The sequence below is a fragment of the Sphingomonas pokkalii genome (assembly GCF_003096275.1).
GTDB lineage: Bacteria > Pseudomonadota > Alphaproteobacteria > Sphingomonadales > Sphingomonadaceae > Sphingomonas > Sphingomonas pokkalii.
Genome location: NZ_QENQ01000001.1, coordinates 2,634,760 through 2,692,430, shown reverse-complemented (window position 1 = coordinate 2,692,430; position 57,671 = coordinate 2,634,760). Strand labels below are relative to the sequence as shown.

Annotated in this window: 38 protein-coding genes and 3 pseudogenes (2 of these 41 only partly in view); 22 read left to right on the top strand and 19 right to left on the bottom strand. The window is 64.8% G+C overall.

All coding sequences use genetic code 11. From position 1 onward, the window contains the following. From DD559_RS12380 to DD559_RS12330, 11 genes are all read left to right on the top strand, one after another. Positions 1-196 carry the 3' portion of a glycosyltransferase gene (locus tag DD559_RS12380; RefSeq protein WP_240610233.1) on the top strand. 863 nt of this gene lie to the left of the window's left edge, so only the last 196 of its 1,059 coding nucleotides appear in the window; its start codon lies off the left edge, out of view; the stop codon is at positions 194-196. 533 nt (positions 197-729) lie between these two features. Next, positions 730-1,521: a 2-keto-4-pentenoate hydratase gene (locus DD559_RS12375; protein ID WP_116469442.1), complete on the top strand. Its 792-nt coding sequence runs from the start codon at positions 730-732 to the stop codon at positions 1,519-1,521. A gap of 33 nt (positions 1,522-1,554) precedes the next feature. Then, positions 1,555-2,844 carry an MFS transporter gene (locus DD559_RS12370; protein WP_116469441.1) on the top strand — a complete coding sequence of 430 codons (1,290 nt, stop codon included), beginning with the start codon at positions 1,555-1,557 and terminating at the stop codon, positions 2,842-2,844. Between the two features lie 27 nt (positions 2,845-2,871). Then, the gene (gene uxaC, locus DD559_RS12365) at positions 2,872-4,296 is read left to right on the top strand and encodes a glucuronate isomerase (RefSeq protein WP_116469440.1); all 1,425 of its coding nucleotides are present in this window, start codon (positions 2,872-2,874) and stop codon (positions 4,294-4,296) included. A gap of 206 nt (positions 4,297-4,502) precedes the next feature. Then, positions 4,503-5,138 (top strand): RpiB/LacA/LacB family sugar-phosphate isomerase, encoded by a 636-nt coding sequence (locus DD559_RS12360; RefSeq protein WP_116469439.1) that lies wholly within the window; start codon positions 4,503-4,505, stop codon positions 5,136-5,138. A gap of 55 nt (positions 5,139-5,193) precedes the next feature. Beyond that, positions 5,194-5,964, top strand: coding sequence for a 2-dehydro-3-deoxy-D-gluconate 5-dehydrogenase KduD (gene kduD, locus DD559_RS12355; RefSeq protein ID WP_116469438.1), 771 nt, complete (start codon positions 5,194-5,196; stop codon positions 5,962-5,964). Next, positions 5,961-6,965, top strand: a complete 1,005-nt coding sequence (locus DD559_RS12350) for a sugar kinase (RefSeq protein ID WP_116469437.1) — start codon at positions 5,961-5,963, stop codon at positions 6,963-6,965. Before kduD ends, DD559_RS12350 begins: the two co-directional genes overlap by 4 nt. Further along, on the top strand, positions 6,965-8,500 hold the full coding sequence (locus tag DD559_RS12345; protein ID WP_116469436.1) for a carboxylesterase/lipase family protein: 1,536 nt from the start codon (positions 6,965-6,967) through the stop codon (positions 8,498-8,500). The genes DD559_RS12350 and DD559_RS12345 overlap by 1 nt, the downstream gene beginning before the upstream one ends. 75 nt (positions 8,501-8,575) lie before the next feature. Further along, positions 8,576-9,610 carry a LacI family DNA-binding transcriptional regulator gene (locus tag DD559_RS12340; RefSeq protein ID WP_116469435.1) on the top strand — a complete coding sequence of 345 codons (1,035 nt, stop codon included), beginning with the start codon at positions 8,576-8,578 and terminating at the stop codon, positions 9,608-9,610. A 303-nt stretch (positions 9,611-9,913) separates the two neighbouring features. Then, the gene (locus DD559_RS12335; RefSeq protein WP_116469434.1) at positions 9,914-13,225 is read left to right on the top strand and encodes a TonB-dependent receptor domain-containing protein; all 3,312 of its coding nucleotides are present in this window, start codon (positions 9,914-9,916) and stop codon (positions 13,223-13,225) included. Then, complete coding sequence (locus DD559_RS12330; RefSeq protein ID WP_116469433.1) at positions 13,225-14,574, top strand: pectate lyase family protein; 1,350 nt, start codon at positions 13,225-13,227, stop codon at positions 14,572-14,574. Before DD559_RS12335 ends, DD559_RS12330 begins: the two co-directional genes overlap by 1 nt. Positions 14,575-14,928: 354 nt before the next feature. Here DD559_RS12330 and DD559_RS12325 read toward each other — a convergent pair whose 3' ends face one another. Next, positions 14,929-18,036 carry a TonB-dependent receptor gene (locus DD559_RS12325; RefSeq protein WP_116469432.1) on the bottom strand — a complete coding sequence of 1,036 codons (3,108 nt, stop codon included), beginning with the start codon at positions 18,034-18,036 and terminating at the stop codon, positions 14,929-14,931. Positions 18,037-18,481: 445 nt separating this feature from the next. On the opposite strand from DD559_RS12325, the gene DD559_RS12320 reads away from it, so the two are divergent. Beyond that, positions 18,482-20,518: an amidohydrolase family protein gene (locus DD559_RS12320; RefSeq protein ID WP_116469431.1), complete on the top strand. Its 2,037-nt coding sequence runs from the start codon at positions 18,482-18,484 to the stop codon at positions 20,516-20,518. Between the two features lie 54 nt (positions 20,519-20,572). On the opposite strand, the gene DD559_RS12315 is transcribed toward DD559_RS12320, so the two are convergent. The 4 genes from DD559_RS12315 to DD559_RS12300 form a co-directional block, all read right to left on the bottom strand. Then, positions 20,573-22,180: an alpha-glucosidase family protein gene (locus tag DD559_RS12315; protein WP_116470890.1), complete on the bottom strand. Its 1,608-nt coding sequence runs from the start codon at positions 22,178-22,180 to the stop codon at positions 20,573-20,575. A 5-nt stretch (positions 22,181-22,185) separates the two neighbouring features. Further along, positions 22,186-23,979: an alpha-amylase family glycosyl hydrolase gene (locus DD559_RS12310; RefSeq protein ID WP_116469430.1), complete on the bottom strand. Its 1,794-nt coding sequence runs from the start codon at positions 23,977-23,979 to the stop codon at positions 22,186-22,188. After that, entirely contained in the window at positions 23,976-25,472 is a 1,497-nt protein-coding gene (locus DD559_RS12305) for a tryptophan halogenase family protein (RefSeq protein ID WP_116469429.1), read from the bottom strand. The genes DD559_RS12310 and DD559_RS12305 overlap by 4 nt, the downstream gene beginning before the upstream one ends. Positions 25,473-25,537: 65 nt before the next feature. Further along, a complete protein-coding gene (locus DD559_RS12300; RefSeq protein WP_116469428.1) occupies positions 25,538-28,414 on the bottom strand; it encodes a TonB-dependent receptor in 2,877 nt (958 codons plus the stop codon). 264 nt (positions 28,415-28,678) lie between these two features. Between DD559_RS12300 and DD559_RS12295 the strand changes: the two genes are divergently transcribed. Continuing rightward, positions 28,679-29,707 carry a LacI family DNA-binding transcriptional regulator gene (locus tag DD559_RS12295; protein WP_116470889.1) on the top strand — a complete coding sequence of 343 codons (1,029 nt, stop codon included), beginning with the start codon at positions 28,679-28,681 and terminating at the stop codon, positions 29,705-29,707. Positions 29,708-29,709: 2 nt separating this feature from the next. Then, positions 29,710-31,200, top strand: coding sequence for an MFS transporter (locus DD559_RS12290; protein WP_116469427.1), 1,491 nt, complete (start codon positions 29,710-29,712; stop codon positions 31,198-31,200). A gap of 57 nt (positions 31,201-31,257) precedes the next feature. Here DD559_RS12290 and DD559_RS12285 read toward each other — a convergent pair whose 3' ends face one another. Genes DD559_RS12285 through DD559_RS12265 form a run of 5 tightly spaced genes read right to left on the bottom strand, consistent with a single transcriptional unit; the run spans position 31,258 to position 38,332 of the window. Beyond that, positions 31,258-32,277 (bottom strand): cupin-like domain-containing protein, encoded by a 1,020-nt coding sequence (locus tag DD559_RS12285; protein ID WP_116469426.1) that lies wholly within the window; start codon positions 32,275-32,277, stop codon positions 31,258-31,260. Further along, positions 32,274-33,806 (bottom strand): tryptophan halogenase family protein, encoded by a 1,533-nt coding sequence (locus tag DD559_RS12280; RefSeq protein ID WP_116469425.1) that lies wholly within the window; start codon positions 33,804-33,806, stop codon positions 32,274-32,276. The genes DD559_RS12285 and DD559_RS12280 overlap by 4 nt, the downstream gene beginning before the upstream one ends. Then, positions 33,803-35,407 (bottom strand): tryptophan halogenase family protein, encoded by a 1,605-nt coding sequence (locus DD559_RS12275; protein WP_116469424.1) that lies wholly within the window; start codon positions 35,405-35,407, stop codon positions 33,803-33,805. Before DD559_RS12275 ends, DD559_RS12280 begins: the two co-directional genes overlap by 4 nt. Continuing rightward, positions 35,394-36,821, bottom strand: a complete 1,428-nt coding sequence (locus DD559_RS12270; protein ID WP_116470888.1) for a tryptophan 7-halogenase — start codon at positions 36,819-36,821, stop codon at positions 35,394-35,396. Before DD559_RS12270 ends, DD559_RS12275 begins: the two co-directional genes overlap by 14 nt. Next, positions 36,818-38,332, bottom strand: a complete 1,515-nt coding sequence (locus tag DD559_RS12265; RefSeq protein WP_116469423.1) for a tryptophan halogenase family protein — start codon at positions 38,330-38,332, stop codon at positions 36,818-36,820. Before DD559_RS12265 ends, DD559_RS12270 begins: the two co-directional genes overlap by 4 nt. A 333-nt stretch (positions 38,333-38,665) precedes the next feature. Between DD559_RS12265 and DD559_RS12260 the strand changes: the two genes are divergently transcribed. Then, positions 38,666-41,944, top strand: a complete 3,279-nt coding sequence (locus DD559_RS12260; protein ID WP_116470887.1) for a TonB-dependent receptor — start codon at positions 38,666-38,668, stop codon at positions 41,942-41,944. 349 nt (positions 41,945-42,293) lie between these two features. Here the strand turns inward: DD559_RS12260 and DD559_RS12255 are convergent, their stop codons facing one another. The 7 genes and pseudogenes from DD559_RS12255 to DD559_RS12225 all read right to left on the bottom strand — a co-directional run bounded on the left by DD559_RS12255 (position 42,294) and on the right by DD559_RS12225 (position 49,004). Beyond that, the gene (locus DD559_RS12255; protein ID WP_165831082.1) at positions 42,294-44,198 is read right to left on the bottom strand and encodes a carboxylesterase/lipase family protein; all 1,905 of its coding nucleotides are present in this window, start codon (positions 44,196-44,198) and stop codon (positions 42,294-42,296) included. Between the two features lie 277 nt (positions 44,199-44,475). Beyond that, positions 44,476-45,012 (bottom strand): annotated as a pseudogene (locus DD559_RS12250) (IS3 family transposase); the annotation flags it as partial. Positions 45,013-45,027: 15 nt separating this feature from the next. Then, a pseudogene (locus tag DD559_RS12245) lies at positions 45,028-45,890 on the bottom strand (IS5 family transposase). Further along, complete coding sequence (locus DD559_RS20395; RefSeq protein WP_368389686.1) at positions 45,865-46,065, bottom strand: Arm DNA-binding domain-containing protein; 201 nt, start codon at positions 46,063-46,065, stop codon at positions 45,865-45,867. The pseudogene DD559_RS12245 and the gene DD559_RS20395 overlap by 26 nt, the downstream one beginning before the upstream one ends. 751 nt (positions 46,066-46,816) lie before the next feature. After that, positions 46,817-47,830, bottom strand: a complete 1,014-nt coding sequence (locus DD559_RS12235; protein ID WP_116470885.1) for an IS110 family RNA-guided transposase — start codon at positions 47,828-47,830, stop codon at positions 46,817-46,819. Between the two features lie 235 nt (positions 47,831-48,065). Then, a pseudogene (locus tag DD559_RS12230) lies at positions 48,066-48,300 on the bottom strand (DDE-type integrase/transposase/recombinase); the annotation flags it as partial. 20 nt (positions 48,301-48,320) lie between these two features. Beyond that, positions 48,321-49,004: a TetR/AcrR family transcriptional regulator gene (locus tag DD559_RS12225; RefSeq protein ID WP_116470884.1), complete on the bottom strand. Its 684-nt coding sequence runs from the start codon at positions 49,002-49,004 to the stop codon at positions 48,321-48,323. A gap of 136 nt (positions 49,005-49,140) precedes the next feature. Here DD559_RS12225 and DD559_RS12220 point away from each other — a divergent pair, with 136 nt between their 5' ends. From DD559_RS12220 to DD559_RS12205, 4 genes are read left to right on the top strand one after another with little or no spacing between them, the layout of a single operon-like run. Further along, positions 49,141-50,124 carry an MBL fold metallo-hydrolase gene (locus tag DD559_RS12220; protein WP_116469421.1) on the top strand — a complete coding sequence of 328 codons (984 nt, stop codon included), beginning with the start codon at positions 49,141-49,143 and terminating at the stop codon, positions 50,122-50,124. Further along, positions 50,114-51,400, top strand: coding sequence for a fumarylacetoacetate hydrolase family protein (locus tag DD559_RS12215; protein WP_116470883.1), 1,287 nt, complete (start codon positions 50,114-50,116; stop codon positions 51,398-51,400). Before DD559_RS12220 ends, DD559_RS12215 begins: the two co-directional genes overlap by 11 nt. Then, positions 51,397-52,443, top strand: a complete 1,047-nt coding sequence (locus DD559_RS12210) for an amidohydrolase family protein (protein WP_116469420.1) — start codon at positions 51,397-51,399, stop codon at positions 52,441-52,443. Before DD559_RS12215 ends, DD559_RS12210 begins: the two co-directional genes overlap by 4 nt. 34 nt (positions 52,444-52,477) lie before the next feature. After that, positions 52,478-53,752 (top strand): spinster family MFS transporter, encoded by a 1,275-nt coding sequence (locus tag DD559_RS12205; protein ID WP_116469419.1) that lies wholly within the window; start codon positions 52,478-52,480, stop codon positions 53,750-53,752. A gap of 300 nt (positions 53,753-54,052) precedes the next feature. Here the strand turns inward: DD559_RS12205 and DD559_RS12200 are convergent, their stop codons facing one another. Together DD559_RS12200 and DD559_RS12195 are read right to left on the bottom strand one after the other, a co-directional pair. After that, positions 54,053-54,961, bottom strand: a complete 909-nt coding sequence (locus DD559_RS12200; protein ID WP_116469418.1) for an SDR family NAD(P)-dependent oxidoreductase — start codon at positions 54,959-54,961, stop codon at positions 54,053-54,055. Beyond that, entirely contained in the window at positions 54,958-55,878 is a 921-nt protein-coding gene (locus tag DD559_RS12195; RefSeq protein WP_116469417.1) for an SDR family NAD(P)-dependent oxidoreductase, read from the bottom strand. Before DD559_RS12195 ends, DD559_RS12200 begins: the two co-directional genes overlap by 4 nt. Positions 55,879-56,006: 128 nt before the next feature. Here DD559_RS12195 and DD559_RS12190 point away from each other — a divergent pair, with 128 nt between their 5' ends. The 3 genes from DD559_RS12190 to DD559_RS12180 all read left to right on the top strand — a co-directional run. Beyond that, complete coding sequence (locus DD559_RS12190; RefSeq protein WP_116469416.1) at positions 56,007-56,480, top strand: MarR family winged helix-turn-helix transcriptional regulator; 474 nt, start codon at positions 56,007-56,009, stop codon at positions 56,478-56,480. 122 nt (positions 56,481-56,602) lie between these two features. After that, complete coding sequence (locus DD559_RS12185) at positions 56,603-57,373, top strand: glutathione S-transferase family protein (RefSeq protein ID WP_116469415.1); 771 nt, start codon at positions 56,603-56,605, stop codon at positions 57,371-57,373. After that, positions 57,370-57,671, top strand: partial view of a glutathione S-transferase family protein gene (locus DD559_RS12180; RefSeq protein ID WP_116469414.1) — the beginning only. It continues 451 nt past the right edge of the window; 302 of the gene's 753 nt are visible here — the first part of the coding sequence; its start codon is at positions 57,370-57,372; its stop codon lies off the right edge, out of view. Before DD559_RS12185 ends, DD559_RS12180 begins: the two co-directional genes overlap by 4 nt.

Genomic DNA, 57,671 nt, shown 5'->3' with positions numbered 1-57,671 from the left:
GCTGTTGCCGGTTGCCGAGGGCGCTTGGTTGCGGTGCCTCGCCATCGGCGAACAGCCGAACCTTGATGGTTCGGTGCCGGGCTGCGGCAGCTATCTTGCTGCGGGTAATCTTGCGATCCTGTATCAAGGCCTTGGCATTGCGGACAAAGCGGGCGAATTCGCCGCCCTGGAGCAGGCATTGCGCGCCGCCGCCTGATCGCGGCCCAACGTTCCGTCGCAGCTGGGCTTGACCGTTGGCGGGTCTCCCTTCACTCTTCGCTGCAACCGGTGTCAGCAATGGCCGGATTGGAGAGGATCGATGCCGTTCATGCCCACCCTTCGCGCGCGTTCCGGAAAGGGGGAGCAGACGCCGGGCGGCGCTGGCGCGGCCTTCCGGTTTCATCGTCAAGGGCTGTTGCGGGGCTACCCGATATTTGGCGGAAGGATTCCCGTCGATAGGCGTCCGACCACGCAGCGCGGGCTCCGTTCATGTCGTGCGCGGCAAGGGCGTTGACGATGCCTTTTGACACCGGTATCAGTTTGTAGGGCGGTTCCTCTCTACCGGAAAGGGCATCCACGGCGAAATCTTCCTCCGGGGGGCTGCAGGTCCGGTTGCTCCCATTCGGTGTCTTTGCCGCGCCCTGCGCGGCGATGGGCGCCCGGGGCGCCGCGAACGCCCTGGCGGGCGTGGCGTTTCTGCCTCCATGGGCAGCGGCGCAAGGGAATGATTGACGGAAAGGGAACAGGACATTGGCGGAGCAAGGGACGGCGGAGACCATCGCCCAGGCATTTGTGGCGGCACGTCGCGCCAAGCAGGGTTTTGCGGAGTATCCGGGGACTATGCCGGCAACGCTGGAGGAGGCCTATGCCATCCAGGCAAGGGCGATCGCGCTGTTCGGCCAGTCCGTCGCCGGGTGGAAGGTGGGGCGTGTGCCCGATGCTCTGGTCGAGCGTTATGGTGCGAACCGACTTGCCGGCCCGATCTTCACGGAAAGCCTGGTCTGGCCGGAAGCTGGGCAGGTACCGGAGATGCCGATCTTTCAGAACGGCTTCGGTGCGGCGGAGGCGGAGTATATCGTTCAGCTCGGATCGCTTCCGGTCGATTTTGGCCGTGCGTGGAGCAATGCGGAGATACTCCCTTACATCGCCGAACTCCGGGTGGGCATCGAAATAGCCAGTTCGCCCTTTTCCGGGATCAACGCGCACGGCCCCGCAGTGACGGTCTCGGACTTCGGAAACAATAATGGCTTGCTGATCGGATACCGTATATCTTCTGAAGAGGATTTCCTAAGCTGGCCGGTATCGCTATCGATCGACGGGGAAGTTGCTGGAACGGGGACGGCGGGCGCGATGCTCGACGGCCCGATCGGGGCGGTACGCTTTCTGTTCGAACTGGCGGCCCGGCAAGGGTTGCAGCTGGCCGAAGGACAGTGGATTTCAACCGGCGCCGTCACCGGCGTCCACCCGGTTCGCCCGGGGGCAAAGGTGGAGGCGACGTTCGGGTCGGGCAGGCGTATCGAATGCAGGATCGGGATCGCCTGATTCCGGTTGCGGCCGAGTGGGATTGGAGAGGTGATGGCGAAGCAGGGCGAAGCGACGGTGCACAGTGCCGCGACGCGGGTGGGGCGATATCGCTGGGTGATCTGTGGGTTGCTGTTCGCGGCCACGATCATCAATTATGTCGATCGCCAGATGATCGGCGTGCTCAAGCCCACGCTGATGGCCGACCTGCACTGGACCGAGCAGGACTTTGCCGGCGTCATCATCTGGTTCCAGTTCGCCTATGCGGTGGGCTACATCATCTTCGGCAAGGTGGTGGACCAGGTCGGCGCGCGGGTGGGCTATACCATCGCCTTCGTGATCTGGCAGGTCGCGCACATCCTTCATGGCGCGGCCCACAGCCTGATGCACTTCGCCCTTGCCCGCTTCGCCCTGGGCATCGGCGAATCGGGTAACTTTCCGGCAGGCATCAAGGCCGTGACCGAATGGTTTCCGGCCAAGGAGCGTGCCTTCGCGATCGGCGTTTTCAATGCCGGGGCGAATATCGGCGCGGTTCTCACCCCGCTCGTCATCCCGTACATGGTGCTGGCCTGGGGCTGGCGTTCGGCGTTCGTGATCACGGGCGTCCTCAGCTTCGTATGGCTGATCGCCTGGTGGACGCTGTATCGCAGCCCGCGCGAACATCCCAAGGTGACCGAGGGCGAGCTGGCCTGGATTGAGCAGGACCCGGCGGATCCCGTCGTGAAGCTCGGCTATGGTTCGGTGCTCACCAAGCGCGAGACCTGGGCCTATGCGCTGGGCAAGTTCTTCATCGATCCGATCTGGTGGTTCTTCCTGTTCTGGCTGCCGGGCTATCTGTTCGAGCGCTATCATCTGGATCTCAAGACCTTCGGCCTGCCGCTGGCGGCAATCTATCTCGTATCCGACATGGGCAGCGTCGCCGGCGGCTGGCTGTCCTCGCGGCTGATGCGCGCGGGCTACACGGCCAATGTCGCGCGCAAGATCACGATGCTGGTCTGCGCCTTCGCGGTGCTCCCGGTGCTGTTCGCGGAATCGCTGAGCAGCGTGTGGATGGCAGTGGGCGTGATCGGCATCGCGACCGCGGCGCACCAGGCCTTCTCGGCGAACCTCTATGCGCTGCCCGCGGACATGTTCCCGCGCGGCGCGGTCGGTTCGGTGATCGGCATCGGCGGCACCGTCGGCGCGCTAGGGGGCATCCTGATGTCCTTCTATGCCGGCGAGGTGCTGGCGCGAGTCGGTAGTTACTGGCCGTTGTTTGCGGTGGCGGGGAGTGCCTATTTCGTGGCGCTGGCCTGCGTGCATTTCCTGTCGCCGCGGCTTGCCCGTGTCGACATGAGTGCCTGATTTCAAACCAAAGTTTCCGGAGTACCCATGGCCAAGCCCCTCAAGCTCGATCCCGACCGGCTGTTGCCGGCCGAGGACCGCACCCGTGCGATTGCGCGCGAACTCTATGCCCAGGTCGCGGGCTTGCCGATCATCAGCCCGCACGGCCATACCGATCCCACCTGGTTCTCGACCAACGCCAACTGGTCGAACGCCACCGAGCTGCTGCTCTCGCCCGATCATTATATCTACCGCATGCTCTATTCGCAGGGCGTGTCGCTGGATGCGCTGTGCGTGCCGAGCAAGGCCGGCATGCCGGCGACCGACCCGCGCGCGGCGTGGCGCACCTTTGCCGAGCATCTGTACCTGTTCCGCGGCACGCCTTCCGCCATGTGGCTGGGCCATGTGTTCGGCGAGGTGTTCGGCTTCGAGGTGGCACTGGATGGTGGCACGGCGGATTTCTATTACGATACGATCAACGCCAAGCTGGCGAGCGACGATTTCCGCCCGCGCGCGCTGTTCGACCGCTTCAACATCGAGTTCCTCGCCACCACCGAGGGGCCGCAGGATGACCTCTCGCCGCACCACGCGATCCGGGAATCGGGTTGGGGCGGGCGCGTCGTCACCACCTATCGCCCGGATGCGGTGATCGACGTGGAGCATGAGCAGTTCCACGGTGCGCTCAAGATCTTCGCCGAGAAGACCGGCGAGGACGTGTACAGCTGGGACGGCTATCTCGCGGCACACGCCAAGCGCCGCGCCGATTTCCGCGCCGCCGGCGCCACCGCCACCGACCATGGCCACCCCACCGCCCGCACCGCGAACCTGAGCAAGGCCGAAGCCGCCGCGCTGTTCGCCAAGATCCTGGGCAGCGACTGGACGCCAGCCGATGCCGAGCTGTTCCGCGCGCAGATGCTCACCGAAATGGCGGCGATGAGCGTCGAGGACGGGATGGTGATGCAGATCCACCCCGGCAGCTTCCGCAACCATAATGGCGGCCTGTTCGCCAGCCATGGCCGCGACAAGGGCGCGGACATTCCGATGGCGACCGACTATGTCCATGGCCTGAAGCCGCTGCTCGATCGCTTCGGCACCTCGACCGCGCTTTCGATCATCCTCTTCACGCTCGACGAGACGGTCTATGCGCGCGAACTGGCGCCGCTCGCCGGCCATTATCCGTGCCTGAAGCTCGGTCCGGCCTGGTGGTTCCATGACAGCCCCGAAGGGATGCGCCGCTTCCGCGAGCAGGTGACCGAGACGGCAGGCTTCTACAACACCGTCGGCTTCAATGACGATACCCGTGCCTTCCTGTCGATCCCGGCGCGGCATGACGTTGCCCGGCGGATCGATTGCGGCTTCCTGGCGCAGCTGGTCGCCGAAGGGCGGCTGCACGATTGGGAGGCGGCCGAACTCGCGTTCGAGCTTACGAACGGGCTGGTGCGCAAGGCCTATAAGCTCGGAACGTCGGCGTAACGCGCGCCATCGCCGTCATCCCGGCTATTGCCGGGATGGCGAGCGTTGGGACGAAGGCGTCCAGCTTCGTCGCGGCCGGTACATCCGGATAAGTGGTTGAAAATATAGGTGTGGTGGTCAAGATGCTTGCCCCACCCGCAAAAACACGAGCGCTGCCCCGCCTAGTGTGGTAACCGGTGTCTATTCACGCAGAAGGGACGAGGATCATGAAGATTGCGCTGATAAGCGAGAACAGCCAAGCGGCGAAGAACGGCGTCATCCACAAGGCGCTGTCCAACGTTGCCGAACCGCTGGGCCATCAGGTGTTCAACTATGGCATGTATTCGGCGGAGGACGCCGCCTCGCTGACCTATGTGATGAACGGCCTGCTCGCCGGCATCCTGCTCAATTCCAAGGCGGTAGATTTCGTCGTCACCGGCTGCGGTACCGGCATGGGATCGATGCTCGCCTGCAACGCCATGCCGGGCGTATTCTGCGGGCTGGTCATCGACCCGACCGACGCCTTCCTGTTCGGCCAGATCAACGACGGCAACGCGATTTCGATGCCCTATGCCAAGGGCTTTGGCTGGGCGGCGGAGCTGAACCTGGAAGACGTGTACCGCAAGCTGTTCGAAGGCGAGCGCGGGCTCGGCTATCCGAAGGAGCGCGCCGAGATCATGCGCAAGAACCGCGGCATCCTTTCGGACCTCAAGCGGGTGACCTGCAACGACATGCTCACCGTGCTGAAGACGGTGGACCAGGACCTGCTGCGCGCGGCGATCGCCGGCGAGAAGTTTGCCGAATATTTCTACGCCAATTCGCAGGACGCGGCGATCAGCGACTATCTGCGCAGCCTTTCGTAAGCCAGCTCAGCATTCACTCCCCCTCCCGCAGGCGGGAGGGGGAGAGGGGACCGCCATGACCAACCCGTTCGATCTTACCGGCCAGGTGGCCGTTATCACCGGCGCGAACACCGGAATCGGCCAGGGCATCGCGCTGGCGCTCGCTGCGGCGGGGGCGGATATCGCCGCCGTCGGCCGGACGCCCGCCGAGGAGACCGTCCGCAAGGTGCGCGACCTTGGCCGCCGCGCCGAAATCATCTCCGCCGATCTCTCGACCATAGAGCCTGTTCAAAGGGTTGTGGACGAGGCTGTGGATAAGCTGGGGAAAATCGACATCCTGGTGAACAATGCCGGGATCATCCGCCGCGCCGACAGCCTTGATTTCACCGAGGAAGATTGGGACGCGGTGGTCGACACCAACCTCAAGTCGGTGTTCTTCCTGTGCCAGGCGGCAGGGAAATTCCTGGTCCGCCGTTTCGGCGAGACCGGCGAACGCGGGCGAATCATCAACATCGCGTCCATGCTGACCTTTCAGGGAGGCATTCGCGTGCCGAGCTATACCGCGTCCAAGTCCGGTATTGGCGGGCTCACCAAGTTGCTGGCCAACGAATGGGCGGGCAAGGGCGTGAACGTCAACGCGATCGCCCCGGGCTATATCGCCACCAACAACACGTCGGCGCTGCAGGCCGATGAGACCCGCAACCGCCAGATCCTGGAGCGCATCCCGGCGGGGCGCTGGGGAGATCCGCAGGATCTGGGCGGCGCTGCGGTGTTTCTTGCCTCCCGCGCTTCGGACTATGTGCAGGGTCATATTCTCGCCGTTGACGGAGGCTGGCTGGCACGATGACGTTCGCATTCTTTGGGGAAATGATGTTGCGGCTGTCGCCGCCGGGGCGCGAACTGCTGCTGCAGACGCCGAAGCTCGACGTGGCGATTGCCGGTGCCGAGGCCAATGTCGCCACCGGCCTTGCCTGTCTGGGCCATGACGTGCGGATGATCAGCGCGGTTGCGGACAACCCGTTGGGCGCGGCGACGATCGGCGAGCTGCGTCGTCGCGGCGTGGATACCCGCCATGTGATCGCCGAGCCCGGCCGCATGGGTCTGTATTTTCTTACTCCTGGTGCGGGGCTGCGCGCGTCGGAGATCGTCTATGATCGTGCGAACTCGGTGTTCGCGACTCGCTCCGCCGACGCCTGGGACTGGGACGCGCTGCTCGACGGCGCAACCCGGCTGCATCTTTCGGGCATCACCCCCGCGCTGGGGCCGAACACCGCCGCTGCCGCCATCGCCGCGGCCGAGGCGGCGAGCGCGCGCGGCATCGCGGTGTCGTTCGACGGCAATTACCGCGCCAAGCTGTGGGAAGCCTGGGACAGCGATCCGCGCGGCGTGCTGACCCAGTTGATCCGCCATGCCGACATCCTGTTCGGCAACCATCGCGACATTTCGCTGCTGTTGGGCAAGCCCTTCTCCGGCGATGGCCCCGATCGTCGGCGCGAGGCGGCGGAAGCGGCGTTCGCGGCCTTCCCCAAGCTCCACCTGATCGCCTCCACCGCGCGGCATGTCGACGATGTCGACAGCCACCGCATCGCCGCCCGCGTCGACACCCGGGACGGGGGACACCAAACCGAGGAACTGCGCGTTAGCGGCATCGTCGACCGGATCGGCGGTGGCGACGCGTTCGCCGCCGGCGTGCTGCACGGCCTGCTGGACGGCGGCGACGCCCGCGCGGCTGCCGAGGCGGGGCTGGCGCTGACCGCGCTCAAGCACTCGCTGCCCGGCGATGCGAGCCTGTTCACCCGTGCCGATCTTGCCGCCTTTGCCGAGGGCGGGCTGGACGTCCGCCGGTGATGCGCCGGCGCGCGGTGCTGGCGGGCGGCCTGTCGCTCGCGCTGCCACCGCGCGCCTGGGCCGCCGGCGACCCGATCGTCGAGGCGCCGGCCGGGCGGTTCGTGGGCACGCGCGCGGCGGGCTGCGCGCGTTTCCTGGGCATCCGCTACGGCCGCGCCGCGCGTTTCCGCGCGCCGGTTGCCGAGCCGCGCGTCGATCGTGCGCGGGCGCAGGCCTTTGGGCCGATCTGTCCGCAGCGCGGCCTGAAGGGCGAGCCGCAATCCGAAGACTGCCTGTTCCTCAACCTCTGGACCCCAGGCACGGAGCGCGCGGCACGGCGCCCGGTGATGGTCTATTTTCACGGCGGGGCCTATTCGAACGGCAGCGTTACCGATCCGCTGAACGACGGGGCCACGCTTGCCGCCGCCGAGGACGTGGTGGTGGTGACAGTCAACCACCGGCTCAACGCGTTCGGCTATCTCTATCTCGCCCGGCTCGATCCGCGCTTTCCCGACAGCGGCAATGCCGGCCAGCTCGACCTGATCCTCGCGCTCCGCTGGATTCGCGACAATATCGCGGCATTCGGCGGCGATCCGGCGCGCGTGTTTCTGTTCGGCCAGTCCGGGGGCGGGGCCAAGATCGCCACGCTGATGGGGATGCCGGCCGCGCAGAGCCTGTTCCACAGCGCTGCGACGATGAGCGGGCAACAAGTCACCGCCTCGGGACCGATGAATGCGACTGCGCGCGCGCAGGCCTTTCTCGATCGGCTGGGAGGCGGACTGGAGGCTGCAGCCGCGCTGCCGGTGGAGAAGCTCGTCGCGGCGCAGGATGCGCGCGATCCGATCCTGGGGGGCGGGGTCTATTTCGGGCCGGTACTCGACATGCGCTGGCTCACCCGCCACCCGTTCTGGCCAGACGCGAACCCGCAATCGCTGGCGATCCCGATGATCCTCGGCAATACGCGGGACGAGACGCGCGCCTTCTTCGATCCGGCATCCGAGCGTATCCGCACCCTGACCTGGGACAATCTTGCCGCCCGGATGGCGCCGGAACTGAAGATCGACGTGCTGCCCGAATGGGTGGTCGCCGAATATCGCGCGCATTTCCCGGCCGACACGCCGCAGGACCTGTTCTACCGCGCCACCACCGCGGGCCGCAGCTGGCGGGGGCAGGTGATCGAGGCGGACGCGCGGGCCGCCGCGGGCGCGCGCGCGACCTGGGTCTATCAGGTCGATTTCGCTTCGCCGACCCAGCCCGATCGCGGGGCGCCGCACACCATGGATATCGCGCTCGCCTTCGGCACGCTGGCCGCGCCGGGATCCTATGCCGGCAATGGCCCCACTGCCCGGCGGCTGAGCCGGCAGATGATGGCCGCCTTCGCCGCCCTGGCCCGCATCGGCAGGCCGGCAGCCCCCGGACTGCCCGCCTGGACTCCCTACACGCTGCCGGACCGCGCGACGATGCTGTTCGACGCGGAGAGCCGCATGGCCGACGATCCCCGGCGCTGGGAGCGCACGCTGTTCGCGCGCATCCCCTATATCCAGCCGGGCAGTTGAAGGCCGATACCGCAACGCGTTACCCAGCGGCGTTCGCCTATCGCAATCGTTCGCCGCGCCGTATAGCATCGCTCCATGGAAAAGACGGGCAAGCCCACCATCAACGATGTGGCGCGGATCGCAGGCGTTTCGAAGAAGACCGTCAGCCGCGTCATCAACCGCTCGCCCCTGCTGAATCAGGATACCCGTGCGCGCGTGGAGGCGGTGATCGCCGAGCTGGGGTATGTGCCCAATGTGCAGGCGCGCGCGCTGGCGCTGCGGCACAATTTCCTGCTCGGGCTGATCCACGACAATCCCAACGCGCAGATGGTGATGAACGTGCAGGCGGGCATCCTGGAGGCGATCCGAGATACCGAATTCGAGCTGATCGTCCGCCCGATCGACCGCGGCTCCTCGACGATGCTAGCGGATGTTCGCGCGTTCCTGGAGCGGCAGCGGCTGTACGGCGTGCTGATCCTGCCACCGGTTTCCGAGAACGATATGCTGGCGGATGTGTGCAATGATCTCGGCACCCGCTATGTCCGCATGGGCTCCACCGCACTTGATGCCCCCGAGCATATGGTCGCCTCCAACGACAGCGACGTCGTCGTCGAGGCGGTGAACCACCTGATTTCGCTCGGCCACAGCCGGATCGGCCTGATCGCCGGGCCGCATGGCTTCCGCTCGGCGCGGGAGCGGCGCAAGGGCTTCGAACAGGCCTTGTCCGAAGCGGGGATCAAATTGCCCCGCAGCCTGATCGCCGATGGAAACTACACGTTCGAAAGCGGGTTGGCCGCAGCCGATCGCCTGCTCGATCTATCGCCACGCCCGACCGCGATCTTCGCATCCAACGACGAGATGGCCGCAGCCACCCTCCACGCCGCGCGGCGCCGGGGGATGAGCGTGCCCGAAGACCTGTCGATCATCGGTTTCGACGATACGGCGATCGCCTCGCACATCTGGCCGCCGATGACGACAGTGCACTGGCCGATCATCTCGATGGGCCGCTCCGCCGCGTTGAAGCTGCTCGCCGATTTCTTCGGCGACGACCAGGCCGTGGAGGAGCCGTCGCTCTTTCCTTCCACGCTGATCCACCGCGCATCGGTGGCGCCACCGCGCGCCGGCAGCTGATCCCCCCGCGTCCGTTTCGCTGTTGCGCCAAAGTTGCGGGTGCGGAAATTATCGTCATCCTGGTTATGACACCGGTTGACATAGGCCGGGTTGGTGCAACAAATACCCTCCAACAAGCGTGACGCAGCGCTTGCGCCAAGGCGGACGAAGATTCGCCAGGAGCGCGGGAGAGAATAGTCGCGATCGCCATGGCTTTTGTCTGCACGGCTGATTGCTGTGCGGCGCCGGGCGACCGCATCACCACTCCCCGAATCCTGGCGCAGCACTTCGCCGGGCGTCCAGACGAACAAGGGGAGGTTCAACATGGCAGATCTCGATACCTCGAAGGCACGGCGCTCCACCGGGCTGCGGGTTGGCGTTTCGCTCGGCGCGGTCGGCGTGGCGCTCTGGCTGGGCGTTCCGGCGCAGGCGCAGACACAGACCGGCAACCCCGTCGCCACCACCGACGCCCAGCGGGACGCCAGCATTCAGGAAGAGCCGTCGCCCATCGATCCCCAGACCGGCGACGAGATCGTTGTCACCGGTTTCCGTGCCTCGCTGCGGAATGCCCTGAACCTGAAACGCGCGTCCAATCAGATCGTCGACGCGATCACGGCCGAGGACATCGCGGATTTTCCGGACGCCAATCTTGCAGAATCGATCCAGCGCCTGCCGGGCGTTTCGATCGATCGCGACAATGGCGAGGGCCGCTCGATCACGGTGCGCGGCCTGGGCGGCGACTTCCAGATGACGCGGCTGAACGGCGCCGACGCGCAGAATGTCGCCGGCGGCAACCAGTCCGATTCCGGGGCTAACCGCAGCCGCGGCTTCGATTTCAATACCTTCGCCTCCGAATTGTTCGGCGGCGTGAAGATCACCAAGTCCACGGCGGCCGAAAATGACGAAGGCTCGCTCGGCGCGATCATCGATCTCACCACCGGCCGCCCGCTGGCCTACAAGGAAAATCGCTTCGCGCTGGGAGGCGAGGCCGAATATCGCGAAAGCGGCAAGACCTGGAACCCGCGCTTCACCGGGCTCGCTTCCGTACGGCTGACTGACAATTTCGGCATCCTGGTATCGGGCGCCTATCAGAAGCAGGAACAGCAGATCGATTCCTATCGCCGCAGCATCGGCGTGTTCGATTATCTGTACCGCAACTCGCAGATCAACGGCGTGACGCCGCCGGTCTATGGCTTCGCCCGGCCGGGCGGCAGCGGCGCTACCTTTGGTTCGGATCCCGCGGCCTATGCGCTGCTTTCGCCCACGACCGTGATCCCGGGCCTGCCCTTCATCAGCCGCCAGCAGCTGAAATATGAGCGGTTGGGCCTTACCGGCACCGCGCAGTGGCAGCCGAGCGAACGCACCGAGATCATCGTCGACGGCGTATACTCGAAATATGATCAGGACAGCCTGCTCGCCGGCATCATGCCGGTCGGCCTGAACCGCAACGGCACCAATGCGCGCGTCACCCAGAATACGTTGCGTGCGCCGGGCACCACCAACGGCTATGCCGACCGCGTCGCGCTCTATCCCAATTGCGTACAGAGCGCGATCGTCGATTGCGGCCAGCAGCTCAATGGCAGCAGCGTGCTGCCAGGCTATTTCAACAGCTACAATCCCAACAATCTCAGCGCTTTCGATTATTACAACAACCCGCGCTCGCCCGGTTATGTCGCCACCAGCAACCAGACCGGCTTCTACAACCAGCTGCTCGGCCGGCCGAATACGGTGGTGCGTGCCGCCAATGTCAACGCAGCGGGGCAGGCGGACTATCTTCAGCTCGATCGCGTCGATTGGCGCAGCTCGATCGACACGCAGAGCGGCTCGACCGAATTCAAGCAGGCGACGCTCAATCTCCGCCAGGACCTGGGCGAGCGGCTGACGATGGACGGCACGATCGGCTGGTCGAAATCGGTGTTCGATGCCACCGGCTATCTGGCGGAAGTCAATGCGGTCGACCAGAATGGCTATGTGTTCGACGAGCGCGGCGGCGGCAAGATGCCGGTGTTCAATCCCGGCTTCAACGTCGCCGATCCCAATGCATGGACGCTGGTGAAGGGGCTTTCCACCATCCGTGTCTTCAAGAATCAGGTGACTAACGAGTATCGCGTCGGCCGGCTCAACTTCGCCTTCGAAGCCGTGCCGGAAATGACGTTGCGGTTCGGTGGTACCTACAAGAAGTTCAGCTATTTCGCCGATCAGCAGCGCCGCGCCCAGACGATCGAGGCGTTGAACCCGACGCTCGCCGAAGCGAAGCTGAACGTTACCGACCTGGGGCAGGTCTATGGCTTCGGCCAGGGGCTGAACGTTCCGGCCGGCACGCCAACGCAGTTCTTTGCCCCCGATCTCGGCAAGTTCATCAATGCGTTCGGCATCGATTGCAACTGCGTCAACAAATGGGGTGATTTCCGCGTCGTGCCCGATGGCCGCCAGGGCGGCGGCGTCGAGGAGCGGGATGCCTCGGGCTTCTTCCAGGTCGATTACGATCTGACCCTGCTCGGCGGACCGCTGCGCGGCAATGTCGGTCTGCGCGTAGCCAATACCAAGGTTTCGGGCACCGGCAATGTCGGCGGGGCGGACGGCATCACCGGCATCCCGGTCGTGGCGCGCCACGAATATTGGGACTGGCTGCCTTCCACCAATATCAACTGGGAAGCGCAGCCGGGGCTGTTGATCCGCTTCGCGGCCGCCAAGGTGATGTCGCGCCCGCAGCTCGCCAACCTGACGCCGGGAACGACGGCCTTTTCGAGCACGCTGGCGGTGAACGGTTCGGCGCCTTCGCTCACGGTCGGCAATCCCTATCTCAGCCCGTTCCGCGCGACCAACCTTGACCTCAGCATCGAAAAATACTTCCGCAACAACGGCCTGATCGCCGTCGCGCTGTTCAAGAAGAATCTCGATAGCTTCCCGCAGCAGCTTGCCGGCGAAGCGCCGCTGTCGACGGTGTTCGAGCCGGCGATCTATAATCAGATCCTTGCTTCGATGACCGATCCGCTGCTCCAGGCCTATACCCGCGCTGGCGGCACCTGGGCGGTGCGCCAGTTCAAGGATGCGCCGGGCGGCACGATCAAGGGCATCGAAGTGAATGTGCAGACGGATTTCTGGTTCCTGCCCGCGCCGTTCGACAAGATGGGCATTACCGCCAACTACACCCATATCGATTCGTCGCTCAACTACCTGACCGGCACCACGCTTTCGACGACCCAGGCCGGCGGCGTCGGCACGGCGCGCAACACCTTTGCCGACGGGCCGTTTCTCAACACCTCGCCGGATGCGTTCAACGCGACCCTGTATTATGAAAATTCGGTCTGGTCGCTGCGTGTCTCGGGTGCGTATCGCAAGCGCTACGTCAATCGCTTCCCGCTCGCGACCGGTACCTGCGCGGTGGGCACCACCACGAATGGCGGCGCGGCGTGCAACTCGCCGGTGCTGGCGGACTTCGGCTATAACGAGGATCAGTTCAATCTCGACGCGGCGTTCGCGGTCAACTTGACCAAGTTCGCTCGCTTCACGATCGAGGGGCGCAACCTGACCAACCAGCCGCAATATCGCACGATGTACGCCGCCAACCCCGTCTCCCAAACCTATGGAAGCACGGGCCGGATCATCACCGCCGGCGTGCGGCTGAGCTTCTGATGCGGCCGTTGCCGGCGCTGGCGTTGCTCTTGCTGCTGCCGGCGCCGGCTGCGCCTGCCATCGGGCAGGCACGCACGGTACCGGCTTTCCCCGGCGCAGAGGGGGCCGGCGCGGTCGCGCTGGGGGGGCGGGGCGGCAAGGTGCTGTTCGTCACCACGCTCGCCGATGCCGGGCCGGGCAGTTTGCGCGCCGCGGTGGAAACATCGGGGCCGCGCACCATCCTGTTCCGCATTTCGGGCACGATCCGCCTCGCCAAGCCGCTGCGGATCCGCGCGGGGCGGGTTACGATCGCGGGCCAGTCCGCGCCGGGCGACGGCATCACCCTGCGCGACCACCCGCTCGAGGTGGACGCCGATGACGTGGTGATCCGGTATATCCGTTCGCGGCTCGGCGATGAATCGCGAACGGAATCCGATGCGATCTGGATCCTGGGCGGACGCCGCATCATCCTGGACCATGTCTCGGCAAGCTGGTCGGTGGACGAGACGCTCTCTGCATCCGCCAATTATACCAGGCCCGGCGAGGGGTTCTGGGACGTGACCGTGCAATGGTCGATCATCGCGGAATCGCTCACCCATTCGCTGCACGCCAAGGGCGAGCATGGCTATGGCAGCCTGATTCGCGGCGGGCAGGGGGCGAAGATCAGCTTCCACCACAACCTCTGGGCCAATCACGAAGCGCGGATGCCGCGGCCCGGCAATTACAGCGGGCCGGACGTGGATCCCGAAGGCGCCTTCTTCGATTTCCGTTCCAACGTCTTCTATAACTGGGGGAAGGGCTGGTCTGGCTACAATGCCGACAAGGCGACGCTGGCGTGCTATAACTTCGTCGACAATGCCTATGTGATGGGTCCGCAGTCGCTGAAGCCGATCGCGTTCCACGAGGGCAACACGCTCGCCAAGGCCTGGTTCGCCGGCAATAGCATGAACGGCACGATCCCCGCCGATCCGTGGAGCCTGGTCGATGGCATTGCACCGCCGGGCTATCGGCTCGATGCGCCCGTGCCGATGCCCCCGGTGACGCAGGACGCCGCTGCCCAGGCCTATGCGCTGGTGCTGGCGGGGGCGGGGGCATCAAAGGTGCGTGATAGCGTCGATGCACGGATCGTCGCCGGGGTACGCGATCGCACGGGGCGTCAGATCGACAGCCAGCGGGATGTGGGCGGTTGGCCGGAACTCAAGAGCGCACCCGCACCAAGGGACGGCGATCATGATGGTATCCCGGACGCATGGGAAATCGCGCATGGCCTGAACCCCCATGATCATCGCGACGGCAATGCCGATCGCAACGGCGACGGTTGGACGAACCTGGAGGAATGGCTGGCCGAACTGGCGGCGGGGCGGACATGATACCAAGGCCGTACGGACGGCGCCCGATCGCTCAGCATCGTGCCGGCGCAAGCTGGCATCTCCCGCAGGCGTAACATTCTTTTTTCGCCCCCGGAGGCGGCAGCTTTCGCGGGGGTTACGGCTGGTGGCGCAGCGTGCACTTGGCGGACGATTCCGGAGTGCCGCAATGGGCATAAGGTCGCCGCGCGGTACGCATTTCTATGCACATTGGGGCTTGTGTCGCGCCCATTTTGATTGTTGCAACGCTGTAGCGGCCGCGATGCCCGGCGCCCAGCGCGCGTAGCGGCGCGACCATCGCCCCTTGGGAAGATCATTGGAGGGGCAGCTGCGATGGCAGCCGCCCCCTTATGCGCGTCAGAAGCTGCCGCGCAGGCCGATCAGGACCTGACGGCCGGGCTTGTACTGGGTGAAGGTCGCGTTCTCGAACTGGAAATAGGAGCGCAGCGTCGCGTTGTTGAAGTTGGCGACGTTGATCGTCAGCTGCGGTGCGTGCTTGACGCCGAAGATCTTGTCGAGATCGAAGGCAGAGGAGAAATCCCAGCTGGTGTAGGTGGTGCCGAACAGCGCCGCTGCCGGGATGCCGTTCTGCGCAGTACCGCTATTCTGCGAACCTTCGCGCGAAGTGACCGCGACGCGCAGCATCACGCCGTTCCGTTCGTAATATCCGGTGATGTTGTAGGTGAACGGGGCCACGCCGAACGCGGTGGCGGGGCCGTCGCTGGTCTGATCGACGATCGTCGCGTTGGCGTTGAAACCGAAGCCGCGCACGCCGAATTTCTCGGTCAGGAAATCGAGCGGCTGAACCCACTGGAATTCCAGGCCATTGATCTTCAGCTTGTTCGGCACGTTGACCTGGCTGGTCACCTGCACCTGCGCACTATTGGGCCCGCCGCGGGAATTGATCGCGATCTGCTGCGTCGGGTTCAGCGTGTCGTAGGTGATGCCATATTGCGCCAGTGCCGTGAACGGCACCGTGTTGATCGCCGTGGTGGTGAAGCCTTCGATCGACTTCCGGAACGCGTTGAAGCTGATGACACCTTCGCGCCCGGTATAATATTCGAAGCCGAGATCGATATTGGTCGAGAGATAGGGCGCGAGCGCCGGGTTGCCGATGCTCGCCTGATCGGCCGAAGGCGCGCCGAAATTCACGCCCGGCAACTGCGCGGCCGGATCGGGCCGCGTCATCGTGCGCGAAGCCGCAACGCGGACGACCGCCTTCGAGCTGACATCATAGGCAACGGTAGCCGCCGGCAGCCATTCGGCATATTCGTTGCGCGTATCGACGATGTTGACCACGCTGGGATAGCGGCTGCCATCCGCAATCTGCCCGCCTCCCGCTGTGGCATTGCGCGGATCGGCGAAGCTGACGCGGCCCGAAATCGTCTGGATCGTGTTCACATAGCGCAGGCCAGCGTTGAAGCGCAGCAGGTTGCCGCCCACTTCTTGCTCGCCATTGATCGTCGCGAAGGCCGATTTAACGACTTCGCGGATCAGGCCTCCGTTCGCGCCGGTGTTCGAGCCGCCACTTTCCGGCGTGTTGTCATGGAAGAAATCATAGTTGCTGGCCTTGCGGAACTTGTCCCAATCGACCGTGACGAAGCCAGCGGGCCCAGGCGTCAGATAGGTGGGGAAGGCCGCGTTCGGAATCAGCGAGCCGGCATAGGTGACGGTGCCCGTCTGCCCGGCGGTATAGCCGGTGCCATAGCCCGGATAGGTGGGATAGCCGGCCGGCGCCGCACCCGGCGCATTCAGCCCCTCGCATGGTGGCTGCGAGTTGGGGCCGGGCACGAAGATGCTGGGATTGTTGCCGCACACCGCATTCTGCCAGGCCTGGGTGTTATCGAAGCCGCGAATACGACGCGAGACATCGTCATAGGCGCCACCGACCTGCAGGTTCAACGCGCGTTCGCCCCAGGTCAGATCGCCCCGGACGCCCTTATTCTCGTTGCGGCGCCGTTCGTCCTGCATGTTCACGCGGCTGCCGGCATACCAGCCGAAATTCGCCGGGTTGTTGAGATCGAGGCTGCTCTTGATCTCAGGGATGCCGCCAGTGGTGTTGAAGGTTACGGTGGCGTTCCGGCCCAGCGGCGTGGTGGCGCCGACCGTCGGGCTCTCACGATGGAAGGTCGAGCGCGCATAATTGCCTTGCAGGTTCAGCTTCAGCGTATCGGAAATCGTCCATTCGCCGCCGGGGTTGATGCTGAACAGCTCGGTGGTTTCCCGATAGGGTCGGAATTCGTTGAAGAACTGGACATTGGCGAAGGTGCCGCTGGTGACGGTGCAGCCGGCGCTGCAATCCGACTTGTCGAACTTCAGGTTCGTCGGGATGAGCGCGCCGTTGCGTACGATCCAGGCCACATTCTCGCGGGTCAGCACGTTCTTCTTGTATCCATACAGTCCGTCCACATAGAAATGCAGGGAGTCGGACGGCTGCCATTCGGCGCTGGCGATCGCGTTGATGCGATCGCGCGGGCCGCGGATGCTGGTGTTGCGGCCCAGGCGCGGCAGCAGGCCGTTGTCGATCTGCTGGATGGTCGCGCCGGGATTGTTGGCGAGCAGGAAGGCGCGATCGATGACCGTGCCCGCGACCAGGCCGGCGCCCGCGCCGGCAGGTACGACCGCCGGAATCGTCCAGTTGCCGCCGCCGGTGCTGTTGCAGCCCGAGGCAGCGCCGCACTGGGCAGCGGTGAGCGCGGGGTTGGTGTAGCCGATGGTTTCGAAGCCGCGCGTATCGGTGAACAGCCGCTGCGCGGACACGCCGGCCAGAATGCCGAACATATCGTTGCGCCAGCTGCCGATCAGCGAGCCGCGTGCCCCGATCCGATCCTCGGGCGTCTGGTTCGATCCCTGGATGCTATAGGCGAAGAACGGACCCGGCCGGTCGAACGGCCGGGCCGAGCGCAGGTCGACATTGCCCGCGGCACCGCCTTCCAGCAGGTTCGCCGTGTAGCTCTTGTTCACGGTGAGCTTGGTGAACAGGTCGGTCGGGAAGAAGCTGAGGTCGACGGACCGATCGGTGCCCTGCGCGTCCGTGGCACCCGAAGAGGCGACCGCGATCGGTGCGCCATTGAGCGTGACGTTGGTGAAGTTGGAGCCCAGGCCGCGGATCGCGACGTTGACGCCTTCGCCGGTCACGTCGCGGGTGATGGTGACGCCAGGAATACGGTTGAACGACTCCGCGATGTTGGTGTCCGGGAACTTGCCGATATCCTCTGCAAAGATCGTGTCGATGAAGCCCGTTGCCTCCCGCTTGGCATCCACCGCCTTGGCAAGGCTCTGGCGATAGCCGGTGACGACAATCTCCTGCTCGGTGCCCGCCTGGTCTCCGCTCTGTGGCACGCTCGCCGGGGGTGTGGCGGCGGTCTGGGCGTGCGCCATGGTGGTGGCTGTGCCGGCGCTCAGCACCGTCGCGCAGAGCAGCATGTTGCGGAAGGACCGTATGGTGAATGCGGAGTTGGCCATGATCTGGGAATCCCCTCAACTAGGATAGTCGGCTGGGTCGATGCCGATCTTGCTTCGGTCCGTGGGTGGCATCTGGCCTGCGTGCGCGACCGAGGGCGCACGAAGCCGTTCCCGCAGCATTCGTGCTGCGGGTGATAATCGATGGATTTCGGTGTCGGTCGGGTGGAATCAGGGCGGAATCAAACCGCATGCCAATGGCATTCGGCGTGTGGACAATATCCAGCGAAGATGTGGTTTGTGCACCATCCCACCCTCATCCCAATACGCGCCCGCTTCGCTGCGGCGTCATGTTAGCGCTATCTTCCATGCTTTGGCCTGATCGTCAAATGGATAATGGTAAGGCCATCGATTTTCGAAGATGACCATGCGCCCCATTGGAAGGCGGGCGATGATTGCGATCGGGCGCACCGCGTGGCACCTTGGGCAGCCAAGACGGGGGTTTCCAATGCACGCCATTCGCCTAGCTTTCCTGCTCGCCAGCGCGAGCGCGCTGCCCGCCGCGGCCCAGAGCCAGAAGGCCGATCTTCTGACTCCGCCGGCAGATGCCCGCCATTTCACGCTCAGTTCCACCGCCGCGAAGCATGGCGATATCTGGTCGTGGAAGATGCCGGACGGGCGGATCGCCTATCGCATGTCGATGTCGCTGCGCGGATGGGTGACGGAGACGGACGAAGTGGTGACGATCGGCCCGGATGGCCGGCCGACCGCGATCGCGATTCGCGGCTTTACCGACACCGGCGACGCGACCGAGAATTTCAGTGTCGATTCTGCCGGCATCGCCCGTTGGAAGACCGCCGTCGACGCAGGTGAAAAGCCCTTCGGCAAGGCGCGCTACAGCAGCTATGGCGGCCCGATGCTTGCCGGCGAGCTGGATATCGATGCGCTGGTTGGCGCGGGACCGGCCGGAATCGATCTGCTGCCCACCGGCCATGCCAGCATCACGATCGGCAAGGCCGTGGAGATCGAGGGGCCAGGCGGCCGGAAAGCCGTGAAGCTCGCCTACCTGAACGGGATGGGCTTTTCGCCGATGCCGGTGTGGCTCGATGCGCAGAACCATTTCTTTGGCGCCGTCGGCGGGATTTCGTTGCTGCCCGAAGGTTTCGAGGCGGCGGGACCGAAGCTGAAGGACATCCAGGAGGCGGAAGAGGCGGAGATGGTGCGCGAAGTGGCGCACCGCTTCCTGGCGCCTGCCAACCGCACGCCGACACTGGTGGATCACGTCCTGCTCTTCGATTCGGTCGCGGGCCGGTACGTGCCGGATCAGGCGGTGCTGATCGCGGGTGGCAAGGTGGTGAAGGTCGGCCGGGCAGGCAGCATCCCTGCGGCGGGTGCGACCGTGATCGACGGGCGCGGGCGCACGCTGCTGCCTGGCCTGTGGGATGCGCACCAGCATGTCGGCGGTGACTGGAACCTGTTGCAGAACGTCGCCACGGGTATGACCAATTATCGGAGCCCTGGCTCTTCGATCGAGGAAGCGCAGAGCATCTTCAAGCGCCGGGCATCGGGCGATCTGCTGGCGCCGGACGGCAAGGTTTCGGTGATCATCGACAAGAAGGACCCGCTGGCCGCGCAGGGCGCGCTCACCGTGTCCTCGTCGCAAGAGGCAATCGCCGCCGTGCGCAAGATCAAGGCGGCCGGCATGTGGGGCGTGAAGTTCTATACCTCGATGGATCCGGCCTGGATCGCGCCGGCGGCGGCGGAGGCGCACCGGCTGGGCCTGCACGTGCATGGCCATGTGCCCGCACATATGCGCCCGCTGGATGCGGTCCGGGCGGGGTATGACGAAGTGACCCACATCAACTTCATCCTGATGCAGGCGATGCCGCAGGCGGTGGTGGACAAGGCGAATACCGCCGCGCGGCTGGAAGGGCCTGCGCAATATGGCAAGGATCTGAATCTGGATTCGCCGGAACTGCGCGCCTTCTATGCGGAGCTTGCCAAACGCAAGACGATCATCGATCCGACCCTGACGGTTTGGGAGCCGCTGCTGACCTCTGACGGCAGCGCCGTGCCCCCGGAATATGCCGCCTTCTCCGATATCGCGCCGCCGGCGGTTGCGCGCGGCTGGAAGATCGGCGGCTACCCGCTGTTCGCCGGCCTGACGCGTGCCGATTTCCGCAAGAGCTTCGGCAAGATGGTGGAGGTCGTCGGGCGGCTGCACAAGGCGGGGGTGCCGATCGTCGCAGGCACGGATGGCTATGGCCTCGAAATCGTGCGCGAGCTGGAACTCTATCAGGAAGCCGGCCTGACCAATGCCGAGGCATTGCAGACGGCGACAATCGTGCCGGCGCGGATGGTGGGTATGGCCGATCGCGTGGGATCGATTGCGCCTGGCAAGACGGCCGATATCATCCTGGTCGACGGCGATGTTTCGAAGGACATCGGTGCACTGCGCCATGTCCGAACGGTGTTCCTGGACGGTTATCGCCTGGATGCGGATGCGCTGCGCAAGGCCAGCGGTCTCAGCGGGATGCCCAAATAGGAAAAGGGGGCTGGCCAGTGCCAGCCCCAAGGTCTCCGGCTTGGGGGAACTGTGTCAGCGCGCCACCAGCGCGGCATAGGGCGGCAGGTGGCTGTCCGTGCCGCCGTTCAGCGCTTCCACGATCCGCCGTCCTGTCAATAGGGCGGTGGGGATATCGATGGGCGCATCGGAAAGATTGAAGGCGCAAAGGACGTATTCTTCTCCCAGGCTGCGGGCGAAGACGAGCAGCGTTTCGTCTGCGTGCAGCACCTGCATCGCGCCTTCGATCAACGCTGGATGGGCGTGGCGGAGCGCAATCAGCCGGCGGGTGTGGTTCAGCAGCGAGGCCGGATCGGCTTCCTGGCGATCGACCGCCAGCCCGGCATGGTCGGCGCCGATCGGCAGCCAGGGGCGGGCGACGGAGAAGCCGGCATGGGGCGCATCCGCCACCCACGGCATCGGCGTGCGCGCACCGTCGCGGCTGAGGGTGAGCGGCCAGTTGGCGATCGCCTCAGGATCCTGTAGGTCCTCGAAGGCGATGTCGACCTGGGTGAGCCCCAGTTCCTCGCCATAATAGAGGATCGCGTTGCCGCGTAAGGCGAGCAGCAGCAGCATCTTCATCGCGGCGAAGGCGGCGCGGTGCTCGGGCGCGACCCAGCGCGAGAGGGCGCGGGGGGCGTCGTGATTTTCGAACGCCCAGCTCGGCCAGCCCGTGCCCGGCGTGTCGGGCCATTCGGCGACCGCGTCGCGCACCAAGGCGGGCGTCAGGCGATCGGCGTAGAGGAAGTTGAAGCCATAGGCGCTGTTGAGCCGCGTATCGCCGGCGGTGAACAGGTGCATCTCCGCCTCGGGGCTGGGGCCGCCGACTTCGGCGACGGTGAAGCGGCCGAGATACAGGTCCGCCAGCGCGCGCAGCTTCTCGAGCAGCAGCGGGATGTCCGCATGGCTCTGATTGTAGAGGTGCTGCTGGAAATCGAAGGGGCGGGTGCGCGGCTGCCCGGTGTCCGGCGCAGGCGGGTTATCGCGCAGCTGCGGATCGTGCATCGTGAAGTTGATCGCATCGAGCCGGAAGCCGTCGACGCCGCGATCGAGCCAGAACTTGGCGGTGGCGAGGGTGGCGGCCTGTACCTCCGGATTGTGGAAGTTCAGGTCGGGCTGCTCGCGCAGGAAATTGTGGAGATAATATTGGCCGCGCCGCGCGTCCCAGGTCCAGGCCGGGCCGCCGAACACCGACTGCCAGTTGTTGGGCGGGCTGCCGTCGGGCTTGGCATCGGCCCAGACATACCAGTCGGCCTTTGGGTTGGTGCGGCTGGTGCGGCTCTCCTGGAACCACGGGTGCTGGTCCGAGCTGTGCGAATAGACCTGGTCGATCAGCACCTTGAGGCCCAACGCATGGGCACGGGCGACCAGCGCGTCGAAGTCGGCGAGGGTGCCGAACACGGGATCGACATCGCAGAAATCGGCGATGTCATAGCCGAAGTCCCGCATCGGTGATGTGAAGAAGGGCGAGATCCACACCGCGTCCACGCCCAGCGCCGCGACATGATCGAGCCTTGCGGTGATGCCGGGCAGGTCGCCGACGCCGTCGCCGTTCGAGTCCGCGAAGCTGCGCGGATAGATCTGGTAGATCACCGCGCCGCGCCACCAGGGCCGGGCTTCGGTGGAGAGCTCGCGCATCGTCATGAGGTTCACTTGGAGGCTCCGGCCGCGCAGACGGTGTAGCCGAACGCGGGAAGGGAAAGGGGGAGGCTGCCGGGTGCAGCGGCGCTGGCAGGGCAGGCGCCCGCCAGGGTGTGGAAGGCGGTGGAGCGGGTCTCGACCTGGATGTTGCCGGTCCAGGGTTCGGGGCTGGTGTTGAAGGCGATCACGGTCTCCGCGCCGGTCTTGGGATCGAAGCGCGACACCGCGAACAGGCCGGGCTTGTCGCTGGCGAAGCGCGTGATCTGGCGGCCGCGGGTGAGCGCCGCGTGGCTGGTGCGCAGCCGGGCGAGCATGGCGATCTCGCGGAACAGCGGATGGGCCGGGTTGAAGCTGGGCGTGGCGGTGGTCGTGTCGGTGCCGAGCAGGTGGTTGTCATTGTAGCTGGCCACCTTGCTCCCGAACATGTCCTCGCGGGCATCCTGGTCGTTGCCGTCGCTGACGAAGCCCTGCTCGTCGCCGGCGTAGATGGTCGGCACGCCGCGCAGCAGCAGCAGCATCGCCTGGGCGAGCTCGACGCGCTGGAGCAGTTCGGCCTGGCTGACCTTGGGCAGCGCCTGCTTGATGAACGTGGAACTGCGTCCGGCGTCATGGTTGCTGACGAAGGTCGGCAGCCGGTGCCCGGTCTTCTCGCCGCCTTCGTACAGCACGTCCGCGGCGAACACCTTGGCGAGGCGGTCCGTGCCCTTGCCGCTCGCTACTTCGTCCACGGCCAGCGCAAAGGCGAAGTCTAGCACCGCGGGGAACTTATCGACGCGGGTATGCTGGGCGAGGGCGGCGACCTCGGGATCGGCGACTTCGCCGAAAATGTGGAAGTTTGGGATGCCCTTCGCCTTGGCGCGGGCGAGCATCGCGGGGACGAAGGTCTGCCAGAACTCCGGGTTCACGTGGCGTGCAGTGTCGATGCGGAAGCCGTCCACGCCAAAACGATCGATCCAGCCGCCGAAGATCTCGATCATGCCGGCGACGACGCGCGGATGCTCAGTCATCAGATCGTCGAGACCGACGAAATCGCCCATGGTCGAGTTCTCGCCCGCAAAGGTCGAGTTGCCGCGATTATGGTAATGGATCGGATCGTTGAGCCAGGCGGGGACCTTTACCTGCTTTTCCGCCTCGGGGACATAGGGCGTGTAGGCGTAATCGGGACGGGTCAGTTTGGCGAAATTGGCGGCGCTGTGGTTGTCGTCGCCGGCAAAGCCCGGATTGATGGGCCCGCCGGAGGTGCCGCCCTTGCGCTGGTACGGATAGTCGGCGCGGCTGCGATAGGCGCAGTCGCCGCACTCCTTGAACTGGATCACGTCCGCGGTGTGGTTCACCACGATATCCATATAGACCTTGATGCCGCGCTTGTGCGCCGCATCCACCAGCGCCTTGAACTCGGTATTGGTGCCGAAATGCGGGTCGACCTGGGTGAAGTCGGTGATCCAATAGCCGTGATAGCCGGCCGATTCCTGGCCCTTCGGTCCCTGCACGGGCTTGTTCTTGAAGATCGGCCCCACCCAGATCGCAGTCGCGCCCAGCGCCTGGATATAGTCCAGCCGCTGCAGCACGCCCTTCAGGTCGCCGCCATGGTAGAAGGCCTTGGACGACGGATCGAACCCGGTGACGAGCCGGTCGCCGGTCAGGCCGCCGCGATCATTGGCGGGATCGGCATTTTCGAAGCGATCGGGGAGGAGAAAGTAAAGCACCTCGTCCTCGGGCAGGCGATCACGATAGCTTTGCGCGGCGGCGGGCGCCACGGCGAGCGCGGCGGTGAAAAGGGCGAGGGCAGTCTTGCGGATCATGCGGGCTCAACTTCTTTCTGGACGGCATCGATCCCGGCGAGGAATCCGGCGTGCGACGGCATCGCTGCGGTGGTGCGCTCGATCATCGTGCGGATGGTGCCGAGAAACATCGTGAGTTCGGCGTCACTAAGCTGGTCGGCAAAGGGGTGCCATCGATCTGGCACGATGCCTTGGCCGAGAAGGACCTGGAGCCAGCCCGGTTCAGCGAACAATTCGTCCTCGCGCCGGGAGATCCGGCCTGTGGCACGGAACAACGCGATCTTACGCGCCAGTTCCTCGGGCAGCGCCATCGCGCGGCAGGCCTGCCATAGCGGCTCCGTGCGGCCATTCGCATGGTAGTGGAGCACTAGAAAGTCGCGGATCGCGGCATATTCGAACTGGGTTAGCTGATTATATTCTGCCCGTGCGGCGTTCGTCGCCTGCCCGCGCGGCAGGAACTGAAGCAAACGGGCGATGCCGGACTGGATAAGATGAATGCTGGTGGATTCGAGCGGCTCGAGAAAGCCGGCGGCAAGGCCGAGCGCGACGCAATTCGCCTGCCAGAAGCAATCCCGGGTGCCGGTGGTGAAACGCAACGGGCGGGGATCGGTCAGGGCATCCCCGTCGAGATTCGCCAGCAGCGTCGCCATGGCTTCGTCGTCGGAGCAATGGGCACGCGCATAGACCAGGCCATTGCCGGTGCGGTGCTGGAGTGGAATGCGCCATTGCCAGCCGGCGCCGCGAGCGGTGGCGCGGGTATAGGGTAGCAAGGGGGCGGTGCGCGCGCTCGGCACCGCGACGGCGCGATCGCAGGGCAGCCAATGCGACCAGTCCGTATAGCCGACCCCCAGCGCCGCCATCAGCAGCGCGGGAAAGCCGGTACAATCGATGAACAGGTCGCCTGCAATGCGGCGGCCATCGTCCAGCCGAAGCGCGGCGATACCGGCAGGGCCGCGCTCCACGTCGGCGATCCGCCCTTCATGCCGTTCCACACCGCGCGCCTCGGCATAGCGGCGCAGAAAGGCAGCGTAGAGACCGGCGTCGAAATGATAGGCATAGGGCATGGCCGGGATCGGTCCCTGCCCGTCGAGCCGCGCAGCCTTGCCGGCATGGGCAGCTTCGTTGTTCAGCGCATACGCGGAGAAGGGCAGCGCGGTGCCGGCGGCATGCGCCCGCAGCCAATAATGCTGGAACTCGATCAGCCCCAATCCCCGCCCGATCGTGCCGAAGGCATGGAGATAGCGGCTGCCTTCGCCATTCCAGCCGGCGAATTCGATACCAAGCTTGATCGTGCCGCCGGTCGCGCGGAGAAATTCGGCTTCGTCCATGCCGAGTCCGGCGTTGAACAGGCGGATCTGCGGTATGGTCGCTTCGCCCACGCCGACGGTGCCGATCGCGTCGGACTCGATCAGGCGGATGCGCCAGCCTGTCCCGGCGAAGCGTGCCAGTGCGGCGGCCGCCATCCATCCGGCCGTGCCGCCGCCGGCAATAACGATGGTGCTGGGGTCATCCATGGGCCGCACTCCGGGATGCGGCGCCGGGGGAAGGGGGGAGGCCCCGGCGCCGCAAAGGGGGAACGTCAGAACTTCAGGCTGGCACCTGCCAGGAAGCGCCGGCCATAGCGCTGATAGTCGATCACCTGATCCGGCCGGTTCGGATTGTAGGTTACGAACGGCTCATCGGTAAGATTCTGCCCCTGGATGAACAGCGATACGCCCTCGAGCGCGCTGCCCTTCTGGAAGTCATAGCCGATCTGCGCATCGACGATCGTTTCCGGTGCGGCGCGGCGGCGTGTGCGTGCAGCACCGAAGCCCGAGACTTCGCCGACGAAGGTGGAACGGTAGCGAATGCTGCCGCGTGCCGAGAAGCCCCATTTCTCGAAGAAGGCGGTGCCGTTGGCGACCCACTTCGAATAGCCCGGAATATCCTCCGCCGGGGCGCCCGGCGTCGGCGAGATGCTTGTTTCGGTGTACGAAACGCCGCCGGTGATGCCGAATCCGTCCAGTGCCTTCACTACCTGGCCGAAAGGCAGGGTGCCGGCCAGCTCTACGCCATAGAGATTGCCGCCGCTGCCGTTGATCGGCACGTTGATTACCGCGGTCGGCGCGATCACGACGCCGTTGCCCGGATTGGACAGCGCCAGGCTGGATGACGGGATCGTCTGATCCTGGTTGTATACGTAGCTGAGCACGTCCTTGTAGAAGAACTGCGCGGCCAGATAGCCCTGGCGGCCGAAATACTTCTCGAAGGTGAGGTCCACGGCGTTGGCGCGCCAGGGGCGCAGCGTGGGATTGCCGCTGCTGCCGGTGGCGAAGGCGACCTGGCCTATGCCGGGCACCGACGTGATCTGGTAGCCATAGCTGAGGCTGGCGCGCATATCGTCGAGCCGCGGGCGGATGATTTCACGCGCCGCGCTGAAGCGGACGACATAATCGCCGGCGGTGCGCAGCGACAGGTTCAGGCTGGGCAGCACATCGACATAGCCGACGCTCGACCGGCGGCTCTGCGCGCCGATGTTGGGGGATCCATTCGGGTTCGTACCCAGGAATACCGCCGTCGCACCGTCCGAATCCTGATCGGTGAAGATCGCCTGGACGCCGAAATTGCCGGTGAGGGTGTTCGAACCGATCTGCTGGTCGATATCGGCCTGGAGATAGCCGGTCATCTGCTTCTCGCGGATCGCGTAGGACTTCACGACGACATCACCATAGGGATTGCGCACCCGACGATAGATGCCCGATCCCAGCAACGCCACCGGATCATAGCTGATCAGCGGCCCAAGCCCGAGATAGGTGAGATCGGTGGTGCCAAGGCGCGCGCTGGTCGGCACCGGCACGTCGACCGTGCCGTCGGTATTGGCGATCAGCCCGATAAAGGCCTCGTCTGGCGTCAGCGTCTTCGAACGGTTGGTATAGTTGAGGCCGAACTTCACGTCCTTCAGGAATTGGCCGAGTTCCTTTTCGATCTCCAGCCGATACTGCCACAGATCGTCCTTGATCAGGCGGTTGTTGTAATAGCCGTCCTGCCCGTTGAGGATGCGCGTGCCATCCTGCGCGATCTGATCGCCCCCCCAGCCGAGCGGGGCGGTGAGCTTGATCAGGTTATAATCGCCGTAGTTCAGGCCGTGGCTGAAGCTGTAGCCATTGTCGCTGGGACGGAAGCCGATCGTGTCCGTCGCGCCGGTGCCGGCGCCCCTTGCCGTACCGGCATAGGTTTCCAGCACCAGTTCGTTGCGGTCGGTTTTCGAATAGCTGATGTCGCCCATCACCTTCCAGCCATCGTCGCCTTCATATTTGCCGTTCCAGCCAAAGGCATAGAGCTTGGCATGGCGCTGGAACGCATCGTTGCGGACCACGCCCTCCACGCCCGAGAAGCTGCCGTTGCTGACCAGCCCGCTGGTGACGGTGGCATTCGGCTGCAGCGTGCCGCTGCCCCAATAGAGCGGCAGTTCGATACCGCGCTTGATCTGGTCGTCCTTGAAGTCTGAATAGAAGCCGTCGAATGTCGTGGTGAATTCGGGTGCGGGCCGCCATTCGAGCGTGCCTTGCAGGCCCAGCCGCTTCAGGGTGGTGGAAGTCACGTAGGATTTGGAGCCGCCGAGCACGGCCGCACCGACGACATTGGCATAGCCCGGCCGGGCGACGCGCGCATTGGCGGGGCCGGTGCCGTACCGATCGTCGCCAATGTCGACCGTGGGATAGCCCCAGGCGTTGAATTCCTTGATCTGATACGGTTCGTTCAGATAGCTGGCAGACAGCGCGACGCCGATCGTATCGTTGGCGAACTGATCGATATACGTCCCGTTGACGCGCCAGCCGAACTCCTTCGAGCCGGTATTCAGCTTGCCGATATCCGCCCAGGTGCCACGGCCGCCAAGGCTGATCGTGCGGCGGCCATATTCGAGCGGGCGCACGGTGCGCAGATCGACGGTGCCGGAAAGACCCTCGCCGACGATCGAAGCCATCGGCGTCTTATATACCAGCACCTGGCTGATGATCTCGGACGGATATTGATCATATTCCACCGCGCGGTTGTCGCCGGTGGAGGTCTGTTCGCGGCCATTCAGCAGCGTCGTGGAGAAATCCGGTGCGAAGCCGCGGATCGAAATGGCGTTCGAACGGCCGTTGACTCGCTGCGAGGTAAGGCCGGGCAGGCGCGCGATCGATTCCGCAATCGAGGCGTCGGGCAGCTTGCCGATATCCTCGGCGGAAATGGACTCGACGACCTGGTCGCGGGTCTTTTTCGCGGTGACGGCGCTTTCCAGCGCGGCGCGGAAGCCGGTAACGACGATTGCGTTACCCGCTTCGTCCGTCTGGCTGGCGGTGGCGGTATCGGCCGGTGCTGTGCCATCCTGCGCGTGGGCGGTGGCGGCGATGCCGGTAAAGGCGATCGCGGCGGCGCTGGCGCACAGCGCGATGCGGGCGGCGCGGCGGCCGCGGATATCGTTGCGTACCATGTCTCTCCCCAATCGTGTCTCTATCCCCGGCTCTTGGATGGCCGGATGGTGCCCGCCCCATGCGGGTCGCGCAGCTACTGCGCTGTGCTGCAGTTTATCTTGCAAAACAGGGTATGGTTGCCAGCCGGCCACATACGTATTCAGGCCTATTACCGACGAACTATGGCCGATCTGCACCATTGCCACGATTGACGCGGCCAACCGCCTGCGCCCATGCATAATATGCGATGCGGAGAGGACAGCCGAACGCAGGGAGAGATGGGCATGGGGATGCAGCGCAAGCCTACATCGTTCGATATCGCGCAGCTTGCCGGCGTTTCGCAGCCGACCGTTTCGCGCGCCCTGCGTGGCGAAGCGGGCGTAAACCCGGCGACGCGGATGCGTATCGAGTCGATCGCCAAGCAGTTGAACTATCGTGTCGACAAGGCGGCATCCAATCTCCGTACCCGGCATTCGCAAACCTTGGCGCTATTGTTCTTCGAGGATCCGACTGCCGACGATTCGCTGATCAATCCCTTCTTCCACTCCATGCTGGGTTCGATCATTCGTGCTTGCGCGGAATATGATCATGATCTGCTGATCAGCTTTCAGCAGCTGTCCAGCGACTGGCACACCGATTACGAGGATGCGCGCAAGGCCGATGGGCTGATCCTGCTCGGCTATGGCGATTTCGAACTGTATCGCACGCGGCTGAAGGCGCTGCAGGATGCCGGCACGCATTTCGTGCGTTGGGGATCGGTGTTGTCGGAAGGGGCGGGACTGACCGTCGGATGTGACAATCGCGGCGGCGCCGGCGCGGCGACGCGGCACCTGCTTGGGATCGGGCGCCGGCGAATTGGATTTTTGGGTACGGCGTCCAGCCATTATCCCGAGTTTCACGAGCGCTATCGCGGCCATGTCGAGGCGCTGCAAGATGCGGGCATCGCCGCCGATCCCGGCCTGCAGGTCGATGCGATCACCACGGAGGAATCCGGGGCGGATGCGGCACAATTGCTGCTCGACAGCAGCGCGGACTTCGACGCGATTCTCGCGGCGAGCGATCTGATCGCGATCGGCGCGATGCGGGCGCTCCAGGCCGCGGGCAAGCGCATTCCAGAGGATGTTTCGGTGATCGGTTTCGATGATATTCCCGCGGCCAGCTCCGCCAGCCCCCCGCTCACCACGGTGATGCAGGACGCGCGGCTGGCTGGCCGAACCCTGGTTGAGACGCTGATCGGGCGGATCCGCGAGCGGCCGGTCGGGCCGGCGCTGCTGCCGACCAAGCTCATCGTCCGCAAGTCTTGTGGGGCATGAGCATGGACAAGCCGCGCCAGTCGTTCACGGGACTTTGGAACATCAGCTTCGGCTTCTTTGGCATCCAGATCGGTTTCGCGCTCCAGAATGCGAACATGAGCCGGATCTTTCAGTCGCTCGGCACCAACCTGGACGATCTTCCGGCATTATGGGTGGCCGCGCCGCTTACCGGCCTGTTGGTGCAGCCCATCATCGGGCACCTCAGCGACAAGACCTGGCTTGGTCGCCTTGGGCGGCGGCGGCCCTATTTCCTGGGCGGGGCGATCCTCGCGGCGCTGGCATTGCTGCTGATGCCCGAAAGCCCGGCCTTGTGGTTTGCGGCGGGGCTGCTCTGGGTGCTGGATGCCTCGCTCAACATCTCGATGGAGCCATTCCGCGCGTTCGTCGGCGACATGCTGCGCAAGGATCAGCACAGCGCCGGCTATGCCGTGCAGACGGCATTTATCGGCATGGGCGCGGTGCTGGGATCGATCTTTCCCTGGGCGCTCGAGCATTTCGGCGTGTCCAACGCGGTGGTGGCGCACGGTGTGCCGGACACGGTGAAGTACGCCTTCTGGTTCGGGGGCGCGGCGCTGTTCTGCTCGGTGCTGTGGACGGTGCTGACGACGCGCGAGTTCAGTCCGGCGGAAATGGCTGCGTTCGACGGGCCGGTGACGGCGGACGAAGGCGCGGCGGTGCGCCTGTTGGCGGCGCGGCACCCGGCCGCGGGTTTGCCGTGGGTCGCGGCGGGCGCGCTGGTGGTGCTCGCGGTCGCGCGGTTCGGCCTTGAAAAGGAAGTCCATCTGCTTGGCGGCCTGCTGATCGCCTATGGCCTGGCCCAGGCGGTGGCGATCCTGCGGGCGCGGGCGGGAAGCGCGAGTATGCTCGGCCACATCGTCGGCGATTTCGCCGGCATGCCGCTGTTGATGAAGCGCCTGGCCGTGGCGCAGTTCTTCAGCTGGTCGGCGCTGTTCATCATGTGGATCAACACCACGCCGATCGTCGCCGGTGCATTTTACGGGTCGCCTGACCCGAAGAGCGCCGGTTACCAGATCGGAGCCAACTGGGTCGACGTGCTGTTCGCCACCTATAACGGCGTGGCGGCGGTAGCGGCGCTGACGCTGTTGCCGCTGCTTTCGGCGCGGTTCGGCAAGGCGCGGACGCACATCTTCGGGCTGCTGTGCGGTGCGGCGGGCTTTGCCAGCTTCTTACTCGTCCGCGATCCGGCTTGGCTGATCGCCAGCGAGATCGGCATCGGCATCGCCTGGGCATCGATCCTCGCCATGCCCTATGCGATCCTCGCCTCCAGCCTGCCGCAAGCGAAGCTGGGCATCTATATGGGCCTGTTCAACGTGTTCGTGGTGGTGCCGCAACTGCTGGTGGCCACGGCGATGGGATCGATCATGAAGCGCTTCTTCCCCGGCGAACCGATCTGGACGATGGCCTTTGCGGGGGGAACACTGCTGCTGGCGGCGCTGGCGATGCTGCGGGTGGCGGCGCTGTCGCGGGATTGAGCTAGCTGACGATTGGTTGTGCCGTGTGCCGGGCCCTCTCTTGGCGCGGTCATCGCGTTACCGCCGCGCATCCAGCGCAACCCGCAGCGTATCGCGCGCCTGGTGGACGCGGTCCGGGCTGGGGCCGCCCAGCACACCGCGGGCCGTTGCCGGCAGATGCGCGGCCGGATCGCCGTTCCGCAAGAAGACGAGATGGTCGAACATCGTCCGCCAGGCCTCGCGCTGATCTTCCGGCATCCCGCCGATCGAGAACATTGCATGGAGCAATGCATCATGGGGGTTGAGCAGATCGGCGCGGGCAGGGTTCCACCAGTAGTTGGCGAACAGGTTCACCGGCGCCAGCGATTCCACCGCATGCCACCAGTGGAACGGGATATAGAGCGCATCGCCCGGTTCCAGCTCCACCCGCTGCGCATGGGGGGCGGCTTCGGCATAGCGGGGAAAGCGCGTGAGATCGGGCGCTTCGGGATCGACGAGGCTGATCGGCGTGCCCGCGGGGGTGAGTTCCAACGGCCCCATGTAGAGATTGCCGACCTGCTCGGGTGGAAACAGCGTGAAGCGTCTCCGTCCGGCGACGACGATGCCGATATTCTCCATCAGATCGAAATGGGTGGCGACGCGGAGCGCGGTACCCAGCCACAGGCGGGGAGCACCGTCGGCTAGCGCCGTCGCATTCTCCTCGGCGAAACCGGGCAGCAATTCGGGGGCGGGCGTGGACTGCACCGCCATCGCATAGCCCGTCGGGCGTTCGCGTTCGCGCAGCAGCCGATCGAGGAACGGACCGAGCGGGGAAACGCCGCGGACGAAGTTCAGCCCGGTCAGATCCTCGGTATAGAAGAACCGGCCCTGGATCGCTGGTTCGCCGACGATCGCGTTGACAGGCCGATCATGGCTGAAGCGCCGAAGATAGGCGATCGCAGCCGCGTCGCCATCCAGACTGGCGCGAACGGCCGGCCAATCGGCCGCCTGGCCACGGAACACGACAGGCTGCCGCTCGGGGCGAATCTCCGCCTCGAACCGCGCGCGATCGATCGGGCCCAGTTCGCGTACCGGCTGTGGTGCGGGGAGGGTGTTCACGATGCCTGCCGCGCGGCGGGCAGGGCACAGCCGATCTGGCGCAGATAGTCGTCCTGAAGGGGCATGGCGTTGGCCGTTTCATCAATCACTTGCGCGATGTGCTTGAGGCGTTCGCGCGTTTCGGCATCGGATAGCAGATCGGCGACCGGATGATAGCCTGCGGGTGTGATGCCCTGGCCGTTCATCACGGCCAGCCAACTCGCCTGCTGGAACAGTTCGCGCTGCGCCGGATGGATACGGCCGTTGCCGCGAAACAGGGCGAGCTTCTCGGCCAACCCTTCGGGCGGTTCGAGGTCACGGCAGCGCCGCCAGAAGGCGCTGTCGTCGCGTTCGGTTGCCTTGTAGTGCAGGATCAGGAAATCACGGATGTCCTCATATTCCTGCGCGGTTTCCCTATTGAATCGCTCGATTTCGAGCGCATCGAAGCCACGGCTTGGGAATAGCGCCATCAGCCGGCCGATGCCCGATTGGATCAGGTGGATGCTGGTTGATTCCAGCGGCTCGAGAAAGCCGCCGGCCAGTCCCAGCACGACGACGTTGCCGATCCAGGCGCGGTCGCGATGGCCGGCGCGGAAGCGCAAGGGACGTGGATCGGCAAGGGCGGGCCCGTCCAGGTTGGCGAGGAGCGTCGCTACTGCCTCATCGTCCGACAGATAATCGCCGGCATAGACATAGCCGTTGCCGATGCGGTGCTGGAGCGGGATCCGCCATTGCCACCCGGCGGCGCGAGCAGTGGCGCGGGTGAGGGGCAAGTGATCGCCCCCCAGCGCGCAGGGAACGGCGACGGCGCGGTCGCAAGGGAGCCAGTGCGTCCAGTCGCGGAAACCGGCACCCATTGTCTGTTCGATCAGCAGCCCGCGAAATCCGGTGCAATCGAGGAACAGATCGCCCGCGACCTCCTTCCCCGATTCCAACAGCACGGCGGCGACATGCCCGCTTCCGCCGTCGCGACGGACGTCGACGATCCGCCCTTCGGTCCGGCATGCGCCCATTCCCTCGGCCAGTCGGCGGAGAAAGGCGGCATAGAGTCCCGCATCGAACTGGAAAGCATAGCCCAGCTTGGCGAGCGGCGAATTGGGCTGATCCGGCCGGGGATGTGCGAAGCGCCCGCGCAATCCGCCGGCAATGCCGATTGAATAGGCATCGAGCGGGGTAGGGTCGCCGAGCGTGCGCGCCTTCAGCCAGAAATGGTGGAATTCCACCCCCAGCATGTCGAGCCCGTACACGCCGAAGGGGTGGATATAGCGATGGCCGATGCGGTGCCAGTCGACGAATTCGATGCCCAGCTTGTAGGTGGCGTTGGTCTCGCGGACGAACGCCGCCTCGTCGATGCCGAGCATGGTGTTGAACAGAGTGATATGCGGGATTGTCGCCTCGCCGACGCCCACCGTGCCGATCGCATCGGACTCGACGAGCTCGAGTTCGAGGCCCGGCATACGGCCGATCAGCCTGGATAGCGCAGCCGCGGCCATCCAGCCGGCAGTGCCGCCGCCGACGATCACGATCCGCCGGATCAGGTCCTCCCTCACACTGGCGAGCCTGGGGGAGCGAAGGGCGCGTCCTGCGCGAAGGAGAAGACCGGCAGTGCGTCCGCCGCCTGCGGCGGCGATGGCGGAGTCTGGGAAACCGGCTGAGGCGCGATGCGCGCAAGGAATTCGGCATGGCTGGGCATTTTCTGCGCCGTATCCCAATAGCCGAGGCGCATCTGCTCCAGCGCCTGGGCTACCAACTTCTCGTCGAGCGCGTCGGCGGCGGGTTCGTGTTCGCGCGGCACGATGTGCTGGCCCAGGCAGACCGCTACCCAGCTCGTGGTGGTGAATAATTCGTTGCCTTCGCGGAACAGCCGGCCCTTGTGCTCGAACAGCGCGATCTTGTGCGCAAGGCTTTCCGGGATCTCCATGGTACGGACGCGGTTCCAGAAGGGCGAATCCGTCCGCGTCGTTGCCTTGTAGTGAAGGATGATGAAGTCGCGGATGTCCTCGTACAGGTCGCGCATCTGGCGGTTATATTCGAAACGCTCGATCGGATCGAAGCGCTTGTCCGGGAACAGTGCGATCAGCCGGGCGATGCCGCTCTGGATCAGATGGATGCTGGTGGATTCGAGCGGTTCGAGAAAACCGCTCGACAGTCCCAGCGCGACGACGTTGCGCGACCAGCTCTCGCGCCGCCGCCCGGGGGTGAAGCGGATCCGCCGCGGATCGGCGAGCAAGGGGCCCTCCAATGCGGCGAGCAGTTGCTGTTCCGCGGTATCGTCATCGAGATAGTCGCTGCAATAGACCAGCCCGTTGCCCATGCGGTGCTGCAGCGGGATGCGCCATTGCCAGCCGGCCGCGTGGGCGGTGGAGCGGGTGAACGGATCGGGCTCACGCACATTGGCGCACGGCGCGGCGACGGCGCGGTCGCATGGCAGCCAGTGGCGCCAATCCTCATAGCCGGTTTCCAGCGCCTCTTCGATCAGCAGGCCGCGAAAGCCGGAGCAATCGATGAACAGGTCGCCCGCGATCGTGCGGCCGTCCGCCAAGGTCACGGATTGGACATAGCCGTCCTCCGGGCGCAGCGTCACGTCGGTTATCTTGCCTTCGACGCGGACGATGCCGCGGGATTCCGACAGGCGACGGAGCAGTTGCGCGTACAGCCCTGCATCGAAGTGAAAGGCATAGAACAATTCGCGCACCGGCGATTGCGCCGAGGCCGAAGGGCGGCCGAACTTGCCCAGCGATGCCGCCACCGCGCTCATTGACCAGGCGGCGATGTCCGGAATCGGCCGGCGCGCACGCTCGCGCAGGTACAGCTGGTGGAAATGCACGCCCTGCAGGTCCTGGGCGTAGTTGCCGAAGGGGTGGAAATAGCGTTCGCCGAGCCCGCCCCAGTCGACGAACTCGATGCCGAGCTTGAAGGTGCCGCCGGTCGCCGCGAGAAATTCATTCTCGTCCAGCCCGATCATCTGGTTGAATCGCAGGATCGGCGGAATCGTCGCTTCGCCGACCCCCACCGTGCCGATCTCGTCGGATTCGACCAGGGTGATGCGGGTATAGCCGTTGTTGAGGAAACGCGAAAATGCCGCGGCTGCCATCCAGCCGGCAGTGCCGCCGCCGACGATGACGACGTCGCGGATACTATGCTCGTTCATGCAGATGCCTTGATTGCGCGGCGCGGAAGGCGGCGAGGGTGGGAAGCGGCTGCACCGCCTGGGCGATAGCGGCGTGACGCTGCGCGATTGCCCGCATGGCTTCGGCGGGCGGCACGGAATCGGCGAGCGGATCGATCCGGCGTGGCAGCACGGCCTGACCGAACAGCACTGCAAGCCAGCTGTCGCGATCGAACGTCTCCTCCTCGTAGAAAGGGAGGCGGCCGCGCTCGCGGAACAGGCGCAGCGTGTGGGCGAGCGAATCCGGCAGATCGGCGCCCGCGACATCATGCCAGAAGGGCGTATCGCGGCGGGCGGTGGCATAGTGGAGCAGTACGAAATCACGCACGCGGCGGGCTTCGGCCAGCGCCTGGCGGTTATACTCGGCGGCTTCCAGCGGGTGGGGCGCCCCCGCCGGCAGCATCGTGATCAGCCGATCGATCGCGCTGTGGGCGAGATGGAGGTTGCTCCATTCGAGCGGTTCGATGGCAACCGCGGCGTCGCCGATCGCGACGACATTGTGCCGCCAGGGCTCCAGCGACGCGCCGGCGGCGATGGGGATGGGCTCTCCCGGAACGGTGCCATGGGCGGCGCTGTACAGGGCGCCTTGCTGGGTCGGGCCGATCCAGCGCCAGCCATTCTCGGTCGCGACCACGCGTTCCATCGGCAGCGGATCGGCGATCGGGGCCGCCTCCAGCACCAGACGGTCGCCGGGCAGCCAGCGCTTCCAGTCCTCACGGCCGACGCCCAGCGTGCCGTGCAGCCGGGCATTCGGGCCTGTGCAATCGCAGTACAGGTCTGCAGCCAGCCGGGTGCCGTCGTCCAGCACGAGGCCGGCAATGCCACCCTGCGCATCATGTTCCACCCCCGCCAACTGCCCAAGATGACCTTCCACGCCGACATGGCGGGCAAAGGCCATCAGCATTGCGGTGTAGCGTGGAATGTCGAGCGTCAGGCCGAAACCATAATCGGCAAGCGGGCCATCTCCCCCAGGCAACACGAAGCGTCCGGCGCGGGCCATGGCGGCGGCGGGAGACAGGCTGTCGAACGGGGGGGCATCGCCGGATAGCGCTGCGCGTGCCCAGAGGTGCTGGAACGCCGCGCCACCGATGCCTTCGCCGTGCCGCGCATAGGCGTGGACATAGTCCAGCGCGCCCTCGACCCAGCCTTCGAACCGTGTGCCCAGGCGATACAGGCTGCCGGTGCGTACAACGGCGTCGTCCAGGCCGATACCGAGATCCGCGTGGAATCCGAGAACCGAGGGCAGGGTGGTGGCGATCCGATCGGCAAGCGCGTCGGGCGGCGGCGCGAGCGGCAGGATCGTAACCGCCAGCTTCGGCACACGCCGTTTGATCGCCGCCGCCGTCGACCAGCCGGTGATCCCGCCGCCGACGACCAGAAGCCGCGTCAGGCTCATGCCGCTGCCGCCATCGCGCAATAGCGATCGATATAGCGCAGATGCTCGGGCACGCGCTCGACGGTGGCGGTGATCTCGCGGTGAAGCGCCTGCATACCCTGGATCAGCGCGCCGGAATCGGGGGCATCCGCACGTGGGTCATAGCCCTCGGGCAGGATTCCCTGGCCGACATAGACTGCGATCCAGCTCGCATCGAGGAACACCCCTTCGCGATACTTCACCACGCGCCCGGCGCGGCGAAACAGCTCGATCTTTTCGGACAGGCTGTCTGGGATCGTCATCGTGCGGACGTAGTTCCAGAAGTCCGTGTCGGTGCGGGTGGTGGCGTGATAATGCAGGATCAGGAAGTCGCGGATCCGATCATATTCCAGGTCGATCAGCCGGTTGAACTCGTCGCGCTCCACCGGCGCGTCTGCCGTTTCGGGGAAGAGTTCGATCAAGGCGGTGATCGCTTGTTGCACGAGATAGATGCTGGTGGATTCCAGCGGTTCCAGGAATCCGCTCGCCAGCCCGATCGCAACGCAGTTCTTCACCCAGCTGCGCCGGCGGCGGCCGGCGCGGAACCGCAGGACGCGCGGATCGGCCAGCGGCGCGCCTTCCACCGCATGGGTGAGTGCGCGGGCGGCGTCGTCGTCCGAGGTGAAGGCGCTTGCGTAGACATAGCCATTGCCGGTCCGATGTTGCAGCGGGATGCGCCAGCGCCAGCCCGCCGGCATTGCGATCGCGCTGGTGTAGGGCGTGACCGCGGTGGCGGTTCGGCATGGCATCGCCACCGCGCGATCGGCCGGGAGCCAGTGGTTCCAATCCTCAAAGGGTTCCTCCAGCGCCTCCCCAAGGAGTAGGGAGCGGAAGCCGGAGCAGTCTATGAACAGATCGCCTTCGATCAGCGCGCCATCGTCCAGCCGAACCGCAGAGATCGTGCCGCGTTCGGCATCGCGCAGCACTTCCACCACCTTGCCCTCGGTGCGCTGCGCGCCAAGCCCTTCGGCGATCGTCCGCAGATATGGTGCGAATAGCAATGCATCGAACTGATAGGCGTAGCCATACGTCGAGGCGAGATGGTCGGGATCGTCGAGCGGGAGGTCGAACCGGTTGGCGCGAGCGAGCATGCAGCCATAGGAGAATTGTTCAAGTGGCGGCACATCCGTCCCGGCAAGGCGCAACCGCGTCCAATAATGGTGGAAGTCGACTTCCCCCTTGCCCCGCCCGAACGTACCGAACGGGTGCACATAGCTGTCGCCGATCTTACCCCAGTCGCGGAACTCGATACCCAATTTGAACGTACCGCGGGTCCAGGCCATGAAATCGGCCTCGCGGATGCCGAGCTTTTCAACGAAGCCCCGGATATGCGGCAACGTCGCCTCGCCGACGCCGATCACGCCGATCGCCTCCGATTCGATCAGGTGGATGGAAACCCGCCCGGGCAGTAGTCGCGCCAGTGCTGCGGCCGTCATCCAGCCCGACGTTCCCCCTCCTACGATCACGACCCGCACTGGTTTTACCCCGGCCATCGGCGCCTTCTCCGCCCATATCTCCAGGCCGTTTCCAGCAATTTGCGGGGTGATGTCAAACCTTACTCCATCGGAACGTTTTCATGCGGCAACGCAGCAAAGTTGCATTGCTGCAACATGGCTTGCGGAAAAATGCGGGAGATTGTTAGCGGTCGCATTGCAAAGTGCATGTCAATCTGGTCTAGATGTATGACAACCTTGTCGTGGCCGGAGAGTCACACACTTTTGAGGAGGGGGAATATGCGAGACGAGTCGCCATCGCGCATCCGCGATGTATCCAAAATAACGGCATTCCTTCGCGGCGCTTCCGCCACGGCGATCTGCGTTGCCGGCATGATGGGATCCGCCCACGCGCAGACCGCTGCCAACCAGCCGGCTGCCAGCCAGGACCAACAGGGCGTGCAGGAAGCCCCGGCAGACCAAGCTGCCATCGTGGTTACCGGCATTCGCGCCAGCCTTGCCACTGCCCAGTCGATCAAGCGCAATTCGGACACCGTCGTCGATGCGATCACGTCGCAGGATATTGGGTCGCTGCCGGATCGCTCGGTCACCGAAGCGCTGCAGCGCGTGCCCGGCGTGTCGATCAATCGCTTCGCCGGTTCGAATGACCCTGATCACTTCTCGGTCGAAGGTTCCGGTGTCGCAGTGCGCGGTCTCACCTTCGTCCGCTCTGAATTTAATGGCCGCACGGCGTTCGCCGCTGGCGTGGGTGGCCAGGCCCTCAACTTCGCCGACGTGCCGTCCGAACTGCTCGGCTCGGTGATCGTCGCGAAAAACACCACTGCCGACATGATCGAAGGCGGTCTCGCCGGTACGGTGAACCTCAACACCCGCAAGCCGTTCGATCGCACCGGCCTCCATGCCGCCATCAGCCTCGAGGCGAATTATGGCGACATGCGCAAGAAATGGACGCCGACGATTTCGGGCCTGCTCTCGAATACCTGGGATACGGGCATCGGCCGTTTCGGCCTGCTCGCCAGTGGTGCCTATTCGCAGATCAAGAGCCGTTCGGACGGTATCCAGGTCGCGAATTACCAGACGCGTGACAATACGCTCGTCAATGCGGCGAACACCAACGGTACGCTGGTCTGCCGCAACCCGCTGCCGTCTTCCAGCGACACGATGACGTTGCCGGCAGCCAACGCACCCTGCGGCACCGCCAGCGGTGCAGGTGCCGATGGCTTCGCCGATTTCGCACGGTCGCGCGTGGCACCTGCGGGCGGCCAGTTCCGCACGCAGGAATTCGATCGCAAGCGCGACGGCATGTCGCTTTCGGCGCAGTTCGAATCGATCGATCAACGCACGACACTGACGGCGGAATATGTGCGTTCGCACACCACGCAAGAGTGGAGCGAGTACACGTTCGAGACCGCGCCGGATCTTGCCGAATACACCACCTATCCGAAGGGCTGCCTTCAGAACTCCAACGGGCCGAATACCATTCCGGCCGATGGCAGCGCAGGTTCGGCAACCTCGCGGGCAGAATGCCCGGTCGGACAGTTCAAGGATTTCGCCTACGACGCCAACGGGCTGTTCCAGTCGGGCTATATCGTTAACACCAGCAATGGCTGGCGCGGCGATCCGTCGACTTCGCCCTATGTACCGATCGGCGGCCTCCAGCAGTCGCTCGCACGACGCCAGTCGCGGGAAGAGACGACCAATCAGGATTGGAGCCTCCGGCTCAAGACCCAGCTCACCGATCGCCTGACGGTGACGCTCGACGGCCAGGTCGCGAAGTCGCACCGGCAGCACCTCGATTTCTCGGTCTTCGGGTCCAGCTTTGCGGATCAGGAGCTCGACATTTCGGGCAAGCTCCCGACGGTGACGCCGCACAAGCCACAATATCTCGGCTATACGTGGTCGACCCCCAACGCCGCGCTCGCCAGCGCCACGGATGCGCAGTATTTCAATGATCCGCGCTTTCAGTTCTGGCGCGCTGCGATGGACCATCACGAGGACAGCACCGGCACGCAATACGCGTTCCAAGGCGACGTGGAATACAAGTTCGACGAGGATGCGTTCCTGCGCAAGGTTAAGTTCGGTGCGCGCTATCAGGATCGCGATCAGACCGTTCGCTACTCCACCTACAATTGGGGTATGCTCAGCGAAACCTGGTCGGGTTCGCGGCCGGTGAATTTCTCGGATACGCCGGCGAGCATGATGACTCGCTATAACTTCCCGAACTTCTTCCGCGGGCAGACCTCCGCTCCGCCGGGTGCGTTCTATTACGGCGGCGATCTGATCCGTAATTATGACGGCGCGGTGAAGGACTTCCAGGCTATCCAGGCGATCGCTACCGGTCTTGGCGCATCGCCGACATGGGTGCCGGCATCCGGGCGTACGCGCGCGATTGCCGGAACGCCGTACCTGCCGTCCGAAATCCAGCCGGTCAGCCAGTTGGACAGCGCCGCGTACGGCATGGCGAGCTTCGGTTCGGACACGCTGTTCGGTCGGATCCGCTTCTCGGGCAATGTTGGTCTGCGCTGGGTGCGCAGCAACGTTCGTTCGGAAGGCCGGATCGGCGTGCCGAGCCAGGCAGAGCTGAATATCCTCGAGCCCTATGCCGATCGTTGCGCGCTGACGGTGCCGCCGAACGCGCCCCCTGGCACCCAACCGCAGCCGCAGGGCGGCGTATGCACGCTTGGTCCGTCGGGCTATGCGCAGCTGCAGCAGTTCGCAGGTGCCGGTGCAGATACCTTCAATGCCGCCAAGACCAGCTACAGCTATTTCCTGCCCAGCCTGAACCTTAAGTTCGGCCTGTCGGACACGTTGCTGCTGCGCCTTGCGGGTTCGAAGGTGCTGACGCGCCCGGATAATGCCAACATCCGTAACTTCCTGACCATCGGATTGGGGACGAGCGGCGAGCTGACGGCGACGACCGGCAATCCCTATCTGCGTCCGGCAACTGCCTGGCAGTTCGATGCCAGCCTGGAATGGTATTTCGCGCGGGTCGGCTCGCTGACCCTCAACGGCTTCTACAAGGCGATCGACGGCTTCTTCTACCAGAAGGTCACCAACCGAACGATTATCAGCAATGGCATCACCAAGGATGTGTTCGTCCGCGGCCCGGCCAATTATGAAGGCACCGGCAAGATCAAGGGCTTCGAGGTCGCGTATCAGCAGACCTATGATTTCCTGCCCGGACCGCTCAAGGGACTCGGCATCTCGGCCAACTACACGTTCATCGACAGTTCGGGCCTGCCGAACAGCTTCCTGAACGGCGGTTCGCCCTCGAACGTTTCCACGGTGACCCCGTCGGGCAACCTGCCGCTCGAACAGTTGTCGAAGCACAACGTCAACGCGGCGGTGTTCTACGAACTGGGTGGCATCTCGGTGCGTGCGGCCTATAACTGGCGCTCGCGCTTCCTGCTGACGGCTTCGGATGTGATCTTCCCCTACTTCTCGATCTTCAACGAGCCGGTGGGGACACTCGACGCATCGCTGTTCGTGAACCTGACCAAGGACGTGAAGTTCGGCGTGCAGGGTGTGAACCTGACCAACACCGTCACCAAGACGACCCAAGCCTATACGGGTGACCCGAAGGATCTGGCGCCGCGTTCCTACTTCATGAACGACCGCCGATTCTCGTTCATTCTGCGCGGCAATTTCTAACAATTTCCACCATTGTGAAACTGGGGCCTCGGCGATCACCGCCGGGGCCTTTTTATTGCAATGCCAGCCGGATAACGGAGGCTTTGTTGGCGGACGGGCGGTTCGGTGGTACGTCTTCGGCGGCGTTTGTACCAGATTGGGTGGATACGTCGTCATCCGAAGGCGAGACGATACCGGTGCGGCGCTAACGGGAAGAAGCACCGTCGATGATGGACAGCGGCTAGCGCTGAAAGACTTCAAAGGGCCGGAAAACTCTCGTTCAGATGGGCCAAAAAACAGGGGGACCCTCAATCGCCCATCCGGCAAGCTGGGGGACAGGTCGCCCCGCCCCCAGCCCTGATCGACATGGTCAGTTATTGGATTTCAGCGGATAGATGGTGTTCCACAACGTGGTGCAGTTGGAGGGGCCCGCGATTGCGGTCAGTTGACCATTATTGGTGCCGCCCAGCGTATATACGCTCTGGTTGCTGCTGCTGAGCGGGTTCCATCCGCTGACGCCCGGGGTCCCCTTCGCGGCAAAGTTCGACCAGGCATTCACCATCGTCTGGCTCACTGCCGAGTCCGCCGCCGGCAAGGGGTAAGCGAAATTGCCGACGGTACCGAAAACATAGGGCAGTTCGTTGCCGTGGCAGACGTTTCCGGATTCGACCGAGCAGGATGGCAACGTCCCGTACGGATCCAAGATCGGCGGGCTGGCAAAAAGATAGCCATAGATGGCGTTGCTGCTTTGTCCCAGATAGGTGTTCGCCGCCTGGAGATTGGCGCATTTGAAGATATCGTCGGTCGTCAGGTTAGAGAAGGCCAAGGCACCGCCATCGCCAGTCCCGGTACATGTGGTATCCGTCGAGGTGGAACTGCACGACTGTACCGGAAAGGTGCACGAAACGGGATCAACTGTGGGATCACAATTGTCGAAATAATAATTTGGTGCTGATGCCGACATTTGCGTCGCATTATAATCGCTTACGCCCTGTATCGTGCCTGCAGCCAACTTATAGCCGACGAGCAGCAAAGTTGGGTATGACGCGTTCGTCAAGGTCAATGGGTCAGCGGCTTCCGCAAGGCCGGCGAAGGTGGCGCCCTCATTCTGGTTGAACCCCATGAGAACCGGCATTGGCGTGCTTTTGACGGAGTATTGGAACGTGCCCTGCGTAACGGTTGACGAATAATATCCCTTCAACGGCTGGTTCACCACGAAGCTGTTGTCATAAACCGGTGCCCAGGGGAGCGCGTTGGATAGCCCGCCCGTCAGGAGATTTTCCGCGAAGCTGATACCGCTGATATCGTCCTGAGCGGTCAGAATGGCCTCGAGCGGGACGCTTTGCAGAAAGGCCATGGGGTTGGGCCCAGTCCAGCAGCTTTTTGCCGGAATAGTGCTGTTCTGCTGGTTCATCAGGGCGCACACGCGCTGCAGAAAATTGACGCCAAGCGGGTTTAGAAGCCGTGCTGCGAATGTGCTCACGTCACGATAGGGCAACCCGTACGGGTTGCTCTCCATAAGCGCCTTTTGAAACAGCGACACGTTGGGCGGAAGCGTGCCGCTTCCCTTGACGACGCTATAGGTCGCATTGCTGCTGGGGATGGATGTCAGGTGCAACCCCACCGACATGGCGCCGGCACTTTCACCGAACAGCGTGACATTGCCCGGGTTCCCGCCAAAATTGGCAATATTCTGCTGCACCCATTGCAGAGCGAGCTGCTGGTCCTGCAATCCGAAATTCCCGGCGACGAGCGGCGGCGAATTGTCTTTCGGGCCCTGGTTTACGTACAGGAAGCCCAGCGCGCCCAACCGGTAATTAAGCGTGACGACGATAGTCGGATTGCTGGCATTGGACGCCAGCGCGCTCCCGTTATAGACGTCCAAAGATCCGGCGCCGCTGACGAATGCTCCACCGTGGATGAAAACCATCACGGGCAATTTGCTCGTCTGGGTGGTGCCGCTCGGCACCCAGACGTTCAGATACAGGCAGTCCTCCGACTGATTGGTATTCGAGGTCGCCGATTGCGGGCACACCGGCGCGAATTGCGTCGCCTGAAGCGTTCCTTTCCAGATGCTTGAGGCCGTTAGAGCCTGCGGGGCTTGCCATCGCAGGGCCCCGACGGGGGGAGCCGCATAGGGTATCCCCCGATATACCGTCGTGCCGCCATTATCGGTCACGCCACACAATTGGGCATTTCCCAATTGGCTAGAGAGCGTCACGGGACTGGTTGAATTGCAGCCCTGTGCATGGGCTTGCTGCAGCGGAAAAATCATATAGAAGAACGCAAAAACGCCGACTATAAATGCAATACATCTAGAATTCCGTGTCATTAAATTGTTCCCTATCTTGCATGATCATCGGGAGGTGAAAGTATAATTCACTTCATTGCAGGGGCAATGACACGCATCCAAATGGGATCAATCGGCCGAAACCATACATGAGCGAAGTGACCGAGCGGTCGTGTCCGCCAACGTGGTGCAATTTCAGGAGAGGTGGCTCGGTTTGTCTGCACAGGCTCGCGGCTCGGATAAGTGGATTGCCGCTGGTTGATCATGCCGCTGCGAGAAGCGGCTGTTGGAAGTATATCTGGTCAGGCGTCCGGCCACCAAGCGCGGAATGCGGTCGGACTGCATTGTAGAATGCGAGATAGCGGCCGATGCGAGCGCGCGCATCGGGGACCGAAGCATAGGCGTTGAGATACACCTCCTCGTATTTCACCGAGCGCCAGAGGCGCTCCACGAACACATTGTCGCGCCAGCAGCCTTTGCCGTCCATGCTGATGGCGATCTTTTCGCGGTGGAGGACGGCGGTGAACGCCGTGCTCGTGAACTGCGAGCCCTGGTCGCTGTTGAAGATGGCGGGCTTGCCATAGCGGGCCAGCGCTTCCTCCAGCGCCTCGATGCAGAACGCAGCATCGAGCGAGATCGACACGCGCCATGCCAGCACGCGCCGAGTGAACCAGTCGACGACAGCGACGAGATAGACGAAGCCCCGCGCCATCGGCACGTAGGTGATATCCGTCGCCCAGACCTGGTTCGGCCGGGTCACCGCCAGCTTGCGCAGCAGATACGGATAGATCTTGTGGCCTAGGCCGTAGACTCATTATGCGGCGCACCAGATGCGGGCACATATGAGTTTGACAGCCGCGAGGTGGTTTTCGGGGCACTTGTCGTATCGGGTGGCGATGCTTCGGAAGTGCTTGATGCGGTTGAAGAAGCGTTCGACCAAGTTGCGCTGGCGGTAGAGCCAGTCCGAAAAGGCAAAGCGCTGCGTTCGGTTCGAGCGCGACGGGATGTTGGCCCAGACATTCCTGCTGGCAGCGGCCTCGCGGATGGCGTTGCTGTCGTAGCCCTTGTCGGCTAGCAGCGTTGCTCCCTCGGGCATGGCAGCGATCAGGGCTTCGGCTTCCTGGCTGTCGTGGACCTGTCCGCCGGTCAGGCGCAGTGTGACCGGACGACCGTCAGCGTCAACGAGGGCATGGGTCTTGCTCGTGAGGCCGCCTCGGGAACGTCCCATGCCGCGATCTCCAGTTCCCCCTTTTTGCCCGTCGCACCGTGCTGGTGGACGCGGATACAGGTGGCATCGATCATCACGATCTCTCCTTCGAAAGCGGCGGAAACCGCGGCCAGAAGCCGGTCCCACACCCCGGCTTTGCGCCAGCGGACGAACCGGTTGTAGCAGGTCGTCGAGGGGCCATAGCGCTCGGGTATCTCCGCCCACGGCGAGCCCGTGCGAAACCGCCATAGAATGCCGTTCAGTACCCGCCGGTCATCAACCCGAGGAACGCCGTGCGGCTTGTTCGGCAGCAGCGGCTCGATGATCGACCATTCCCCATCCGTCAGTTCGTATCCACGAATACAGCGAGTGCTGGCTGACGCCCAGACGCTGCGAAACCGATAGCCGCGCTCGGTGATCTGGGCCACCGCATCACGCTTGAATTCATCGCTGAAATTGGGCTTCCCCATCGTCGCCTCCTGTCCTCAAAATTAGGATCCAAGGCGTCCAGAAATCTAGGGGCTGCTCACATCGCCAGTACCGCCCCCCGCCAGGCTGAACGAGGAGGTACATGCCGTGCATGTCCTGAGTTTTGAACGCTTTGTCCCGCGGCTTGATTCGACGGACGGCTGCATCGGTGAGCATGACGGTATCTCCTCCGCTGGCGCAGTGTTGATACCGTCAAATATACCGTCGAGGGCCGCGGGTTCCAATGGATCGACCCGGATCTGGGTGGATCAGATACCGCCAAAACCCGCGGGAATCCGCCAGTTTTGGATGCCCTTGAATGTCTGTGGAAAGGTGGATGGTGCGGTTGCAGGAATCGAATGGATTGGAATACGCATATCGAAACAAGTACTTACCGCACTGCAGCAAAAATGGAGCCCCAGGGGTCAGGCCCCACTCCCCTTTTCGTAAATCGGGTTCGAAGCACAAACGCGATCGGGATGGGTAGCAGTGCAGGCAGCCCCGGACTCTACTTATGAGTGGAGGAGAAAAGGGGAGCACGTCAATGGAGGAGCACATGACCGACGTTCACATTCTCGCGATCGACCTTGCCAAGCGCAGCTTCCAGGTCTGCGCGACCGCCGCGAGAGGGGCGTGTGTGGATGCCCCCAGTTTTGCAAGGTGATTTTCAGACGGTTTGGTTGGCTTGGCGCTTCTATCGCTCGTGTGTCAGGCCTCATATCGTGGCCTGATATTCGCCACGGGCCGGTATGCAGTTCGAAGAACGAGGTCCACATCGGTTCAGAGAGCTTTATTGCTCGAGCGCCGGGCCTGGTTTGCTCGTCCTGGAACATTGAAGTCCTTGCCGCATGATCGTCTGTCGATCTCCTTGTCGGGGCTGTCAGCCCCTAAGCGCTCCGCGTTTCGCCCTTGTGTGGGGGCAAGCGCGTCACGCCATCCGGTAATTCTGTTCGCGCGTCATCATCGCCCAGATCATGCGCGCCATTTTGTTGGCCAGCGCGACGGCCGCCACCATGCGCGGCTTGCGCCCCAGCATGCGGCCGAGCCAGTTGTCGGGCAACACGCCGCGCCGGATGATCCAACGGATCCTGCTCATCGCGCCAACGATCAACAGCTTGCGGATATCGGCCTGGCCCATCTTGCTTACGCCGCCGAGCCGGGTCTTGCCGCCGGTCGATCGCTGCCGTGGGACCAAGCCGAGCCACGCGGCGAAGTTTCGGCGGCTGGCGAAGGCACGCAGATCGGGTGCGAATGCCATTATCGCGCCCGCGGTCACCGGGCCGACTCCCGGCACTGTGCAGAGCCGACGCATCGCGTCGTCGACCTTGGTCGCGGCGCGCAGCTTGAAGTGCAGGTCGTCGATCTTCTGCGTGAGCACCGCGATCTGGTCGAGGTAAAGACGAACGATATCGCGCACAGCGTCAGGCAGATCGGTCGCATCGTCGTCGATCACGCCAGCGACGGTCTTGAGACCTGTCGGCCCTTGTGCAACGACGAGGCCGAACTCGCCAAGATGTCCCCGCAGAGCGTTGATCAGTTGGGTGCGCTGCCCGACAAAAGACTGGTGGGTCCGGAATGCGACTGCGCGGGCCTGATGCTCCGCGCTCTTGACCGCCACGTAATGTAGGTTCGGCCGCAGCGCGGCTTCGGCGATCGCAGCCGCGTCCGCCGCATCGTTCTTCTGTCGTTTGACGAACGGCTTCACGTAGATCGGCGGGATCAGCCGCACCTCGTGACCAAAGCCTTGCGCAAACCGCCCCCAGAAATGGCTCGTCGCGCACGCCTCCATCGCCACGATGCAGGGTGTCTGATCACGCAGAACCGCCTCGAGCTTCACGCGCGAAACCATCCGGTTAAATAGAACCGCCCCTCCCGCGGCGGTCGCGCAGACCTGGAAGCTGCGCTTGGCAAGGTCGATCGCGAGAATGTGAACGTCGGTCACGTGCTCCTCCATCTCCAGCGCAGCGTCGCGCCGGTCAGGCATCATACGATGCCGGGTGAAGGGGGCATCCACCTCATCAGTTCAAACCCCGGCGGAAGCCTATGGGTGGATCGGCGCTTCAGATCATGGGGGGCATGCCCCCCATGATCTGATGACCAAAATGGCGGCATGATCGACAACCCGGATTAGCTTAGCTCAGCCGTAAAACTGTCCAAATAGGCGGGACCACCTCTGTCTTCCGGCCGATCCGTTCGGTCTTCATCGACGAGAAGAAGCTCTCCATCGCCGCGTTGTCCCAGACGTTGCCCGATCGGCTCATCGAGCAAGGTAACGCCATTGTCGGCCATCAACCGCTGGAACTGCTCGCTCGTGTATTGGCTGCCCTGATCCGAATGATGCAGCAATGCGTCGGGCTTTCCGCGTCGCCAGATCGCCATCATCAGCGCGTCGGTCACGAGCTGGGCGGCCATGGTGTCGGTCAGCCTCGTCGTTAGGAGCCGGTCATCGATGTTGAGTCGGATTGGCGCTTGCGAAGGCCGTCGATAATCAGCGAAACGACAAACCGTTCGTAGTCGCGCGCCAACTGCGCGAGATCGTCGCCTTCCGGAGCGAGGAGTGCGACCAATTGCTGTCCCGAGACGAAGAAGTCGGCAATGCCGATAACCGCCAGGTGGAGGAACAGCGGGTTGAAGTCCGCCAGTAGCTTGCCGGCGTCCTGCGTGCGCAGTGCCTCGTAGAAGTCGATGGGGCCCCGGTTCCAAGCGCGCAGCTTTTCACGGACCTCAGCCGAGCGCGCGCCGCTTAGTTCCTCCACCATCAGCCGTTGCATATATCTGGCCGACCGGGTGAAGCGGAAGGTGCGGTGGATGAATTCCTCCAGCGCGTCCGCCGGATCGCTGGCGAGCAGATCGGGCTGATGCGCTTCGGCCAGCTGCTGCACCACTTCCAGCAACAGTGCCTCGCGCGATCCGAAATAATAGCGCACCAGCGCAGGATCGACCCCGGCGGTGCGCGCCACGGCGGCGATCGTGACCTGTGCCGGCGGCAGTTCGCGCAGCAGCGCCGTGGCGGCGGCAAGCACGGCATCGCGCCCCACCGCCGCATCGCCATCCGCCGGCCGCCCCTGCCGCCGGCGGCGCTTGTCGGGGCGCTTGTCGCTCTCGGCTCTGTCCATCGACATAGCTCTACGCGCGAGAAGCCCCGGCGCGCAACGACTTGCGCCTAATTCTCGAAGCCGGGAATTTAATTCTTGCAAAGCGGAATTCCAGCCCTAGACTTGCTGGAAAAGAAAATTGGTGAGGAGTGGGAGGATGGCGAACTGGCCGTTCACGCGCGGTGTGCACGACCTTGGCAACGGTCTGTACGGCTATGTCCAGCCGGATGGCGGCTGGGGCTGGTCGAACGCCGGATTGCTGGTCTCGCAGGGCCAGACGCTGCTGGTCGATACGCTGATGGGGCTGGACCTCACCCGCGAGATGCTTGAGGCATTTCGCCGCGTGCCCGGTGGCGGCCGGATCGACCGATTGTTCAACACGCACGCCAATCCCGATCATTTCTTCGGCAATGGGTTGGTCGAGGGGGCGGAGATCATCGCCACCACGCGCTGCCGGGACGACATGCACGAATATGATCCCAAGGCGCTCGCCGCGCTGCGGACGAATTACATGAACATGGGCGACGGCGGCGCCTTCCTGTTCGAGACCATGGGGAAGTTCGATTTCGGCGGCGTCGATGCGCTCGCCTTCCCCACCACGTTGTTCGACGGGCAGATGACCGTGACGGTGGGCGACAAGACGGTCGAGCTGATCGACATGGGGCCCGCGCACACCAGTTCCGACACCATCGCATGGGTGCCGGCGGATCGCGCCATCTTCACGGGCGACCTGGTGTTCAACGAAGGGCATCCGATCATGTGGGCGGGGCCGATCGAGAACTGGATCGCCGCCTGCGACCGGATCGTCGCGCTGGATCCGGAGATCGTGGTGCCCGGGCACGGCCCGATTTCCGATCTCGCCTCCGTGAAGAACATGAAGGCCTATTTCGAATATGTGCGGGACGAGGCGCGGAGGCGGTTCGAGGCGGGGATGACCTGCCTGGAGGCGGCGCGCGACATCAACATGACCGAATATCGCAACTGGAAGGACCCCGAGCGGATCGTCGCCAACGTCTTTTCGCTGTACCGGCAATGGGGCGTGCCCTTCACGCCCGAGGAGTCCCGCGACCTGTTCGGCGCGATGGGGCGCTTCCACTGGGAAACCAAGGCGCATGCGGAGCAGTGCGGCCATGCCCATTGAGCCGAACGCCACCCATGATCCGGCGGTGACCAGCTGGGTCGAAAGTGCCAATGGCGACACCGACTTTCCAATCCAGAACCTGCCCTTCGGCGTGTTTCGTAGCGCGGGCGTGGCGCGCGGCGGCGTGGCGCTGGGCGATAGGCTGGTCGATCTGCAGGCGCTGGCGGCAAGCGGGCTGCTGGAAGGAGAGGCGCTGGCGGCCGCCCGCGCGGCCTGCGGCGACAGCCTTGCCCCGCTGCTGGCCCAGCCGGCCGGGGCGGTCAGTGCGTTGCGGGCGCGGTTGTTCGCGCTGTTCCGCGCGGGATCGGCGCACCGCGCCCGCCTGGAGCCGGTGCTGGTCGCGATGGCGGATGCGGAGATGCTGCTGCCGCTCAAGCCGCCCGCCTTCACCGATTTCTGCACCTCGTTCGATCACATCGCGCGCATGGGCGGCGGCACGCCGAAGCCGGCGGCGCTTTCGCTGCCGGTCGCCTATAATGGCCGCGCCAGTTCGGTGCGGGTGAGCGGTACGCCGGTGATCCGGCCGATGGGGCAGTTCGAGATGCCGCCCGGCAGCGGCGCGGTGCAATGGGGGCCGGAGCCGCTGCTCGATTTCGAGCTGGAATTCGGCGCGTGGTTGCGGGCGGACACGGCGCTCGGCGAACCGATCGGCGTCGCAGCCGCCGAGGATCTGCTGTTCGGCTGTTGCCTGGTGAACGACTGGTCGGCGCGCGCCATCCAGTTCTTCGAAATGATTCTGGGCCCGCATCTCGGCAAGAGCTTTCTTACCACCGTGTCGCCATGGATCGTGACGATGGAGGCGCTGGCGCCGTTTCGCGTCGCCGCCCGCGGCCGCGGGGCAGGGGAGCCTGCGATTCCGGGCTATCTGCTCGACGCGGCCGATCGGCAGGCAGGCGCCTGTTCGGTGACGCTGACCGCGGATCTGGTGGCGCCCGGCGGCGCGCAGCTGCGCGTGACCGAGACCGAGCTTTCGGACCTGTACTGGACGCTGGCGCAGATGGCCGCGCATCAGGCCTCCAACGGCGCCCCACTGGAGGCGGGCGACCTGATCGCCACCGGCACCGTTTCGGGCGCGGCGCCCGGCGCGCGCGCATGCCTTGCCGAGATCACTCTGGGCGGCGGCAGCCCGATCGCGCTTCCCGACGGCAGCACGCGCACCATGCTGGAGGATGGCGACACGCTTGTCCTGCGCGGGCGCGCCCATGCCGAAGGCTATCGCCCGATCGGCTTTGGCGACTGCGCCGGAACCATTCACCGCGCAAGGGATCTGCCATGACCATCACCACCTGCGGCGAACGCCGGCCGATCCGTGTCGCCGCGCGGGGGCGGCACCTTACCGTCGACATCCATTGCCATTTGGGCATTCCCGCCGCGGACGCGATCGTCCAGGACCGCTATCCCGGCCCGCCGCCGGGGATCAACGATTTCACCAGTGCCCGGACCAATGAGGTGAACCGGGCCATGTTCGCAAGCATGGGCCGGACGCTCAACACCGTCGACACGCGGCTGGCGGACATGGACCGCATGGGCATCGACGTGCAGGCGATTTCCCCGAGCCCCGGTCAATATTTCTACTACACCGACGCCGAAACCGGGCGCGAGGCGGCACGCGCGGTGAATGACGGCATCGCGGCGGCGGTCGCTGCCCATCCGGATCGATTCGTCGGCATGGGAACGGTGCCGCTCCAGGCGCCGGAACTGGCCGTAGCGGAAATGCGCCGCTGCGTTCGCGAACTCGACCTGCGCGGCGTCGAGATCAGCTCCAACGTCAACGGCGTCGACCTGCATGATCCGCAGTTCCGCCCGTTCTGGGCGGCGGCCGAGGAACTGGGCGTGCTCGTGTTCCTCCACCCGCTCGGCTTTACGCACGCGCAGCGGATGAGCGAATATTATTTCAACAATCTGATCGGCAATCCGCTCGAATCCACCTTGGCGATCGGGCACCTGATTTTCGGCGGGGTGCTGGATGCGCACCCGGCGCTCAGGATCTGCGTCGCGCATGGCGGTGGCTATATGCCCGGCTATTGGGGGCGGATGGACCATGGCTGGCGCGCCCGAGCGGATTGTTCGGAGCATTGCCGCCACACGCCTTCCAGCTATCTGCGCAAGCTGTGGCTGGATACGCTGGTGTTCGACCAGGACCAGCTCGACAGCCTGGTGCGCACGCATGGCGCCGACCGGCTGTGCCTCGGCACTGATTATCCGTTCGACATGGCCGAGCCCGATCCCGTTGGCTTCCACCGGCGACTTTCCGACGAGGAACAGGCGAAGATCCTGGGGCTGAACGCGGCGGCGCTGCTGGGGCTGACGGTCGGCTGACACGGAACAAGGCAGGCTAGGGGAGGAGGGGCGGATGACGAGACACCAATCGGATGCGGGCGACTGGCGAGCGAAGACGACGCTGCTGGCGCTGTTCCTCGCCAACACCCTCAGCTGGGGGGATCGCGCGCTGCTGGGCGTCGTCGTCGATCCCGTGAAACACGATCTGCTGCTCACCGATACGCAGATGTCGCTGCTGAACGGCGCCATCTTCATCGCGTTCAACCTGTTCGCGGGGCTGGCGATCGCCCACTGGGTCGATCGTGGCAACCGCAAGCTGATCCTGCTCGGCGGGGTGGCGATCTGGTCGGCGGCGACCGCGTTGATCGGCGCGGCCAGCGGCTTTTCCAGCCTTGCCGCGGCGCTGGTGCTAGTCGGCATCGGCGAGGCGACCGTGTTTCCCGTGGCGCTGTCGATGATCGGCGACCTACGTGCGCCTGCCAAGCGCCCGGGCGCGGTGGCATTTTTCCACTCGGGTACCTTCGTCGGGTTGATCGGCGGCTCGATCCTGGCGGGGGTGCTGGCATCGGTGCATGGCTGGCGGTGGATGTTCGTGATCTGCGGGATTGGCGGATTCGTTCTTCTGCTCGCGATGATGGTGGTTGTGCGGGACCCAGAGCGCCAGCGCGATGATATCAAGCTCGACCCGGCAGCGGAGATCGAGGGCCCAGGCCGGGCGCTTTCCCATGTGCTGCGGACGCCCGGCTTCGTCACACTTTCACTCGCCATCGGTTTCCTCAGCACGATCGGCGCCGTGCTGGGCACCTGGGGGCCCGCCTTTCTGCAGCGGAGCCATGGGGTCCCGCTGGCGCAGGTCGGCGCGGTAATCGGGCCGGCGGTTGGATTTGGCGGGATCGCCGGCACGATGATCGGCGGCATCATCGCGAACCGCTTGATTGTGTGGCGGAGAAGTGAGCGCGCCGGGCTGATGGTGCCGCTGGTGGCCACGCCGCTCGCCACACCGTTTCTATTGTTGTTCGTTTTCGCTCCCACCACGGGCGGAGCGATGGTCGCGGCCGGACTCATGTCTTTCCTGATCGCGCTCGGAATCGCGCCCTGCTTCGCGCTGGGAAGCGGCATCGTCGGCTCTCAAGCTCGCGCCTTGGGATCGACGCTGATGCTTTTCGCCGCCGGGCTGATCGGCAATGCGCTGGCGCCGTTCGTGGTCGGAGTCGTCAGCGACTTTCTGGTTCCGCGCTATGGCGTCGAATCGCTTCGCTACGGCCTGGCGACGATGATCGTCACACCTGTGATTGCGACGGCGTTCCTACTGCTCGCCTATCGCCAATCGCGGGCCGCGTCGCAATAATCCCGCGATTTATTCGGCGCGCATCGCGAGTCGGTACGATCGTCAGCGTTTTTGGTTAGCAAACCTCCGGCTCAGACCAACGTTCATCGATACGGGCTCCTCGGTACCAAGCCGGCGCAAGCCGGGATACATTCGCCTGTCGGTGTCAGGAAAAGGGGACAGTGAGACCCTGATCGGCCCCGTCTTTCGCCGGGGTTATGATTTTAAGGATCCTTGCCAACGTCGCTCGGTATCAGAAACCGGTGCCAAGCCTCTTCCGGCTGCGTTGAAGTCGGAACGAGGAAAGGAGGAGGCTTGGCGTCATGCCCCGTCCTCGCCCCGCGCGGCGGCCCGCGCCTCGGCATAGCGGGCGCGGCGCGTCGCTTCGAAGCCCAGACGCTGCTCCAGACCCGGATCGGGGGGATAATCGCGGAAAGCGGCGACGATCTCGTCGAAGACTTCCCGCACCTCGTCGCGGAATTCGGGATGCGAGAAGATGTAGAAGCGATTGGCGTGGATCGCCTCGATCACGCGCGCGGCGATGACGTCGGGCTCCATGCCGGACTGGTGGACGCCCGCCAGCCGCTCCACCCAGGCGGCATCGGTCGGCTTGGCGTCGGCCTTTAGCGATTCCGGCCGCACCTCGTCGCTGGCATAGATGTTGCTCTTCACCAAGCCGGGAAGCAGCAGCGACACGCCGATCCCGTGCGGCGCCAGGCTGTAGCGGAGCGATTCGCTGAGGCCGCGCACCGCGAATTTGGCGGTGGTGTAGATGCCCGGCGCGGGCCCGACCAGAAACGCGCCCATCGACGCGGTGTTGACGACATAGCCGCCTTGCCCACGCGCCTTGATCCGCGGCACGAAGGTGGCGACGCCGTTGACGACGCCGCCGAAATTCACGCCCATCACCCAGTCCCAGTCGTCATAGGAGGAGGCGTCGATCGTCTGGAAGAGGTTCACCCCCGCATTGTTGAACACGAGGCTGACCGGTCCGAGCCGCGCTTCCGCCTCGTCCGCCGCCGCCGCGAAATCGTCGCGCGAGGCGACGTCGAGGCGGAGAGCGATCACTTCGGCATTGTCCAGCGTCTTCAGCGCCGCGTCGAGCGCGTCCGCGCGGATATCGGCGATTGCCACCTTGCATCCCTCCGCCAGCAGCGCGCGCGCGAGCCCCAGGCCGATGCCGCTGGCGCCGCCGGTCACAAAGGCGGTACGGCCCGCTAGATCCTTCATGCGACGATCTCCCGACCGGCGTTCAGCCCCCGCTGCCGCAGGGCCTCGGCGGCATGGGCGGGATTGCGGAACAGGATCTTGTAGCTTTCCTTGTATTCGGCATTCTCCGGCAGATCGGGCACCGCCGCCAGCATCGCCGCCGCACGATCCTCGATCCCCTGACGGAACTCGCTGTGCGTAAGGATGTACAACTCGTCGGCAAGGATACCGCGCAACACCCGTTCGCCGACTTCTTCCTTGGTCTGGAACAGATGGGTGTTGCCGCCCGCCGCGCGCCGCCGATCCGCCTCGGCATAGCCGGTGTCGGCGAGTGCGGCGGGGCGCGTCTGGGCCGCCTGCGCGATATTGGTGGCGACGGCGCCGGGGCAGAAGACCGAGCAGATCACGCCCTTGGGCTCAAGCTCGCCGCGCATGCCCTCGATCATGTTGACGACGGCGCCCTTGCTGGTCGCATAGATGGTGGCGCCGGGATGCGGCATGATCCCCGACATCGACGAGGTCGTGACGATATGGCCGCCTTCGCCATGGGCGAGGATGCGCGGCAGCACGGTGACGATGCCGTTGACGACGCCGCCCAGATTGACGCCGAGCACCCAGTCCCAGTCCGAGAAGCTGGCAAGCTCGGTAGGGCCGACAACCGCGACGCCGGCGTTGTTCACGAGAAGATGGATGCGCCCGAACCGTGCCTCGGCAGCGTCGGCGGCACCGGCATAGGCGGCGCGATCGGTAACGTCGAGCCGCAGCGGCAGCACCCGCGCGCCGCCTGCCAGTTCCGCCGCGGCCGCCGCGAGATGGTCATCGCGGACATCGGCGATCACCACGTTCATCCCCGCGCTGAGCACCGCCTTCGCGATGCCCAGCCCGATACCGCTGCCGCCGCCCGTGACGAACGCGGTCTTGCCCGCCAGATCCTGCATCCAAGCCTCCATCCTGTCCTATGCGCTGTGTGCTGCCACGTATTTGTATATAACACAAACGATTCGGGGGTGGGGCTGGTCCGTTGAAGGCGTTGACGATGGGGGGCGGGGGCGGGCAATGAGGCGCGATGACCCGTTCTACCCCGGAAACCCCCAGCCCGGCCGCCGAAGATGCAGCCATCGACGGCCTCGGTGCGCTGGACGGCATTATCGGCTTCCACCTGCGGCTCGCCTATGGCCGGCTCTACCGCGATTTCAACGAGAGCGCGGGCGACCTGGATCTCACCCAGAAGCAACTCTCGGCGCTGTGGCTGATCGGCGACCATCCGGAAATCGCGCAGGCGGACATCGGGCGGCTGCTGCAGATGGACCGGGCGACGGTGATGGCGATCGTCAACCGCCTGCAGGCGCGCGGTTTCGTGGTGCGCAGCGCCTCCGCGACCGATCGCCGCCGTCAGACGCTGCACCTGACCGAGACCGGGCGAGCGATGCTGGAGGTCGCGCGTCAGCGTGCGCTGGAATACGAAAATAGGCTGCGCGCGCTGTTCAGCCCCGGCGAGGCGACGTTGCTGGTAGAGATGCTCCGCCGCATCCACGGATAATCCTGCGCGACAGCCATTGACCCCGACGGAATTTCGTATGTAGAACATACGAAATAAGGCTGGCCGTACAGGAGGGGCACCATGGCAGGACGGGCGCAATTCGCCGCGCGGAAGGCGGCGGCATGACGGGCCGGGTCACCCTCTATCATTGGGAACCGAACGCCAATTCCGGCAAGCCGATGCTGGCGCTGGTGGAGAAGGGCGTTTCCTTTGACAGCCACTATCTGGACATGCTCGGCTTCGACCATCACCGGCCGGCCTATCTCGCCATCAATCCCGAGGGCACCATTCCGGCGATGACGCACGGCGGCCGCGTGCTGACCGAGTCCACCGCGATCATGGAATATGTCGACGAGGCATTCGCCGGCCCGCCCCTGATGCCGGCCGATCCGGTGGAGCGCTGGCGGGTGCGCTGGTGGATGAAGTTCATGGATCAATGGCTGGCGCCCAGTTTTTCGATGATCGGCTGGAGCGTGTTCGTCGGCCCGGCGATGCGCCAGCGCGATCCCGCCGAGATCGAGGCTGCGATCGAACGCATCCCGCTGCCCGAGCGGCGCACGTCCTGGCGTAAGGCGGTATACGGCCTGTTCGGCGAGGAGGAGATGGCCGAATCGCGCCGCCGGGTCGCGCTCGGGATCGATCTGCTCGAGGCGGAACTCGGCAAGCGCGAATGGCTGGCATCGGACGGCTTCAGCCTGGCCGACATCAATGGCTTCAACCTCGCCTATGGCCTGCCGGCGACGCGCCCGGAGGCAGTGAACGACCAGCAAACGCCGAATCTGATACGATGGCTGCGCGCGATCTATGCCCGGCCCGCGACCCGCGCCTGCTGGGCATTGGGCCGCACAGACATGGCGAAGCGCCTGGCCGTGCTGGAGGAGCAACCGGCATGAACGCGATCCTCTATCACGGCGAACCGAACGGGCCTTCGCTGGCGGTTCTCGCTGCCGCCTTCGAGACGGGCGTGCAGGTTGCGCTGCGGCGTATCGATCTCGCCGCCGGAGAGCGGCATGGGGGCATCCCCGGCGCGCAGGCGCCCGAGCTCGACTATTCGGTGGAGGGCGAGGGCCCGGTGCTGGTCGTCGATGGTGTGGCGATGACCGACAGCGTCTTCCTGGCCTGTTACCTGGACGACGTCGCCGGCGGTGCGATCCTGCGCCCGGCCGACCCCTATGCGCGCTGGCAGGTGAT

Coding starts and splice junctions, on each gene's coding strand:
- DD559_RS12345 (WP_116469436.1), top strand. CDS start 6,965: ATGCGCCGGCGCGCGGTGCTGGCGGGCGGCCTGTCGCTCGCGCTGCCA.
- DD559_RS12320 (WP_116469431.1), top strand. CDS start 18,482: ATGCACGCCATTCGCCTAGCTTTCCTGCTCGCCAGCGCGAGCGCGCTG.
- DD559_RS12360 (WP_116469439.1), top strand. CDS start 4,503: ATGAAGATTGCGCTGATAAGCGAGAACAGCCAAGCGGCGAAGAACGGC.
- DD559_RS12265 (WP_116469423.1), bottom strand. CDS start 38,332: ATGGCCGGGGTAAAACCAGTGCGGGTCGTGATCGTAGGAGGGGGAACG.
- DD559_RS12190 (WP_116469416.1), top strand. CDS start 56,007: ATGACCCGTTCTACCCCGGAAACCCCCAGCCCGGCCGCCGAAGATGCA.
- DD559_RS12185 (WP_116469415.1), top strand. CDS start 56,603: ATGACGGGCCGGGTCACCCTCTATCATTGGGAACCGAACGCCAATTCC.
- DD559_RS12370 (WP_116469441.1), top strand. CDS start 1,555: ATGGCGAAGCAGGGCGAAGCGACGGTGCACAGTGCCGCGACGCGGGTG.
- DD559_RS12300 (WP_116469428.1), bottom strand. CDS start 28,414: ATGGTACGCAACGATATCCGCGGCCGCCGCGCCGCCCGCATCGCGCTG.
- uxaC (WP_116469440.1), top strand. CDS start 2,872: ATGGCCAAGCCCCTCAAGCTCGATCCCGACCGGCTGTTGCCGGCCGAG.
- DD559_RS12200 (WP_116469418.1), bottom strand. CDS start 54,961: ATGAAGGATCTAGCGGGCCGTACCGCCTTTGTGACCGGCGGCGCCAGC.
- DD559_RS12310 (WP_116469430.1), bottom strand. CDS start 23,979: ATGATCCGCAAGACTGCCCTCGCCCTTTTCACCGCCGCGCTCGCCGTG.
- DD559_RS12270 (WP_116470888.1), bottom strand. CDS start 36,821: ATGAGCCTGACGCGGCTTCTGGTCGTCGGCGGCGGGATCACCGGCTGG.
- DD559_RS12315 (WP_116470890.1), bottom strand. CDS start 22,180: ATGACGATGCGCGAGCTCTCCACCGAAGCCCGGCCCTGGTGGCGCGGC.
- DD559_RS12305 (WP_116469429.1), bottom strand. CDS start 25,472: ATGGATGACCCCAGCACCATCGTTATTGCCGGCGGCGGCACGGCCGGA.
- DD559_RS12225 (WP_116470884.1), bottom strand. CDS start 49,004: ATGGACAGAGCCGAGAGCGACAAGCGCCCCGACAAGCGCCGCCGGCGG.
- DD559_RS20395 (WP_368389686.1), bottom strand. CDS start 46,065: ATGCTCACCGATGCAGCCGTCCGTCGAATCAAGCCGCGGGACAAAGCG.
- DD559_RS12350 (WP_116469437.1), top strand. CDS start 5,961: ATGACGTTCGCATTCTTTGGGGAAATGATGTTGCGGCTGTCGCCGCCG.
- DD559_RS12255 (WP_165831082.1), bottom strand. CDS start 44,198: ATGATTTTTCCGCTGCAGCAAGCCCATGCACAGGGCTGCAATTCAACC.
- DD559_RS12205 (WP_116469419.1), top strand. CDS start 52,478: ATGACGAGACACCAATCGGATGCGGGCGACTGGCGAGCGAAGACGACG.
- DD559_RS12260 (WP_116470887.1), top strand. CDS start 38,666: ATGATGGGATCCGCCCACGCGCAGACCGCTGCCAACCAGCCGGCTGCC.
- DD559_RS12330 (WP_116469433.1), top strand. CDS start 13,225: ATGCGGCCGTTGCCGGCGCTGGCGTTGCTCTTGCTGCTGCCGGCGCCG.
- DD559_RS12220 (WP_116469421.1), top strand. CDS start 49,141: ATGGCGAACTGGCCGTTCACGCGCGGTGTGCACGACCTTGGCAACGGT.
- DD559_RS12195 (WP_116469417.1), bottom strand. CDS start 55,878: ATGCAGGATCTGGCGGGCAAGACCGCGTTCGTCACGGGCGGCGGCAGC.
- DD559_RS12275 (WP_116469424.1), bottom strand. CDS start 35,407: ATGAACGAGCATAGTATCCGCGACGTCGTCATCGTCGGCGGCGGCACT.
- DD559_RS12325 (WP_116469432.1), bottom strand. CDS start 18,036: ATGGCCAACTCCGCATTCACCATACGGTCCTTCCGCAACATGCTGCTC.
- DD559_RS12215 (WP_116470883.1), top strand. CDS start 50,114: ATGCCCATTGAGCCGAACGCCACCCATGATCCGGCGGTGACCAGCTGG.
- DD559_RS12295 (WP_116470889.1), top strand. CDS start 28,679: ATGGGGATGCAGCGCAAGCCTACATCGTTCGATATCGCGCAGCTTGCC.
- DD559_RS12335 (WP_116469434.1), top strand. CDS start 9,914: ATGGCAGATCTCGATACCTCGAAGGCACGGCGCTCCACCGGGCTGCGG.
- DD559_RS12290 (WP_116469427.1), top strand. CDS start 29,710: ATGGACAAGCCGCGCCAGTCGTTCACGGGACTTTGGAACATCAGCTTC.
- kduD (WP_116469438.1), top strand. CDS start 5,194: ATGACCAACCCGTTCGATCTTACCGGCCAGGTGGCCGTTATCACCGGC.
- DD559_RS12340 (WP_116469435.1), top strand. CDS start 8,576: ATGGAAAAGACGGGCAAGCCCACCATCAACGATGTGGCGCGGATCGCA.
- DD559_RS12210 (WP_116469420.1), top strand. CDS start 51,397: ATGACCATCACCACCTGCGGCGAACGCCGGCCGATCCGTGTCGCCGCG.